General features: G+C 40.5%; 29 protein-coding genes. 5 read left to right on the top strand and 24 right to left on the bottom strand.

What is annotated here, in order from left to right:
* The first annotated feature begins 203 nt into the window (after nucleotides 1–203).
* The 3 genes from D0T49_RS05330 (at nucleotide 204) to D0T49_RS05320 (ending at nucleotide 4,764) form a co-directional block, all read left to right on the top strand.
* A complete protein-coding gene (locus tag D0T49_RS05330; protein ID WP_163629556.1) occupies nucleotides 204–1,139 on the top strand; it encodes a capsular polysaccharide synthesis protein in 936 nt (311 codons plus the stop codon).
* A gap of 31 nt (nucleotides 1,140–1,170) precedes the next feature.
* Nucleotides 1,171–2,082 (top strand): glycosyltransferase, encoded by a 912-nt coding sequence (locus D0T49_RS05325; protein ID WP_163629555.1) that lies wholly within the window; start codon nucleotides 1,171–1,173, stop codon nucleotides 2,080–2,082.
* A 168-nt stretch (nucleotides 2,083–2,250) separates the two neighbouring features.
* Entirely contained in the window at nucleotides 2,251–4,764 is a 2,514-nt protein-coding gene (locus D0T49_RS05320; RefSeq protein WP_163629554.1) for a hypothetical protein, read from the top strand.
* Nucleotides 4,765–5,107: 343 nt separating this feature from the next.
* On the opposite strand, the gene D0T49_RS05315 is transcribed toward D0T49_RS05320, so the two are convergent.
* The gene (locus tag D0T49_RS05315; RefSeq protein WP_163629553.1) at nucleotides 5,108–7,126 is read right to left on the bottom strand and encodes a M60 family metallopeptidase; all 2,019 of its coding nucleotides are present in this window, start codon (nucleotides 7,124–7,126) and stop codon (nucleotides 5,108–5,110) included.
* A 40-nt stretch (nucleotides 7,127–7,166) separates the two neighbouring features.
* Nucleotides 7,167–8,378: a hypothetical protein gene (locus D0T49_RS05310; RefSeq protein ID WP_163629552.1), complete on the bottom strand. Its 1,212-nt coding sequence runs from the start codon at nucleotides 8,376–8,378 to the stop codon at nucleotides 7,167–7,169.
* A 381-nt stretch (nucleotides 8,379–8,759) separates the two neighbouring features.
* Between D0T49_RS05310 and tal the strand changes: the two genes are divergently transcribed.
* Together tal and D0T49_RS05300 are read left to right on the top strand one after the other, a co-directional pair.
* The gene (gene tal / locus D0T49_RS05305) at nucleotides 8,760–9,716 is read left to right on the top strand and encodes a transaldolase (RefSeq protein WP_163629551.1); all 957 of its coding nucleotides are present in this window, start codon (nucleotides 8,760–8,762) and stop codon (nucleotides 9,714–9,716) included.
* Between the two features lie 169 nt (nucleotides 9,717–9,885).
* Entirely contained in the window at nucleotides 9,886–10,455 is a 570-nt protein-coding gene (locus D0T49_RS05300) for a pentapeptide repeat-containing protein (RefSeq protein ID WP_163629550.1), read from the top strand.
* Nucleotides 10,456–10,458: 3 nt separating this feature from the next.
* On the opposite strand, the gene D0T49_RS05295 is transcribed toward D0T49_RS05300, so the two are convergent.
* From D0T49_RS05295 to rsfS, 22 genes are all read right to left on the bottom strand, one after another.
* Nucleotides 10,459–11,544 carry a porin gene (locus D0T49_RS05295; RefSeq protein ID WP_163629549.1) on the bottom strand — a complete coding sequence of 362 codons (1,086 nt, stop codon included), beginning with the start codon at nucleotides 11,542–11,544 and terminating at the stop codon, nucleotides 10,459–10,461.
* A gap of 347 nt (nucleotides 11,545–11,891) precedes the next feature.
* On the bottom strand, nucleotides 11,892–12,953 hold the full coding sequence (locus D0T49_RS05290) for a type II asparaginase (protein WP_163629548.1): 1,062 nt from the start codon (nucleotides 12,951–12,953) through the stop codon (nucleotides 11,892–11,894).
* Nucleotides 12,954–13,300: 347 nt separating this feature from the next.
* The gene (aspD, locus tag D0T49_RS05285; RefSeq protein WP_163629547.1) at nucleotides 13,301–14,935 is read right to left on the bottom strand and encodes an aspartate 4-decarboxylase; all 1,635 of its coding nucleotides are present in this window, start codon (nucleotides 14,933–14,935) and stop codon (nucleotides 13,301–13,303) included.
* Between the two features lie 47 nt (nucleotides 14,936–14,982).
* Nucleotides 14,983–16,683, bottom strand: a complete 1,701-nt coding sequence (gene aspT / locus D0T49_RS05280) for an aspartate-alanine antiporter (RefSeq protein WP_163629546.1) — start codon at nucleotides 16,681–16,683, stop codon at nucleotides 14,983–14,985.
* A 381-nt stretch (nucleotides 16,684–17,064) separates the two neighbouring features.
* Nucleotides 17,065–17,829, bottom strand: a complete 765-nt coding sequence (locus D0T49_RS05275) for a hypothetical protein (RefSeq protein WP_163629545.1) — start codon at nucleotides 17,827–17,829, stop codon at nucleotides 17,065–17,067.
* 88 nt (nucleotides 17,830–17,917) lie between these two features.
* Nucleotides 17,918–24,526, bottom strand: a complete 6,609-nt coding sequence (locus D0T49_RS05270) for a cellulase family glycosylhydrolase (protein ID WP_163629544.1) — start codon at nucleotides 24,524–24,526, stop codon at nucleotides 17,918–17,920.
* Nucleotides 24,527–24,716: 190 nt separating this feature from the next.
* Nucleotides 24,717–25,388 (bottom strand): hypothetical protein, encoded by a 672-nt coding sequence (locus D0T49_RS05265; protein WP_163629543.1) that lies wholly within the window; start codon nucleotides 25,386–25,388, stop codon nucleotides 24,717–24,719.
* A 66-nt stretch (nucleotides 25,389–25,454) separates the two neighbouring features.
* The gene (locus D0T49_RS05260) at nucleotides 25,455–31,763 is read right to left on the bottom strand and encodes a T9SS type A sorting domain-containing protein (protein WP_163629542.1); all 6,309 of its coding nucleotides are present in this window, start codon (nucleotides 31,761–31,763) and stop codon (nucleotides 25,455–25,457) included.
* Nucleotides 31,764–32,053: 290 nt separating this feature from the next.
* The gene (locus D0T49_RS05255) at nucleotides 32,054–32,407 is read right to left on the bottom strand and encodes a hypothetical protein (RefSeq protein WP_163629541.1); all 354 of its coding nucleotides are present in this window, start codon (nucleotides 32,405–32,407) and stop codon (nucleotides 32,054–32,056) included.
* Entirely contained in the window at nucleotides 32,373–32,594 is a 222-nt protein-coding gene (locus tag D0T49_RS05250; protein WP_163629540.1) for a hypothetical protein, read from the bottom strand. The genes D0T49_RS05255 and D0T49_RS05250 overlap by 35 nt, the downstream gene beginning before the upstream one ends.
* An 883-nt stretch (nucleotides 32,595–33,477) precedes the next feature.
* Nucleotides 33,478–33,981, bottom strand: coding sequence for a ferritin (locus tag D0T49_RS05245; RefSeq protein ID WP_203583422.1), 504 nt, complete (start codon nucleotides 33,979–33,981; stop codon nucleotides 33,478–33,480).
* A 78-nt stretch (nucleotides 33,982–34,059) separates the two neighbouring features.
* Nucleotides 34,060–34,596 carry a hypothetical protein gene (locus D0T49_RS05240; RefSeq protein WP_163629539.1) on the bottom strand — a complete coding sequence of 179 codons (537 nt, stop codon included), beginning with the start codon at nucleotides 34,594–34,596 and terminating at the stop codon, nucleotides 34,060–34,062.
* A 4-nt stretch (nucleotides 34,597–34,600) separates the two neighbouring features.
* Nucleotides 34,601–35,362, bottom strand: a complete 762-nt coding sequence (locus tag D0T49_RS05235) for a TIGR03915 family putative DNA repair protein (protein ID WP_163629538.1) — start codon at nucleotides 35,360–35,362, stop codon at nucleotides 34,601–34,603.
* Nucleotides 35,362–36,627 (bottom strand): putative DNA modification/repair radical SAM protein, encoded by a 1,266-nt coding sequence (locus D0T49_RS05230; protein ID WP_163629537.1) that lies wholly within the window; start codon nucleotides 36,625–36,627, stop codon nucleotides 35,362–35,364. The genes D0T49_RS05235 and D0T49_RS05230 overlap by 1 nt, the downstream gene beginning before the upstream one ends.
* Before the next feature lie 629 nt (nucleotides 36,628–37,256).
* Complete coding sequence (locus D0T49_RS05225) at nucleotides 37,257–37,445, bottom strand: hypothetical protein (protein WP_163629536.1); 189 nt, start codon at nucleotides 37,443–37,445, stop codon at nucleotides 37,257–37,259.
* A 369-nt stretch (nucleotides 37,446–37,814) separates the two neighbouring features.
* Nucleotides 37,815–38,810: a YhdH/YhfP family quinone oxidoreductase gene (locus tag D0T49_RS05220; protein WP_163629535.1), complete on the bottom strand. Its 996-nt coding sequence runs from the start codon at nucleotides 38,808–38,810 to the stop codon at nucleotides 37,815–37,817.
* Nucleotides 38,811–39,177: 367 nt separating this feature from the next.
* Nucleotides 39,178–40,674 carry a potassium/proton antiporter gene (locus D0T49_RS05215; protein WP_163629534.1) on the bottom strand — a complete coding sequence of 499 codons (1,497 nt, stop codon included), beginning with the start codon at nucleotides 40,672–40,674 and terminating at the stop codon, nucleotides 39,178–39,180.
* Between the two features lie 79 nt (nucleotides 40,675–40,753).
* The gene (locus D0T49_RS05210; RefSeq protein ID WP_203583421.1) at nucleotides 40,754–41,890 is read right to left on the bottom strand and encodes a 1-acyl-sn-glycerol-3-phosphate acyltransferase; all 1,137 of its coding nucleotides are present in this window, start codon (nucleotides 41,888–41,890) and stop codon (nucleotides 40,754–40,756) included.
* Between the two features lie 77 nt (nucleotides 41,891–41,967).
* On the bottom strand, nucleotides 41,968–42,792 hold the full coding sequence (locus D0T49_RS05205) for a phosphatidate cytidylyltransferase (protein WP_163629533.1): 825 nt from the start codon (nucleotides 42,790–42,792) through the stop codon (nucleotides 41,968–41,970).
* Between the two features lie 198 nt (nucleotides 42,793–42,990).
* The gene (locus D0T49_RS05200; RefSeq protein ID WP_163629532.1) at nucleotides 42,991–43,632 is read right to left on the bottom strand and encodes a lactate utilization protein; all 642 of its coding nucleotides are present in this window, start codon (nucleotides 43,630–43,632) and stop codon (nucleotides 42,991–42,993) included.
* Nucleotides 43,619–45,775 (bottom strand): ATP-dependent zinc metalloprotease FtsH, encoded by a 2,157-nt coding sequence (gene ftsH, locus D0T49_RS05195; RefSeq protein WP_163629531.1) that lies wholly within the window; start codon nucleotides 45,773–45,775, stop codon nucleotides 43,619–43,621. Before ftsH ends, D0T49_RS05200 begins: the two co-directional genes overlap by 14 nt.
* A 255-nt stretch (nucleotides 45,776–46,030) precedes the next feature.
* Nucleotides 46,031–46,390, bottom strand: a complete 360-nt coding sequence (gene rsfS, locus D0T49_RS05190) for a ribosome silencing factor (protein ID WP_163629530.1) — start codon at nucleotides 46,388–46,390, stop codon at nucleotides 46,031–46,033.
* Between the last annotated feature and the right edge of the window lie 241 nt (nucleotides 46,391–46,631).

Genomic DNA, 46,631 nt, shown 5'->3' with positions numbered 1-46,631 from the left:
TAGCTGATAACTTGTAGCTAACTAAATCATTCCTCATTTTTGCTCGAAGAATGTGAGGACAAAAATAAAGGCAATGCCGTTAAGGTGCAAATATTTAACCGTAAAAACTTTGTTTGGGATTTTTTTATGATTTATCACTGCTTTCATTATTCAATTTCTTCAAGTATCTTTGTGTTTGAATGTTATAGTAATACAAATAAGGTGTGAAATCCCTTTCGGAATATATTCAGCTAATTAAGAAAAAAGGGCTCCGGTATTCGTTCGTCGAATTTTGGAGAAAGACACAACGCCTGCGCTGGATTAGTGACAGGAGGATACTCTTGTTGCAAAACGAATATCAGGCATACCGTTATTTGCAGAAGTACAAGTATGTATTATCTACTGCAAAACAGTATTCTGAAAAAAAAACGGAAAATCCTTACCCCGAAAAAATATGGATATGCTGGTTGCAGGGGATAGAGGATGCTCCTGTTTTGGTAAAACGGTGCATCGAGTCCATAACAAGACACTCGGCAGGCAGGGAGGTGGTATTGCTTACTTACGAGAATCTGAGTACGTATATTTCGTTGCCCGGATATATTGAGGAAAAGCACCGGAAAGGCTCTATTCCGCAAGCGCATTATTCGGATATAATCCGAATATCGCTGTTGGCAGAGTATGGGGGTACGTGGATTGACACTACGGTATTTCTGACGGAAGAATTGCCCGCTTATATAACTGAGGCATCGCTGTTTTGTTTCAAATCGTCATTGATGGCCGGAAATACCATTAAGGCTTCGAATTGGTGTATGTCGGCCAAGCCCGGCAATAAGATTGTATGTGATATGCGGAATTTGCTTTATGAATACTGGAGGCGCGAACGTTTCTTGGTTCATTATTTTATATTCCATCTGTTGTTTTCTATTGCGATTGATTTTGATGAGGAAAACAAAAAGGCTTGGGAAGACATGCCATATTATAACAATGAAAATCCTCATATCTTGTGGTTCGAGTTTTTTCGCGAATTTGACGAGCAACGCTTTAAGGAAATTTGCAAATACTCGCCGGTGCATAAGTTGACGTATAAAAACTTGGCAAGCAAAGATACAGGTAAAAACAATACATATTATAACAGGTTGATAAAAGGCGAATTGGCCTGAAAGGCTTTAACTTTATTATTGAAGAAAAACAATGTTCAGCATTATTATTTGTACGTACAACAGGGCTAAATATATTTACCGGGCTTTAGAGGGTCTGGCTGTGAACGATTTTCCTGTAGAGGAGTATGAAATAATACTGGTTAATAATAACAGTAGCGATAATACGGAGGAGGAGTGCCTGCGTTTTCAGCAAGATTACCCGAATGTGGATTTCTTGTATTTTATCGAGATGAAACAAGGCTTGTCGCACGCAAGAAACAGAGGGATACAGGAATCTACCTACGGTATTTTGGTTTTTTTGGATGACGATGCTTTTGTGTCGGCCGATTATTTGCCTAATCTGAAGAAAAACGTTCTTTCTGTTCCCGATGGGATGGCTTTCGGGGGAAAGATAGTGCCTTTGTTCGAGTCGGGTAAAACTCCGGTATGGCTATCGCGGTGGTCTATGACTTTTGTTTCGGCACAAGACAGGGGACGCAAAACAAAGCGCTTCACGGGGCGTGCATTTCCCATAGGAGCCAATATGGGTTTCAGAAAGCAATGTATTACCCAAGTAGGGTTGTTTAATACCGAACTGGGGCGAAGCCTGAAAAACCTGGCGGGTGGCGAAGAAAAAGACCTTTTTGCACGCTTTAAAGAAGAAGGCTTGGAGATATACTATTTCCCCGATGTAGAGGTACAACACGTAATTCCCGAAAACCGTACCACTTACAGTTACGTGAAAAAGCTGGGCAAAGGCGTAGGATACAGCGAATATGTCCGCTGCAAGAAAGAAGGAAGAAGAAAACTTGCTTTAAAATACTTCACCGAGATTTTGAAATGGGGAGTTTCCGTCCTTTTATGGTTTTATTACGCCGTGCAGTTTAAGTCTCCCAAAGGATATGTATTATTACTATTCCGCTGGAATGTTACAAAAGGTTTATTAAACCGCAATCTTGAATAGCTAAGTAGTTACGAGTTACGAGTTACAAGTTACAAGTGAAAAGAAGAAATACAATGTAGCCATACAATGGCGAGATTGTACATATTCGGATATCGTATGCAAGCGAAAAACGAGCATAGCTTACTGTAAACAAACACAGACACATAAAATAATTATATACACATACGAATGAAAGTATTTTTGAAAAAATCAGTTCCCCACCTTATTGCGTTGTTAATCTTTGTAGTATTAACTGTTGTTTATTTTGCTCCTTCGGTGTTCCAGAACAAGACTATACAGCAGGGAGACGTGGTAAAATACATCGGGATGTCCGAAGAAGTACGCAATTATGCAAAGACCGAGGAAAGTAAAGATTTCCCGGTTATAGGGTGGACAGGCAGCATGTTTTCGGGGATGCCAACTTATACCATAAGTACACAGAAAGGCCCTCGAAACTTTCTCAGTTATCTCGAAGCTCCCATCAAGGCTATTGATGAAGGAGGGACAAGCATGGTGCTGATGGGGTTGATTTGTTTTTATATACTCATGTGTGTAATGGGTGCTAATTTTTGGCTTGCGCTGGCAGGTTCCATTGCATTTGCTTTTGCCTCGTACAATATCATAATCATAGAGGCAGGCCATATCAACAAAGCCTATGTTATAGCCTATATGCCGCTTACGATAGCCGGTATGCTGTTGGTTTTCCGCAAAAAATGGCTTGTCGGGAGCATGCTTACAATTTTAGGGGTGGCGCTTTCGTTCAAGGGGAACCACATACAGGTGACTTATTATCTGGCGATATTGTGTGTCGTGTTGTTTTTGGGTTACATGTTTAGCGAGTTCAGAAAAAAAGACTTTGTAGCTCCTGCAAAGGTGGCCGGGATATTCGCAGCATGTATTGTCATTGCTGTGTTGCCAAGTTTGGGTACGTTGTATTCCAACTATGAACTTAGCAAGGAGAGTATACGCGGAGCCAGCGAGCTGACTGCCGAAACTACAGGTAGCACAGATAAGGCCTCGTCGGGCTTGGATATTGATTATGCGTTTGCATGGAGCTATGGTAAGGCCGAAACTATGACTCTGCTTATTCCTAACTTTTACGGGGGTGTTACAGGCGGCGAGTTGAGCGTCGATTCGGAACTGGGCAAAGCTATGAAAGCTCACCGTATACAGACAGGTAAGAAAATACAGACTGCAACTTATTGGGGCGACCAGCCTTTTACTTCGGGGCCTGTATATTTCGGGGCTCTTGTATGCTTTCTGTTTCTGCTGGGGATGTTTGTTATCAAAAATCCTATTAAATGGTGGATTCTGGGAGGGACTTTGTTTTTTGTATTCCTATCGTGGGGGCGTAATTTTATGTTCTTCAATGAGTTCCTGTTTCATTACCTGCCTATGTACAGTAAATTCCGTACAGTATCCATGTCGCTGGTTATTCCGGGGCTCACGTTCCCTATAATTGGTATTTGGGGTTTGATGCTTATCTTGTCGCAAAAGGTGGATAAGAAAAAGCTGTTGAAATCTTTTTACTGGTCGTTGGGGATAACGGGTGGGCTTTGCCTTGTGTTTTGGATTATGCCGGGCGTTTTCCTCGATTTTACTTCGGCCAACGATATGCAGTATCAATTTCCCGATTGGTATTACAATGCCTTGCTTAAAGACAGGGAGAGCCTTCTGAAAAAAGACGCGTTCCGTTCGCTTATGTTTATACTGCTTGGGGCTGCGCTAATTTTCTGGTTTATAAAGAGTAAAAATGCCGCCAAGGTATCAAAATATGCTGCAATAGGTATTACGTTGTTGATTTTTGTTGATTTATGGACTGTAGACAAGCGTTATGTCAATTATGATAAATTTATGCCCGAAAAGTCGGTTAGTTCGTTTAAGAAAACTAATGCCGACAAATTCATACTACAGGATACAGATGCTTCGTACAGGGTGTTGAACCTGAATAACACGTTTCAGGAAAGCTATACGGCATATTATCACAAATCCATTGGAGGGTATAACGCGGCTAAATTGCGCCGTTACCAGGAGTTGATAGATTACAGGATAACGGGCGAAATGCGGTCGATAAAAAGTGCTTTCCAGAATGTGAAAACGTATGAGGATTTGGAAAACATGGATGTTTTTAGTAAAACTCCTACGCTGAATATGCTGAATACACGCTATGTTATTTTTGATACCGAACAGCCCCCGATAATGAATCCGCAGGCTTATGGCAATGCGTGGTTTGTAGAAAACTATAGCTGGGTGGAGAATGCAGATGAGGAACTTGCTGCTTTGTACAGCATCAACCCGCTTGAAACAGCAGTTATCGACCAAAAATTTGCTGATAAGCTGAATAGTTTTAAGTTTGAGAAAGACGAGGATGCTGAAATCGAATTGTTGACTTACGAGCCTGTACGCCTGAGATACAGAAGCAGCGCAGGTAGCGACCAATTGGCTGTATTTTCGGAAGTGTATTATCCGCATGGTTGGGAAGCTACTATCGATGGAAAGCCGGCAGAACATTTCAGGGTAGACTGGACTTTGCGGGGAATGATAGTGCCTGCGGGCGAGCACGAAATAGAGTTTAATTTTCTTCCTAAAGCATATATTGCGGCAGCACGCATTGGTTCGGTAAGCTCGGTGCTGATTATCTTATTATTGGTTTTTGCTTTGGGCTGGACAGTTAAAACAGGGTTTAAAGAAGAAAAGAAATAATTAACAGAACATATCTGTTTCCTTTCTTCCTATCGGGCGAAAGATTTTTCGCCCCTACGAGCATTTCTTATATCCTTCCCCTCGTTTACAACGAGGGGTTTTGTTCTTCGTTTTTTAACGAAGTATTGAAGCAACGTTACAAACGCCAAACCATTTTGCCATATTTGGCGCAAGTCTGCGACTTGTGCATATATTTTGCAGTTTAAAACTGCATGTGTTTTCGGCACAAGTTACGCTACGCTAAACTTGTGCCAATAATTGAAAGATATTCATATTTAAAAAAAACGACACCACTTTAATGCTTTAAAAGTGGTGTCGTTTTTTTTATTAGTATGAAGTCTTTTTATTTATAATAGTTGACTGTATTATCTGTTATGCGGGAAAAATCTTTTGGAGGTTTCGAATACCCCTTAGCCGCAATATTTGCTTTAGTAGTTGCTATCATTGCTTCTGTAACAGTGAAATTTCTAACTCCATAATCATCTATTGTTATATTAACAGGCGTAAGAAAGCCCCAAGCTTCGAAAAATTCAGTCAAATCCAGATTTGCCGACTTACAAGCAAATTCTACAAACTGCATCTGATATGCACCATGGTTAGTAGCATAGCTAAAATCAGGAGTAGTTCTTACCATCTCATAAAGATCTTTATAAAACTCTGTTTTTCCCAATATATCAATCAGATACAACTTTAATTGCCAGAAAGGAACTAACTTACAGAAGGGGTCTTTATGCTCGTTGTGAGGTATCTTAGCATCTATTATTTCCACAAAGGCTTTTTGGTAGCGATTTGAGTTGGGGTTTCCGTTTACGGTCATTTTTTCTTCTTGCAAGCGGCACTTACCTGTCCATTTTGTTTGAATATATGCCGAGTGTAGGTTGTTAGTTACTTCGGCCATGCCATGCCATGCCAGTCCCGGACGGGTTTGGTGCGTATGTCCCAACTCGTGTGCAGGTCCCCATACGTATTCAGCATAGTTGTAACCGGTTCCGGTCAGTTTGTTTACATCCAAAATGCTGCTTTGAGTATTTGCATTGTATCCGGTATGATTACCACCCGAATACATATATGCATTACCATATACCACCTGAAAGTGGGCACGGTTTTTATATCGTTTTTTGTATTTTACCAGCCCCATAAATTCTTGCTCATCATACACCAACTGGTCATATAGATTTATCAAAGCCAAACCATCAGAAACAATCTTGCGATATGCGCTTGTCTCGAACGTCATTGTTGCATAATTTCCTTTTATATCGAAATGCTTGAATGTTGCAGCACTCAAAATTTTGCTCCAATCTTCTTTTGTATGCTTTTGATTATCAAAATAGCCATTTATAGTTCCTGTATTTATATTCACTTTTATTGCGCTTTCTTCTCCTGTTTCTGTATAGTATATTACATACATCAGTCCTGCGAAGGGAGCTTTGAAGCGATTGAATCCCGTACCCAATGGGTAAGATGTGCCGGATATTTTATCGTCAGGGTTCTGAATGAATATTGTCGGATTTTGCCCGTGGGTGTCTCCTACGAAGATAATAACATCTTCGCCTTCGGTTGCGTATATTCCCGTAGGGTTGTCTCGCAGCCCATAGGTGCTTGTCTTGTTACTTTTGGACATGATGTCAGGATGTTGATATGCAGAATACTCCTGTACTCTGAATTCGGACTTGTATACTCCGGATTTGATATCCTGAGCCAACTGCTTAATATATGAGTTGGAGATTTTCTTAATGTCCGAATCGGTTATACCCGGTTTCAACTTGCTACAGCTACCATCAGTGAAAATATCAAACATTTCTTTTGCACTATCGCTCATTTTATAAAACTCCATTTCGGCACAACTGGCATAGCCGGTGCCATTGTCACCCACTCCCGACAATACTTTTATTTCTATTTTTACAGGATTTTTTAATGTACTTCCGAAACTGATTCTTGAAGGGTTTGCTGAGCCTTTTAGGTCGAAATTTCCGAGCTTAGTTCTCTGCCCTCCACTTACGGTGTAATACACTTCCACCTCTTTGAAATATCCGTTTGAGCCGTTCTGACGAGGATAGTACACCAGATAATCCAACTCGCTTGTGTTTTTAAACTCGTATGTCAGGGTTACCGGAAACCTTGTATTGGAGTGACTGGAATGATATATGGTGGAGAAATCTCCGTCGAGGGTTTTGTCAATTCCATATCCGCTTTGCGAACTGGACGCAGTTCCTTTTGTAGGTGCTATTTTTATGTCAGATAGTAAGTTGATGTGGTCTGATTCCGGTGTTGTGTACGAAAGAATAAGCTTTTCTTGGGCAGCAAGCATAAAGCTCGTAAGAAAGCAAGCGATTACCGGTATTAAATGCAGTTTATTTCTCATGATATATTTTGTGTGATAATAAAAGAACTCTTTTAATTATTTATTTTACTAAAATGGATAATGTTTTTCCCTGAATAGTGACAAGGTATACCCCCGCAGCAAGTTGTTGGTCTGCATTAACCCTTATTCCATACATGTTTGTGACAACGTAATCATCCGTTCCGTCAACAATAATCTTGCGGTCGACGGTGTAAACATCGATGGTGTCGAACGGGTTTTTTGATACAATATCCAGTCCGGTGTCATCATCCTTTCCCGGATTCAGTTCTTCTTTGAAAATCCATGAAAAAGATGTGTTCAGCATATCGTCGGGGATGGTTTCGGCTGGCGATTCTGTCGAGGATACATTCAGGTATCCGATAGTGTTATAATTATTGTAGCCGGAAATAGAAAATTGGTTCAGTCCCAGATAACTCACTTGCCAACCGTTTGTAGCATCAACGCTTGAAACAGATTGTGCGCAATAATAACCGTTAAAATCGTACTCGGTCTGGATAATCTGTTTCGTAGCACGGTTTACGAAATACACCTTTTCGTCGGTTGCATTTATTGGCTTAATCAGTTTCCATTGCTGGTGTTTATTGTTTTCAGTCTGGTCTTGAAGTTCAAATTTTATTTTTTCAGAACTGCCGGCTTCTATGTCAGTAATACATTTGTTGTATTGAGGGTTTCCACTGAAAATGTAATACCAGTAGTTGGTGCTTTCGCTTATTTTCGGAGGTATGTCGTTGTACGATAGAAATTGAAAATATGAATTATTACTACTTCCCCAATATTCACCTTCCATCATGATTACAAAATCTCTTTTTCCACCGTTGTTGGCCTGATGGAGATAAAAATCGCCTGTACTTGCTTTGATTTGGAAATAATCGTTGTAAGGTATGAATTCCCAGCTTGTAGGAGAGTTTTGTTTTAAAGTTGCGATCTTGATGTTTTCTTCAATCTCGGTTGCTGTCCGAATATCCAGCATGTTTGCAGCAGCCTTATTTATGATGTTGTAATTATTTCCGCTTTTTTCGAAACGCCATAAATAATTATCTCTGTCCGAGTTGGTTACGATATCCGATAAATGTCTTCCATAAACATCATTCCCGATTTTGCACAAAGCCCGTCCTGCACGTTCACCCTCGCCCTTTACTTGGATGTAATACCATGTGGGGTCGGTGGCTGTACTTGTTTCAGGTAACTGTGCGGCTATTTTTAAGCTGAAAATAATAGACAGGCAAATAAGAAATAAAGTGCTGTTTTTCATAAGTATCTGGTTTTCGGAGCTTAGTGCTCAATTATAAGAACTTAATTTGTTATAAATTAGGATACAAAACGTTGCTGTTTTGTTTAATCGCCAGCTCTTTTATTAACAAAAAAGAAACCGTCCCGAAAGTAAGAACTTGTGTCCGGAATACAAGACCTTTTTAAGAGGTTGTTTTTTTAAGCTCTGTGGTGTAAACGTATTGCGGTTTGATGAAATTAACCATTTTTTGCCTCGTTATTTTTCAGTAAGATTAAATTCTTTCCTATCTTTGGGCAGAAGCGTATTTAAGAGGTTGTTTAAATTTTCCCTGAAAAATCACCAAAATTTAAACAACCTCTAAAATATACCAAAGATTTTTTGAACCACTTAAATATATACTTTATGAACATATTAGACCAACTTAAGAATTATACGACAGTAGTGGCCGATACGGGCGATTTCGAGTCGATGATGAAGTACAGGCCTGTGGATGCTACCACAAATCCGTCGCTTATTTTTGCTGCGGCAAAAGAGCCGAAGTATAAAGAACTGGTAGAAGATGCCATTCGATACGCTAAAAAATTGTCTGACAATAAAAAGGTGCAACTGGAAAAGGCATTGGATAAACTGGCAGTCAATTTCGGGTTGAAAATTCTGGAAATTGTACCCGGCAGGGTGTCGACTGAAGTTGACGCGCGTTTGTCTTTTGACACAGAAGGAACGGTAAAGAAAGCACGTGAGCTGATTGCGTTGTACGAAGATGCCGGTATTTCGAGAGAGCGGGTTTTGATAAAAATAGCTTCGACTTGGGAGGGTATCCGTGCTGCCGAAACATTGGAAAAAGAAGGAATACATTGCAACCTTACCTTGTTGTTTTCGTTAGTTCAGGCAGTGTGCTGTGCCGATGCAGGGATAACGCTTATTTCGCCGTTTGTAGGCCGTATTCTCGATTGGTATAAGAAAGAGAAAGGATTGCCGGATGTTCAGCCCTCAGACGACCCCGGGGTGAAATCGGTTACCGAGATTTATAATTATTATAAAAAATACGGTTACAAAACGCAGGTGATGGGAGCAAGTTTTCGTAATATAGGGGAGATAACCGAATTGGCAGGGTGCGATTTGCTTACTATTTCGCCCTCGTTGCTGAAAGAACTTGAAGCCAAAGAGGGAAGCCTTGATAAAAAACTGGATGCGGCTAAAGCGGCTGATATGGCAATAGAACGGATTGAAACGGACGAAAAAACATTCCGTTGGCTGATGAACGAAGATGCCATGGCTACCGAGAAGCTGGCCGAAGGTATAAGAAAATTTACCGAAGACCTGATAAAGCTGGAAAAAATGATACTGGAGCTTTTGTAAGCCTCTGTTTTGTATCATAAAAGAAACAAAAATCTGAAACTATATTTAGCGCAAGTCTGTGACTTGTGGCTATATATGTTTTTGCAGTTTAAAACTGCATGTGTTTTCGGCGCAAGTTTAGCGTAGCGTAACTTGCGCCAGTAGAAGTATTTGCATTGAAAAAAGAATTATGGAATACGTTTTTGAAAAGAAGTTTGAGTCCGTTAATTTTACGCTGAAACCGCTTGCTGAAACCGAGTATGAAAATTGCTCGTTCGTACGTTGCGATTTTAGCAATTCAGATATTTCGAGGGTGCGTTTTCTGGCATGTGAATTTATCGAGTGCAACCTTAGTTTGGCTAAACTCGCGGAGACTTCGTTTCAGGACGTTAAGTTCAACAACTGTAAAATGCTGGGCTTGCATTTTGACGATTGCGATGAGTTTTGTTTTGCCGTGCGGTTCGAGAACTGTATATTGAATCACTGTGTGTTTTTCAAACTGAAGCTGAAAAAGACAATTTTCAGGAATTGTAGCTTGCACGAAGCCGATTTTGTGGAGAGCGATTTGGAAAGCGCGGTTTTTGATAATTGTGATTTAATGGGGGCGATGTTTGATAATACGATGTTGGAAAAAGCAGACTTGCGTACTTCTTTCAACTTTTCTATTGACCCTACGAAGAATAAAGTAAAAAAAGCCCTGTTCTCGCTACAGGGAGCTACAGGGCTTTTAAGCATTTTTGATGTAAGAATAGAAATGTAAGTTTTATTTAGCTTTGAACAGCCAGCGTGTACCAAACAATATGGTATGTTCGTTTTGGCTGGGTGTTGTATTAAATACGCCTTGAAAATCGGTTGAGTTATACCCGTACATCAGATGGAAGCGGAGGTCTTTTACCCAAGGATGGGTGAAAGGATAATACTCTACAACACCTTGTATGCCGAAACTCTCGTACGCATTGCTTCCGAAACCCTTGTCGTGACGCTGATTCCACACCCCTTTGATAAACGGACGCCATTTCCCAAAATTGTATTTCAGATTTACCGATACCGACTGGTCGCATACAAGGCGGTTGCCTAAGATGTTTTCCATAACAACAGAACTATAATCCATATTACGCTCGCCCCAATAATAGTCCAGCTCGGTAGTAAAATCTCCTATGTTCAGTTGCGTTCCGAGTGTCACCCAGTTGTAAAAAGTGTCGCTGTTGTGCTGCAAAGCTGCATAGCCCCAGCGGGTTTTGAGCAGGTTGTCGAACAGGTTTCCTTCCCACATAGCTACTGCCGCCAATGCCCTGTTAGCGTAATCAGGATGTGCAAATTGGGTAGCGTCAGAGTTCACCACCTGAAAGTGTATAGTTTGCCCTGCAAATTTCAATGCTGCGTCGACCCCTGTTTTGTAAGCATCCAAATCGTTGAAAGCCATACTGCCAAGGTAAATGTCGGCAGGGTTGTAATCGTATTCAAACGTACCGAATTGTACCGACTGTTTCCCTGCGGTGATAGTCCAATGCTCACCCAAATCAAAAGCCAGCCATGCTTGGTCAGTAGCGCCTGAATATCCTTCGCGTAGGGGAGTCTGAGGCTTGTTCAGGCGGTGGCGGATACGATAGCGCACTCCGGGAATAATCTCTCCGACAAACCATATCTTGATTGTTTGCCCATGAAACCCAAGATTGTTCAAGTCTCCGTTTACAATTCCGGCTTGCGCGTCTATTCTTGTGTCAACCATTATGTTGAGCATATTATCGTCCCACAGTAGCTTTTCGATGAGATTTCCGCTTTCCTTGTGCTGCGAAAAAACGCTTGTTGCCATAAACAAGCCGATAACGATAAAGTATATTTTTTTCATAATTACAGTGTTTTTGTTGTTACCCCCTTCCCCTTAGGGAGAGAGAGTTATTAAGTCCTGTTCTTGTTTAATGTTTAAAAATATCCCGTAGGGATTAAAGTTTGATAATAATATGGTTCCTCCTATTGCTAACGTGCCGTAGGTACGCAACTTTATTCGTAATTGTCGCGTACCTACGGCACGCCGGCTATTTTATGAATATTTTTTACCAAACTTACACACCTAACGGCGTGCATGTATTTGAGATATTAATGCCTCTCCGACAAACGGTTTAAAGCCGCTGTGCGAATCCAAAGGCGTATAGCGGCTTTAAAGTCCGCTTTACGCCTAAAAAATTTGTTAGAGAATTAGTATTCGGCAAACATGCGTTGAATTTCTTTATAATCGGTGGTTTTGGTCAGAGCCAGCATCAGCAGTACGCGTGAGCGATACGGATTATTATACCATGAGGCCGAAAAACCAAGTTTATCATCATTCACCTCGTCCCATTGTGCGGTAGGTCCGGTCATAATACGGGATGAACGTACTACAGCTATTTTTCCTTCCTTCACATATTTGGCAAGGCTGTTTTGCATTACGGTGGTCATATTGCCGTTTCCTACTCCGGCTGTAACAATTCCCTTTGCGCCTGCCTTTACGGCTGCATCTACAAACAGGCTTGTAGCATTGGAATAACTTAAGATAATTTCTACACGGGGCAGTTTGTTGACTTTGGTAATATCAAATTCCGATTTGATAGTATGGCGTTTCAGCGGTTCGCGGGTGTAAATAGGCTTTCCACCGTACACTATGCCTAACGGACCATAATTAGGATTTTCGAACGTACCTACGCTCAATGTATTTGTTTTGGTAAGGTCGTCGGCTCCCAAAATTTTATCGTCCATTACTACCATTACTCCCTTACCTTTCGATTCGGGTGCAACAGCACAGGCCACCGCATTGTATATGTTTCGTGGGCCATCGGCACTGATGGCTGTAGAGGGGCGCATAGAGCCTACTAAAACGACAGGCTTATCGCTTTTTACCACTAAATTGAGAAAATAAGCGGTTTCTTCCTGCGTGTCAGTTCCGTGTGTGATAACAATTCCGGTCACATCATTTTGGCGTAAAAGTTCGTTTACACGTTTTCCGAGTTTCAGCCATACTTCGTCGTTCATATCCTGACTGCCGATGTTTACCACCTGTTCGCCCTTTACGTTGGCAAGGTCGTTTATTTCGGGCACTGCCTCCAATAATGCGTTAACGGTAATTGCTCCGGCCTTGTATTCGGAGTCGGCATCGTTCGAGCCTGTTCCTGTTCCTGCTATTGTACCTCCAGTTGCTAAGATATAAATCGTGGGCTTTGTTTGTGCCATAGCTGCAACGCTTAGAGCAAATACAAACAGAATGAGATTAAATGTTTTTTTCATAATTTTATTTTTTCTAAAAAAGTTAATAGTTCAGTTATTTTAAATGTTTTAGTTGACGAGTGTTTTAGGGAAAAGGTGAAAGGTGAAAGGAGAAAGGAAAAAGTACTTTTTATCTTTCACCTCTTATTCCTTACTCTGCTGACACGGACTTGTAGTCCGTGTTTTGCTCGTAAGAGCAAACTTTTGAATAACTGCTTTTCAAGCAGGACACGGACTACAAGTCCGCGCCAGCAGAGCTTAACGTCCGCTTTACGCCTTGCTTCTTCAATTTTTATATATCTCCCAACAGTTACTTAGGAAAAAGCACTTTTCCCTTTCAACTTTCAACTTTTTCCTGAAATCTGTGACTATTTGTTTTTCCATGCGCTCACGTATTCCTGCATGGTTTCGTGTAGCTCTTTACCGATAATGCAATAGTCTTCTTCTTCCAGATTAGCCAATGATACCCGCACCGACCATTCGGGGCCGGCAAAGCCTCCTCCGTTCAGCAATACGATGGATGATTTCTCAGCCAGACGGAAAACTATATCTACAGGCTCAAAGTTCTTGTTGAGAAACTCTACAAAGTCTTTTCCATAGTTTTTCAATGCCCACTCCTGAATGTCGATTGTGCAGTAATATGCTGCTCTTTCGGGGTCGGGCGATGTAGGAAATTGCATTCCGTCCATAAGCAGATTGTATCGTTTGTGTATCAGGTCGATACTTGCTTTTTTATACTTGTTTTCCTTATCAAGCACAGCAAACGCTGCAAATAGCATCATTTGTGTTTGCTGGGGCAGCGATAAACCTGCCGTATGGTTGAGTGCCACCTGACGGCTATCGGCCACCAAGCGGTCGATAAATTTCAGTTTTTCGGGATAAAGTGTCAGGCTTTCGTAAAGTTTAGCCAAGCGTTGCTTCTCTTTTTCGGGGATAGCGCTCAGCATCTTATCGTATATATTATCCTCATACAGAGAGATAACCCCAAGACGCCATCCGGTTGCCCCGAAGTATTTTGAGAAAGAATACACACACAATGTATTTTGTGGCAGTTCATTCATCAGCGAGTCGAATCCTTCAACAAAAGTTCCGTACACATCGTCCGTGAGAATCATCAGGTTGGGATTCAGGTTTTTCACTACTTTCACAAGATACTTCCGGCTTTCGTCTGCTATCTCTACCGATGTAGGGTTGCTTGGGTTGATAATGAAAAACGCTTTTATTGATTTGTCGCCCAATTTATCCAGTTCTTCGTTTGGGTACTGAAAGTTTGAGTTTCCATTCTCGTCTTTGGCTGAACCTTTAACATAGGTCACTTTAAACTGATACCTGTCCAGTTCCGGAATTTCAAGATAAGGAGTGAATGCAGGTACTCCCAGAGCTATTCTGTCGCCTTTCTTAAGCAGGCAGTTTTCTACCAGCGAATCGAAAATATAGCACATAGCGGCCGTGCCACCCTCTACTGCAAACAGGTCATATTTCCCACTCCGTTTAGGATTGTTGCCGCACATTTCCTGAATAAGATAGTCGTGTACAATTACTTCGGCGTGTTTTAGCATACGTACAGGCACAGGATATTGGTCGCCAATGATTCCTTCGGCCAGTTCCAATGCCCATTCGTCGGGAACGAAGCCATGTTTTTTTATTCCATATTGGTAAACTTCTTTCAATAAAGCGATTCCCGGAAGTTGATTATTCTTATGCAGAAAATCCTCGAAACGTTTTCCTATACCTTTTTTCCGGGGTATACCTGCCATCCCTACCGGATTATCCATCGCGCGGCGGCACTCTTCTATACCGAATTGCCCAAGTGTGAAGAATGCTTCACGGGGTGTTGTTGCTGTCCAGTTCGGATTTCCGCGTCCTGCATTGAGCATGGTGCGGGTTGATTTTTTCTGTGAGTCGGATGCTAAACTTATTAAATTGTCTTTCAATTCGAACGGGCTTAGCTGCTCTAATTCCTGCTCACGCTTACGTGAGGTTTTCAGTTTTGATATGTCCATAGTTGGTATAGTTTACATCATTGATAATTAAACATTAAAAATTATTTTCAGCTCATCAGTAGCACGATGACTACTCCCCATATAATAAGCAGGGTATTTCCTACTGCATACGTTGTGGTGTAAGATAATGCAGGCACTTTACTTTTCAGCGAGTCCTGTATGGCTCCTAATGCTGCGGTAGTAGTGCGTGCTCCGGCACAAGCCCCCAATGTAATGGCAGGGTGAAATTTGAAAACGTATTTCCCTAACAAAAGCCCGATAAGCATGGGTACTATACTAACGAATATACCTGCAATGAAAAGGCTTACTCCGGAGGCTTTCAGTCCCGCTATAAAATCGGGGCCGGCACTGATGCCCACTACAGCTATAAACACGTTCAGTCCTAAGTTGTTCATAAGCCAGATGGCAGGTTCGGGTACCGCCCCGAAAGTGGGTCGGCGTGACCGCAGCCATCCGAAAATGATTCCCATAATAAGAACTCCGCCACTTGCGCTGAGGCTTAACGGTACATTTCCGGCACGCACGGTAAGGGAGCCTAAAATTCCCCCGATGAATATGCCTAAGCCAACGTATAAGAGGTCGGTGATGTTAGTAGGACGTTCGGCATAACCAATATATTTTACAAAACGGTCTACATCCGATTTTCTGCCTTCTACTTCAAGTACGTCACCGCGTTGGAATCGTATATTTTTAAGTAGTGGAATATTGGCTTTTCCCCTGTGCATTTTGCGGAGTACTACTCCGTGTCGTTCTTTATGTTTTTTGAAAGAATAAAGGGTTTTTCCGATTATTTTTTTGTTGGTAACGATTACCCGTAACGATTCTACCCTGAAATCGAGTAACTCGGTGTCTGCCACTTCTTCGCCAATGAAATTTTCATCTATTAAAAGTGTCTCAATAGGGCCGTTAAGGACGATGTGGTCGCCTTTATTTATTATAATGTCAAGGGTGGGCTCCTGAATAATATCTCCATTCAGGGGTCGGATACGCTCAATATATACAGGCCAATCCTTGTTTACAAGCATTTTTTCAACATCTCCTATTGTTCTTGGTTCATCAAAATAATCGCTTGTAACTTTTATTGCCCTGAAAGTTGTTCCGTCGTAAGCATCTTCCATGCTGGCGTCGTTATCATTGAGTGCCCCGCCTAAAGTGGCTTCATAGTCTTTGGTGTCCTGAACTATATTTTTGCTTAATATCTTAGGTCCTATGCTGGCAAGAAACCATGCCGTACCTGCTGTGCCGAAAATATAGGTAACGGCATAGGCTACAGGAATCTGGTTGATGTATTGTTGTTTCTGCGCTGTATCTATCGACAGTTGGTTGATGGTATCGGTAGCTACTCCGATAACGGCCGAAATAGTGTTCGCCCCGGCAAGCAGTCCGGCAGCGTTGCCAATATCAAAGCCTGCTATGAGTGCAGCAACCCAAGCCACTGCCAAACATGCTACACACACAATAGCTGCAAATGCTATCTGCGGCAACCCTTCTTTTTTCAGCCCTTGTACAAACTGTGGCCCAACGCTGTAACCTACTGCGAAAAGAAATATGAGAAAAAAAGTTGATTTTACAGTGGGTGAGATTACTATGTTCAACTGCCCGACGAGAACTCCCATCAACAATACACCAGTGACAGGCCCAAGGCTGAATCCTTTGATTTTAATACGCCCGATGGCAAACCCTGTGGCGAGGGTGAGGAAAATGGCCAGTTCAGGGGCGTTTTGTAGGGTTTTGATTATCCATTCCATAAGTAAGAATTTGTTAAAATGATTTTATACCATTAATAACAAATGGAACAGAAATTTGTTTTAAAAAAACGGATGAGCTTAAAATGTTGGAAAGAGTAAAACCGGATTTAACCTTTGTCTACTGTTCTGAAAGGACTAAAATTATTGGATGTGTTTTAAAAAGTATGCTGACTTGAAAATTCAGATTTTTATATGGAACAGTCCGATGTGTCGGACACCGCAGGCTGCGCTTTGCTTGCATACTTTTTAAAATACATCCAAATTATTTATGAGTTAATAGAATATGATAATTTAATGTCTTATTTACGGTATATGGATGTTGAACGGAATGTACGGTTATTACATTTGTTTTTTTATCCATCATTCTTTTGGAGAGTATTACTACCTTTTCGTTTTGATTACACAAAAGAGGATTGCCATCACTATAAGGATTTTTATGCCATTCCCTACCGGTGTATTCATTGTTCCTATTCCTCCATCCGTTAGATTCGGTATCATATCATCTACTACCGGGTCACTTTCTGTTCCTATTCCATTTCCTGTGATGCCTGGTGTAGCCTCTGTAGTTCCATTATTTTGTATTATTATGTTCTTACTATTCCCGGTTAAGTTCAGGCTTCCTCTGTTCAGTGAAACTGTTGCCAGTGAACTTGTAGAAATTGTATTTCCTTGCGCATTAGCTCTTGAATTGGTGGTAGGCTTCCGGTTTCGCATATCGTGCTCACTAAAAGAGCAATAAGCTATCTGTTGGTTAGGATTAACTATAGGATTGTATTTTCTATTATCTGCAGAGTATGATGGGGACTTCTCCTTTTTGTCGTTTATCCTGTCCCAGTCAGTCTCATGCGTTTGTGCAGGATAATTATCCGTATTCCTTCTTTGATACACAGGTAGCTCCTGCGGAGCATTAAAAGACTCTCCGCCCACGGCAATATGGTTTTGTTTCTTGTTTTGATATACTTGTTTTTCTTTTCCCCATGTTGTATTGGGCGTATTATCATAGCTGCCGTGTATGGAGTAATGTTCGATATCACCGGAAAAAGATACGGGAGCATAATTATCCTTCACTACATACGTAGCCAGAACAGATGCAACTAGCAGGGATAAGAATATAAAAAGTATTTTAAAAAAACTTCTGTTGAACATGAAATATCTATTTTCTTTTAAAATAACAAATAATAATTTAATTGCAGCTGATAGTTTTTGTAACTTATAGCTGATTTCTTGTAGCTACTTAGTTTGTCCTTATCAGCTTGATGTTCTTACTGCCATTTTCTGTTACCACCTTGATAATAACAAAATCTACGTTTTGCAGGGCAGCGTTGTTTATGCTGAGCATCAGGTTTTCTACCTGTTGGTTACTATAAAGCAGCTTTCCATTCACATCATACAGTTGCACACTGTTTATCAAATCTGAGTTCAGGGATATGATGTAAATCTCACTATCCTTAAAGTATGCCTTGATACTTACATCGGAATCAGTGTTATTACCTTGCCCTGATTCATAACGGACGAAGAAACGTCCTTCTTCCTTAGCGCCTGCCTTATTGCTGAAGGAATACGTAAAGTGTTCCTGTCCGCTTATGTTTATGGTATTGCCTTGTTCGCTGTCGATGAAGTATATAGCTTTATCACCGTCATAACGGTTCATTCCGGTAATGCTGAATTCCATATTTTCTTCACCACCACCCTTTATACATACAGGCACTGTAATGTCTGTGCTTGAGAGATGATTTATCTCTACTGCCCAGTTGTCTACGCTCGTATAAACCTCTGGTACTCCTGCACTTGGGCTGAATAGTTTGTAAATATCTTCTTCAGGGTTATAAGCATCGGTTGCATCCGGCCTTTGATGGGCAATGACCGCTTGGGAAGAAGCTTTACCGTTGGATATTTTTACACGCAACAAGTTAGTGTTATTGTCATTGCTGTTGTTGCTGCCTGCTATCCTTAGCTTGTTCGAGCCATCGGCAACTGCTGTCATTGTTGCTACATTGAAGGTCAACGACTGCTCTCCTGTGGCTGCTTTTGTGGTTACAACAAAAGATTGCATGGGAGGAATGTAGCGGGTTACATCTCCGGTTGGTATTTCGCTCTGGTTGTCTGTGCCAAAACTGTAGGTAATGAAGCCGGAGTTTTCCTCATCCTCATCCTCATCCTCATCCCATACTTTGTAATAAGAGTAAATTTTATCGCTGTTCTGATTGTAGAATTCCTGGAAATCGACAGACGACATGTAAGGGTTACCTATCAGTAAGCTCCTGCTTTCATTTTCATTATTGTATGCAACAGTTGTTGTAGCCGGGAAGTTTCGGTTATTATCTTCCACCACAAAACGGTAAGCCGACTGGTCGAAAGCATATACATCCGATTTGTCTGTAACCTGCATATAGGTATCTGTATTCTCCGGACTGTCATAAATGTAATAGTATCTCAGGTTGCTGCCTTCACTTGCTTGAGTACGGCGTGCACGTATCATATCGTCGTCCTCGTAATAGGGGAACTCCAGGATACCGTTTGTTTCTTTTATTCCGTAGTTACGGTTTGCAGTGAAATGGTTGTCAGTTCCATTTCCGGCTTCTCTGTACATGTCCTTATCCTCGGCTTTGTTTATCCAGAGTATGAAGCCTTCGCCTGCTGTCAGGTTTTCGTTGAATCCACGGTAGTATCCCGTCCATCGTCCCGTCATCAGGGTACCTGCTTCGGGGCTTTGTATGTCCCACTTACGCATGAAGGTAAGAGGATAGCCTCCGAATGCAAATCCGCCGGATGTCATTTGTTTTAAAGGTGCTGAAAGCATGTGCCATTGCTGGCGTGCAAGCAAGCCGGAATTGGCTGCGGCAAACTTCCGTCGGTTTTCGGCAGTTACGTCCGATAGAAAATCTGTTTCACTCATACTTTCTTGTCCGCCGGTTCCGACATTGAGTACAACGTATGCTTTTTCGTACGTCAGTAGGTCAGGACGGGCAACTTCTGCTCCCTGCATGAAGTAGATGGCATGGCAAACATTGTCTGCTTTATTGCCTGACAGGATAGGGTACTTGGGAGTACTTTCCATATTTCCGGGTATATATACATCTGTTGCTCCATCGGGCGTACTGTTCGGACTCCAGTTTTCCGGCTTGTTCCAGTCATTATCCACAGTTCCTTTCCAAACCATATTCTTGACATTGGATAGTGTTATGGTTTCTATATGGTACTTGTCGTTGGTTGAGAAGCTTACGCGGTATTCTCCCGCATTATTTGCAGGAATGTATGGATTTATTGTGTAAGTATTTCCGGTAACTCCTTCTATCTCTTTAAACCCATCATCTGCCGTCAGGGCTCGTTGTTTTGCAATTCCCTGCACTGTTCCTTCTTTACGAAATTCCCATTTGTATAGTGCTTCGGCATGATATTCCACACTGAGAGTAACGGACTCGCCTTCGTAACCGGGAACTACCTGGCTGGATTCTGTCAATGGTAAAACGGTCAGTTTAAAGATGGTAGCGTAAGCATTGGTAGCTGTTTGATAACTTACTTTGTAAAAGCCTTGATTAGAAAAGTCAAGAGATTCAATAGTATAAGTGTTGGCATCTCTTGTATACTCTAATTGCGTATAATCTCCATCTTCGGTCTCACTAAATTCCCACCTATACTTTGTTCCGCTAAGTAATTCAACAGACATTGTTACTGACTCTTTTTCTGCTTTTATTATACTTTGATAAGAGAGGGGTGAGACATTTAGGGTAATATAAGTAATATAAGCACTAGAAGTATTGTAGTAGGATACTTTGTATATTCCGGCATACTCGGTAGTAAGAGATTCGATGGTATACCTGGATGTATTTCCGGCATCTGGTATTGGGCTAAATTCATCTTCCATCGTTTCGGCATACTCCCATGTATAGAATGTATCATTATAACTTTTTACAAATAAAGTAACAGAGCTTTTTTCTACCCCGGGAGTGGTTTTGTTATAAACTTCTCCGACTCTCAGATGGATAGTTGTGACAAAAGCGGCTGTTTCTGTTTGGTAAGAAACCCGGTAGTACCCGTCGTGAGTACTGCTGTTTAAACTATTCAGGGTATATGTGTTGACAGTATTTTCTAATGGTGCATAAGTTCCATCTTCTGTTTTGCTATATTCCCATTTATAAGTAATATTTTCATAAGCCGTTACCGATAAGGTTATCGAACCATTCATAGGGCCTACTACCTCTTGCGAAGAAGTAGTTGTCTCAAATACTTTTAAGTTTATATTCTCAATATGGTACTTGTTTCCATATGCATACGATACTCTGTATGTTCCGCTGTTGCTCACAGTTGCATTGTTGATGGTATGAGTATTGGCTTCTAATCCTTCTTTTAGCTCTGTAAAATTACCTGCCGTGGCAGCATATTCCCATTTGTAACTTACACCTGCATATAAGGGGACACTTAGAGTAATATCATCACCTACCGCCTTGCTTATGTCCTGGCTGGATTCTTCCAAGGTGTAGGCTTCAAGGTTTATCTTTACAATGTAAGTATCTGTACTGGTCCGGTAGGATACCTTGTAGATACCAACCAAACTTTCGGTTAAGTTATCGATGGTGAATGAACTGGAACCGGCATTAGGTATAGGCTCAAATTCATCACTTGCTGTTTTAGCATGTTCCCATTGGTAAGTAATGCCATCATGATGCTCTACACTTAATGTAATGGGTTGTCCAAAGGCGCCTTGTACCGTAGTTTCGGATTCATTCAAAGGCAACACATACAAGCTAATCATAACAACAAAGGCTTCATCTTCGTATTCATAGGTAACACGGTAGATACCGCTGTCACTTGGCAATAAGGCAGAGATAGAATACTCATTCTGGGTATTGCTAACTGCCGTGTAGACTCCATCCGGCGTTGCTGCATATTCCCATTTGTAGGTGAGAGTAGTATTGTCTGATGCAACCAGTGTAACGGATTCTTTTTGTATTTCAGTGATACTTTTTGTGGATACGGTTGAGGGAGTTATACCCAGGTTGATGGTTACAATATAAAAATCGGTGCCGGTAGCATAAGACACTCTGTATACGCCGGCATTGCCGGCTGCCAAAGTATTAATCTGATGCGAATAGGCATCCAATTCATTTTTTATCTCCTCGAAAGTACCTTCTGCTGTTTCGGCATACTCCCATAGGTAAGTTGCTCCTGTAGATGGCGTAACACTTAAAACGATTGAACTGTTTTCTATTCCGGTTATGTTTTGAATTTCGGGTTCCTGTAGTGGTAACGGAGTGAGCCTTATTCTTACAACATAAGCTGTAGTCCCGGTTCGAAAAGAAACTTTATAAATCCCTGCGTTTTCGGCTGCCGGTTCATTTATAGTATAGCTGTTACTTGTTTCCGAAAGGGTTAAGGCTGGTTCATCTGGTGCGATGTATTCCCATTTGTAACTAATACCTTCATGCTCATCCACACTTAGGGTAAGAGGTTTTCCGATGGGTGCTTTTACTTCTTCTTCTGTTTCGATAAGTGGAAGGACAGTCAGTTCAAAGGTGGTTGAGTAGGCTGTACCCTGGTGTATGTAAGTCACCCTATAAAGACCACTATCGGTCACTTTCAGATTTGTTAGTGATAAGGATGAAGTAGATTCTTCTGCTATTTTCACAAAACTGTTTCCACCATCATTACTGTATTCCCAGGTATATTCTGCTTCCTGGGGTGCGTTGTTAATGGTAAGCGTGATATCATCTCCTTGTATTTTTAATACAGTTTGGCTGGAGGACGATAAGGGCAACACATCCAGATTGAACGTGACAACCTGCTCTTCGGTATCAGTAAGGTATGATACCCTGTAGAATCCTTTGTCCGAGAGGCTTAAGGGGTCGAGGGTATGAGTGTTAGCTCTGATACGGCTTTTGAGTAAAGAGTAAGTGTCGGTTTCGGTAGCACGGTATTCCCAGGTGTAAACTGATTTATCGAGCAAGGGAACGGAAAGCGTAACAGAGCGGCTTTCTATACCCGTTTGGAGTTCGGAACTCTCTTGTATTGGCAATACCGTAAGGTTAATAATAGCCTGGTGATAAATACCGTCAGCTGTTTGGTACGACACTTTGTAGATGCCGGTATTTGTAGTCGACGGGATAAACGTATAAGTGCTCAGATTACCTGCGTCTTGTATCAGTTCAAACTCATCTTGCTCATTCTCTGCGTAGTACCATGTATAAGTTATATTATCATATTCTATAGTGCTTAGGGTTATCGAATTTCCTACCACTACAGTTTCATGTTGTTCCGGCTCATTTATTAACATGCTAACTTCTTCAATCTTAATATCTTTGAAGAATACATTTTCATTAAGCGGAAGTTCTTTTATACTGAACTGTATTCTGGCAGTATTATCCGTATCATTTTTCATTTGAAATATGAATGAATAATTTTTTTCTTCTGTAGTAATTGGGAAGTTTGCTGAACCATGAACTTTCCATGGGGTGTCACTGTTTCCCATATTTGCGCCTAAGGTAAATTCAGCACTTGAATATGCGTTAAAGGATACTTTGTATCGTTTATCTTTTTCTATTACAAAAGATTTTTTTAGCAATTGAGCATACCAACCAGTTGTTTCACCCACTCTTGAAATAGTGGCTTTGAAATAACTATTTTCATTTGTTATAGAGATAAGTCCGTTATTTGAGGCATATTGAGTCCATCCATCCTCTCCATTCTGAAAATTACTTTTGTACACCGTAGATATTACATTATTGGCATCTACCGCATCAGGTATGGAGTTGTATAGCAATGCATCTACCAATGGTTTGTGATATTGTTGTGTCTTGACATCATATATTCCGAATCGTTCGGCGCAAAATTCCCAATACGCCCAACTGATGTTTTCCTGTTCGAGAGTTCGGGCTACAAAGGTTGTCCAGCGGGCACGGCTTGCCATATCGGCATTGAAGTTAGCCCCGAATTCTCCCATGTGGGCCGGTATGTTATTATTATTTTGAGAGAATTGTTTGATTGTATTAAATGAAGTCAGAAGTTCATTTCTTTCTCCCTCTACTCCCTGCCATTCTACACCTGCACCTGGTTTTTGCCCGGTAAAGCTGTAGGGGGTGTAGCAATGGATTGTTACAATTAGGTTATCGTCGTTTTGGGGAAGGACTAAGTATTGCAACCCACTAACGCCTCCTACCTTTGCGGGCGCAATCATTACAATTCGGGTAGGATTTGTTTTCCGAATAGCAGCTAAGCCCAAGGGATAAATTTCATTCCATTTTTCCGGGGTCATTAGGGGTTGTGGATCATTACTTTCGGCGTCTTTAGTATCTCTGGGCTCGTTCAGTATTTCAAAAAGGAGGCTATCCGGATAATCTTTGAAAAAATCGGCAATCTGTTCCCAGTGAGCTACAAAACGGTCTTTCTGGCCATCGGGGTCGGCCATTAATTGAGCGTGGTGGTGTAAGTTTATCATTATGTACATCCCATGCTCCAACGCGCTATCAACAACTGTTTTTACCGAGTCTAAAAAAAGCGGATTTATGGTATAAGGATATTCCTGCATCGAACGGAAATCCTGTTCCCAGCGAATAGGCATCCGTACATGGTCGAATCCTAAGTTAGCAATCATCCCGATGTATTCCGGTTTGAAAGGGTTCTGCCAAGCCGTAAGAGTAGGGGCATCAAACATGTTCCCTAAGTTGATTCCCCGTCCGAGCTTTTGGTTGATAGCAGAGGCTGAAGTATAGTCGGCTGGTGTGTTATCCCTGTTTTCTAAAATTATTTGGTTTGTTCCGGCATTTTGTGTTGCAAAGATGGCCGGGATTCCCAGTATATTTAACGATAGAATAGAAAATAGCAGGCGTATTAAAAAACTCTTTCTCACAATAAATATATTTAAGTCATTATAAAAACTATAATTCATCTCTATTCAAATTAGGTGCCACTATTTCTTTGTTTAATGCATTGGTTTTTGTGGCGGATATAATTATTTTGTTTGTATCTATTTTAGATGACAAAATCAACCTGCTAATTATAACAGGTTGATTCTTCTGATTCAATAATATTTTATTTTTTTAATGCGATGTCTTTGTCTGATTTTTATTTTTCCTGTTATATACGAAATATATAGCCAAAAACAACAATAAAATAAATAGTTCATTTCCATTTAAAGGTAATTCGTTCAAACTACTAACTCCTTTTTCAGCAGGTGGCATTATGGTTCCCGAAATAGCCTGATTGGAGATAGACAGGCTTTCGTCAATTGACAAATTTCCAATTCTGTTAGCCAGTCCATACGATTGTGCCCCATTGTTAGCAGAAGATGTATTATTCTGTGCTAATAATAAAACGGCTCCCGAACCTCCACTTCCTCCTGATAAAGAAGTACTTGCTACAGACTTATTTTTATTTAAGGTTTTGTCATTCGCTTTTATGTTCAAATTGTTGGGTATAGTAATATCGGCAATATTAGTGGCTTTTTCAGAAGAATTAAATATAGGTTTTCTCTGTTCAAGTTTTAATATTGTTGCTTCCATGTCTTCCGTTCTTTGTTCCGACGAACCCTTGAAAGAAGGCAGAGGCTGCGATTTTTTCATTTTAGGAGCAGATATCTGCTCACCGGCACCATTGTGCACGGTATATGGTATATTGGCATCTTTTGAATTGTTGTTGGATATAAGCACGGTTGTAAATACACCTGCCATGACGACCGAACAACTTATAAAGATTATTATTAGATTTTTCATATTAAAATATATTTACAAAAAGATAAATCTGACTTTCTTATTAAAAAATTACTCTCTTTCTAATTTTTACTTTATTACAATTTTAGTTGAAAATGTATCCTCATTCTCTACCTGTACTTTCAGCAGATATACTCCGGATTCCAATGCGTTTTCTGAAATGAACGAAGTACTTAATGCCGAAATGTTTTGTTTATAAATTAGTTTTCCGGAGATGTCATATAAGTAGAATTTCCCGTTGTTATCATATCCGTTTTTTATGAACACATAAGAATTCAACTGATAGGTTTGTATCTCTTCCGAAGATACTTTCACATCATCCTCATTGTTTCTTTCACTCATTATCTGGAATCGTATTTCAGGAGTAGTTTCATTATCAGCAATAAAATTGTATGTAGAATTTGTTGCTGTAATTTCAACCTGCTCGTTTGTCTTCAAATCCAATAAATAAAGAGTTCCGTAATTTTGTTCCATATTATTATGGTCGAAAGTAAGCGTATACTCCCTAACACCCTCTTCTGCTTTAAAGTAAAGATAAGTGCCATTTATATCAGGGATTGTACTTACCTGATAAATTCCATCTTCGCCTACAGCACAAAGAAGAGATTTTTGGGCTGAAGATGTCATTTTATAACCATCGTAACCATTATCAAATCCATAGTTTGAGTTCTCATCTGTCACAAGCCAAAGCAGGTCTTTAGCCTTGCTTTCGGAAGAGAGACTTATTTTGGTAAATACAGGTTTCGCAGCGTCCTGAGCTTTGGAACGCATTGGATGGGTGTTTTTCACAACACTGTCGACATCGTAAACAAAGTTGAATGTATTGCCTGCATCTCCGCTGTTTGTTCTGACTATAAAACCTTGCATTGATGGAATGGAAGTTAAGCCAACTACAGTTCCGGCTTGCTTTAGCGGAATGGCTATAAACTGCCCTTTGCCGGTTCCTTCTTGATTGCTTTGATTGTCTTCCCAGTCTCCAAGAGTTCCTGTATTGAACAGATAAATTGTTTGCTCAATGTTTGTCCCTGCTTTAAACATAGCATCATTTATGGGCAAAGCAGCTGTATACGGGTTCGAGAAAATGTACTGACCCGAATAATCCGTACCACTGGTTTTTCCTAAAGTTATTTCCTTGTCGCGGTTAACTAACTGGCCTGTGATATTGAAAGATGCATTTTTATCAGCATACCTGGATATTTCATATCCAATAAATGCTTTAAGGTCGTCATCATTTGTAAGCGATGTCCAAAATCCGGTGTTTACTCCTTCGTTAAATTCGCGGATATACATGCTTTGGAAATTCTTAGCATTATAACTTTCTACAGGTGAGCCGAAGTATTGCCACTGAAACTTATCCGCTTCTTTGGGTGTCTCAATGGGGTTTGAAGCTTTCACATGAAACTCTACGGTACCTTCTACTACGTCTCCCTTACGGAAGATGAAACTTCCCGCTGGCTGTACGTGGTTAGGGTCGGCTTTTATTAGCAAGCCTGCAATACCGTTAGCGTTTGTAGTAGCGCCATATACTTTTACCAGTTTTGTTATTGGAATTTCCAAAGAATTGTCGGCTCCAATAGTCAGGTTATTTTTGACATACAGATTGTCCTGATTGGTTACAACTTTCGGACTGTTTATTACTAAGTTGTAAACGCTATCATTATAAATAGAGTATCGCGGAATTTCTTGCTCTTCTGTATTGGATAACGTTAGTTCTGTATTGTAATGATAACAATTCAATACTCCCTTATTACCGGTTCCTTGTTCTGTCGCAAAGTTTTTTGATATATTCAGCTTGTCGTATAATAACACAAAATAATTTGTTTGATTTTTTAAAGTCAAATTAGCTATTTCATCGTTCTTATAGGTGTTTTTATATATATGCTGTACTATAGCCCCTGTACTTCCTTCAGGATAATAATAAATAGAAGAAGACTCGTGGCTGGCCTTAGTAGCATCTATTTTACCTGTGTTATCCATACGGACAAGCCCGCTGATAGTTAATTTTTTTCCGTCGACAATTAAAGCACGGCCTGTGTCATTATAAATATCGCGAACTGTACGGTCTTTGTCTAATACTAAATCGCGCTGGGCATCTGTTGCAAATATGATATCTTCGCCGTTTTCTGGAACTTCATTGGCAGTCCAGTTGCTAGCTGTTCCCCAATCGCTGCTTGTGGTACCACGCCAATAATTCAAGGTTATAGCTTCTGTAGCTCCGGCAGTAGGAAGAGTACTCCTCCGGGTTGCACCAGCAATATCAACAGGCATATTTGAAAATTCCTTACCGGCAATAAAGGCATTAGGTTTTAAAAGCGATTTAAGGCTTTCTACACCATCGTAAGTAAATGGTATGGAAATACTATTAGCGTCGGTGCCACCAAATTTTGGATTTACAAACGAGCTATGGAAGTCTTGCTCACCTTTATTAGGAATGAGCCAGAATGTATTGTTGAATTTCCAATCGTCGAAAGTACTGGACCTGTATTCTGCATTATTCCAACCATATGCAAAATAATTAGCAGTTCTTGGGCTGTAATAGTTGTTATAGTCAGTAACAAGTATGTTTTTAAAATCGGTAGGGCCTCCCAGACCGAGAAGATAGTCGGCTCCTAAATTTACAATATTGTTGTTCCATGAATATAATTTGCTATTTTCACTATTTTCGTCTTTTGCAACCTGATAATTTACGGCTCTTGCTGCCGTTCCGGCGTTATTAACGAATATTGTGTTATGATAGAAATTAACTTTACTGTTAACTCCTTGATTTGAATAAACCACATACATTCCTTTGGCCCGTGTCTGTCCGGCAAAACCGGATGCAGCTCCTTGTGTATAGGCAATATTATTGTATATATTGGCCACAGGAGTATCATTACCTAAAGCATAATCTAATTGTATACGATACAGAGATGTAACAGTTGTGTTAATCCCTAGATTACAAGCTTTTAATACTGCTATATTATTGAATAAGTTTAGAGGCATATATCCGCGTGCATCCATTATATGGAATGCACTTAATTCGGAGTTGGTTGCAAAAACCAAATCAGGTACATTCAAGTCCCATATTATGTGGTTTCCACTACATTCTACCAAGCCAATCTTGTCATTGATAGTTTCTGTTTGTATTTTAATCCCGTTCCAATATACTTTCAGGGTAGAGATTCCGTTTGCTACGTCCAACACAAGGTCTTTCATTTTGTTGTTGTTACACTTAATGGTAGTCTTTGTGTTTTTATACACCCGGCAATATATCCCGGTCAGAGTAGTGGCAGAAGAAATACTTGTTGCAGTTGTTTTCCACTTTATATTTTCAACTATATTGTTTGACACATCCATTTCGCAGTTGGCAACTTCAATTCCTGTAAAACAAGCAACATCCGGTTTGCCACTTATACTATTAATTGTTGTATTGTTTATACAATCGAAATTTGCAATAGTGTTTCCTTTTACTTCTATATTCAGAGTGTTAGTAGCGCTTTCTGCGTCTGCTACATACCTTATTCCACCTAAATGGGTTGAGGTACCCGAAGAGTTGAAAGTTAAATTCCCATTTATAAAGTTTCCATTAGCATCAAAGCCAATACCCCCTATTTTATTATCATTTATCTTTGCCGTAAAGCTGGTAAGAGTAGATGTCGATACGCTAATAAACAGCCGGGTATAAAAACTTTCGAATTTAACAGGTTCTGTTTCGTAAAAATAATTTCCCAGTATATTAATGTTGTTATAAATACTGCTGCTCCCTGCGCGAAAATCAATAACTCCAATCGCAGATTCTTCTGCCATCCCTTTTGTACTCAAACAGTTCCTGAATTCGTTATTTTGAATTGTAAGATTTTGTACAGAGTATCCTGAAATTGCACTTATTGAACGATTGTCCGTGTCATTTGTAAATATACAGTTCTGAATAACAATGTCTTCCGACTGCAAGCCAATGGTAAAATGGATAATAGAGTTGCTGGTACCATATGTCCAGGTCGAAACATCCAGATTATAAAATCCCTTAAAAGTAAGGGCTCTCCTACCGTCCAATGCTCCATCGATTGTTATATTTTTAGCCCCGAAAAATTCAAATAAATAAGTCTGATCCAACGAAGCTAAAGGCGAAAATGAAATAGTATACCCTTCGGCCGGAGCATTAGTTCCCGGCTTAATTGTCAACTTTGTCCAATTGGTATTGCTTCCCTCTTGAATTTTAATTTTCCGGTCTTCTATCGAGTTGCCATTTACGGTTACAGTGATGGTTTTTCCATCTTGATTTGTTGATATAATTTTATCAATTGCCTGATAAATACTGGGGTAGTTCCCATCAGCTCCATTTGAACCTGCAACATTAATGGTGGTGGTCGGTTGTTGGTCTGACACTGACTTGTAAAAATACACGTTGTCAATGAAAACAAAACCATTATCGGATGCTATACTCAACCCTTTAACTAGCGCCTCGGCCGGAGCACCTAAAGTTTCGGTAGATAAAGTGATAGATTGCCATTCTTCGCTTGCATCCAAAGGCTGTGAAGAAGTGGTTGCTCCTGATACTCCGTCTATTTTTATATTAAGATTAGCGTTAGCATTATTTACCCTGGCATGGATATGAAGAAATGGCCAGTCGGCAAGAGAAAAACCATCACCAAAGTCTATCTTAGCATACTGGCTCATACCTGAAAGTACCCGGTACTTATCTGTTGTTGTTGTTCTAGTATATGTCTGCTCTTGAGAAAATAAACTTCCAAAACCGGTTCCTGGAGCTTGTGCTGCTGCCTCAAAATTATCCCTGTACACACGCAATACCCTGTCCGGATTTGTTTGTGCAGGAGCTGGTGCAACTGTGGTAGTAGGAATGTCTGCCTGATAAAAATAGATATTATCTACATATATGGCATGGTCAGAACCTGAGAAGATAAGTTTAGTAAATAATTCGCCCCATATTGCTCCATCTATTGGTACATCAAAATCCGATACTAAAATATTTATTTTATTCCAAACTCCAGACTGCAGTTGGGAAGCTGATATTGTAGCAGACCCGGAATCTTCTGCTTCGTTTTCAAGCGTAAGTGTGAGTTTTGTGTTTTGTGAATTTTCTACCCATACATCTAAATGGAGCATGTTCTCCTGAATATCAGCAGGATAATCAAGTGTGAAACTTGCTCCGTTTTGTAGGTTTGTTATACGTAAATAGTTGTTCCCCTCTATAGCATCTGTTGTTGTTCCGCTAAAATCACCACTGAGATTACTGTCGCCATCTACAAAAATAGAAGTACGTCCTGTATGCTCGGGTGTGGCGGGCACCTGAGGAGACAAATCTTTATAGAAATGAAGGTTATCTATACTAAATGTCTTTTCCGTAATAACACTTTTAGGAGTTGCAAACCGAACTGCATAAAATTTTGACATTACATCTGTCGGATTAATCCCATTCCACCCCGGAGCAAAATCAGACAGCTTAATTTTTACAGTATTCCATGTTTTTGCTGTTAATTCAGGTAAACTGGTTTTTATATATCTTCCTCCATTATTTGCTGATTCCAAACGAATGTAAACATCTCCGGCAGCAAAATTTTCTGTTGGAAAAATATCGAAATATATAGTTGTGTACGAATTAATACTAGTTTCAGAACAAGTAAATTCCACACCGTCAATCTCAGAGCTAGCTGCTGCCGGCACTATTGTTTTAACAAAATTTTCTGTAGACGAAAATTTAAGCTCAGAGATATTTCCGTTACCATATTTCACTATTTTTGTTACAGCATTTGCAGCATAAGGCAGATCATTGTAGATCGACAAATAAGTTCCTGCAGGACGCACGGGTGGGTCTATCGCTTTTGCTTGTGGTATTGTAGGGTCTGCATAAGGTTTATCTGAGAGGTAAACATTAGCAATGTAAGTAGGAGTGAGATTATTATATGTTTGAAAGGCCAATCGTTTAATATTGGTTATGGAAGAAGCCGAAAAGTCTACTTCTATTAAAGTCCAATCAGACCCGACTATCTGATAAGATTTAGATTTGTTATCCAAAGTTACAGTGGCTGTATTACCAGTATCTGTAGTTACTCTAAGGTAGCTGCCACGAAAATTATAACTCATAAAGTACAAATACCTTTGAGTAGATACATCCTTCAGCGCATTTAATTCCAGAAAAAAGCCACAGTAATTTTCTGCTGTAGGAGTTGCTTTAAATCCTCCAGTATATGTGCTAATTGAAGTGCTGTAGTTGTTTTTAGGAGTCGCATTATTCCCCTCTGTTCCATATATGAGATATGGATTAGTTCCCGTCGGAAAATATGTAATCGGGGTAGGGATATTTGTTAAGTTTGGTTGCGAAAATGCAATAAAAACATTCGTAATTAATAAGCAGAATACTATTAAAAAGTTTTTTTTCATACCTCTAAGTAATTTGAACATAAAAAAGTTTTTTTATTGTCTTTTCTAAATGCAATAGTTCGTTAAACTTTTAGTTATTATATTGATTTACAACAAAACAAATATCGTTCCACTGTAACAAGTCATTGATAATCAAAGTCTTTACAGACACATCACTTTCTATTCAGATATGATTTTCAAGACTCGTTTATTCTACAATTTGCTCTGTGAGCAGTGTTTTCTACATTTAGAGCCATTAAACAAATGGCGTAAAGATTTTATCAAAGACGTTCTTTGGTTTTTTTTGAGTATTAAATCCCCCGGTGAATTTTCTGCAACCGGGCAGATACGGGCACCATGATGAACAGCGGTACCGTCAGCAATTTGAAAGCAATTTTGATTCTTTCAACTTTAACGCCGCACTTGTGAATCAGTACTGCGCAGACCGCAGGGTGCTTGTTTTCGACCCTAGTTATATTCCCAAATCGGGACGTAAAACCGATGGCGTCGGCTGGTTTTGGCGGGCCCTGCCAACAAAGCCAAATGAGGCTTGTAGATAAGGCGGTATTGCCGCTCTTGATTTGGATAATCATACCGCGTTGCATCTTGAAGATATCAAAACCCTGCCGCTTAAGGAGGAAAACCTGTTTGATTTTTAGGCCCATATCTTTCGTTAGAGAGCGGAAAGGGTTCAAAAAAATCGCTCGGATTGTGGTCGTGTATGGATGTTTTTCCAAAGAACCATTTGTTTCCCAACTTACAGCCTGCCGGCTGGATGTTGTTTCCCGTTTGCGCGATGATGTCCGGATGCGTTATATCTTTCAAATAAAGAAGACCGGGAAGCTTTTTCAATGGCAGATGTTAAAATTTTTAATCACAACGCGTTGCTATTAGATCGATTTATTGCAACGTTTGCTTTAAAACCAAACATACTCAAAAAAAAACCAACATGTCAAAGAACTTTTAAATTACGGAATCAGAGCCGCACAACTAATAACGAACCGTTAATAGTAGACACTTGTTCCTTTATTAGAAAACACAGACACTTTCTTTGCATCAATTGTAAAAATTTGCAAAGTGCTTTTGTTAAAAAAAATAATGCTTTGGCTTTTATTGCATCCTTTCTTTTTCAGCATACACGTTGCAAATATAATAGTTATTGTACTATTACGCAAATTTTTAGCGAAAAACAGATGCAAAACAACAAGAGTAAATTTATTATGGTTCCAATTTAGCACACAACAAAAATCTGAATCGCAGTCAGTAATTTACTGACATTAAATGATTTTGTTTAAATCACCTACTTCCTTTTGCTTTGATGCAAAAGGAACAAAAAATAATTTCATTGAAGCGCCTACGCTCAGCAAAATTCAAGTAAACTTGATTCTGCTTTCGCTTAAACGGCGCATTCAAGACTATGCCCGCTTCGCACAAAAAATTACCATATCTTTTAGAGTGGGTTTACACCGATTTTGGCTGAGAAACCTTTTTATCGGAGTTTTTTCTAAAGACACAAAAAAAACCAACTAGCTCGCAATGAATTAGTTGGGATTAATTATTTGATTTGTGAATAGGCCTGAGAAGATATCTCAAGTCAAATTATAAACTGTAAGCAGTTTTAATTATCAATTGACTTTTGGGACAGCACTACCTGTAAGTTTTACTGTTTACAAAAAAAAATAGGATAATTCCTTTATACACAGGCGATTTTTATTTGCTTAAGCTCCGATTACTATCAATCATCCTCTCTTTTACCCAATTTCTTATCAAACATCCACATGGCTGCTTTATCATCGTTGATAACCACTAAGGCTTGCAAAAGGCTGCGGACAGCATCTTCTTCTTCCACCTGCTCATCTACAAACCACCTCAGCATACTTTGCGTTGCATAGTCTTTAGCCTCAATAGCCATATCCATCAGTCCGTGTATCTTTTCAGTAACCAGTTTCTCATGCAGCAATGTATCCTCAAAAGCATCTTTGGGAGAGTTCCACTCCTGTCTTACTTCATCTATAGGTTCTAACTTTACCTTGCCGTCTACCGATACTATAAAGTTCATAAAACGTTGTGCATGCTCAAATTCCTCTTTTGCTTGCTTTTCAAACCAGCTGGCAATACCGTCGAATCCCTTGTCTTTCATATCATACGACATCGAAAGGTACAAATACGCCGACCAAAGTTCTGCATTTACCTGTTTATTCAATGCAGTTTCCATGTTAGGTTCTAAGATAGTTCTCATACTCATTATTATTTTATTTATTTCTAAAGAACAAATATAATCTTAAAAAATCATTCGGGAATGAACAACCCGATATTTTTAAACTGATTTTTTACCTACCGCATCGTATTGCGGTATCAAATACCCATTTTCAAACCTACACAGCAAACAGATATTGCCAACAGGCACAGCGCTTTGCCATTCGGGCTTAATCACCTTGCCATCGTACAAGGCATTGGTAATAAAAGACTTCCCTACTTTAAAGAACGAATCATAATCCTGTGTTTCAAAAAAGAGCTTTGTTATATCAAACTCCTCCACATCAAACTCGCAAGTATAAACAGCGTTTTCCACACACTCGGTACGCAGATATAAACTACCTTGCTCCATTACGGGGCTAATACTCTTCTGTGCTTTGAATTGCGATGCGGGAATATGACCTTTGAATGTCTGCTCCCCATCTTTAAAAATCGTCAGCTCATTTACATATTCGCTCAACAACAAAGATTCATGAATAATATCGTCATAATGGTAGAAATCTTCCCAGTTCTCGTAAATAGTAGGGTCTTTGGGCATATAGTTGCCAAGAGCCAACTCGGCGCTAACGCCTTTTATCTCTATTTTAATATGTTGCATAAATTTATTGTTTTTCCGTTAAATACTTCCAAAACCGCTGAGGCATATGTTGGCGTTGGAGTTTGGGATTTATACGCTCCTTAATGGTCAATGCTTTGAAATAAGTTTTCCACAAGCTCTGAAAAAGTTTCTCATCTTCAGCCATTAGTTTCTCATCCAGTTTACCATCCGGCATATTTTCATCCATATCGAGGGCTATTTCAGTCACATTTTTCAAATCGTAATAATAGCCGTAATTCCTTTTCATATCATACACTATCCATTTTTGGTCGGCAAAGCGGTCGGCAAAAAACTCTACCGACAAAGGCAGTGCATTGTAGATAGGCGAAATCGGAGCAAAAAAAATATCATCAGCAGCTTTTTGGAAGCGTACAAACTGACGGATATGCTCGGCTTCGCGTCCTACTTTTTTAGCAAGTTGATTCAGTTGCAATACATCAGGGTCGGCAAAATTCATTTCGATAGAATGCTTACTATCCAGATTCTTCCGGATATACCGGAAAATAAGCTCGTCGCTACCCTCTTCCTCCGAAAGCCACACATGTGTAATCATATTGCACGATGTTTTTGAGAGCTTTTTCTGCACCGATTTCCAAACACGGTCGGCACGCTCCGCCTGTGTTGTAACAAGATAAGACTCTTCTACAAACAAGGGGGCAAGCTCTCCTTCTCCCAATAACTTATCAGGAAAAGTTTTGCGTACATAAGCATCAAAAACCGCTGTAAGCAAACCGTCGAAAGTCTTATCATATCGGAATACAATCATTACTCAGGAAAAATGATGGATAACTGATTCAATGGAGCATCGCCTTTTTTCATTTTTTTCTCTGTCAGCTTCTTACGTATATATTCGGGCGAAGTTTCGTGCACGGTATTAAATGCCAGTTCATTACAAGTGATAAAATATTGCGCTTTTTTCATCACCACACCCATTTTTTTCAAAGTGGTAGCCGTTATTCTCCCAAACCTGCGCGACGAAACTATAAGTTTGGCAGATTTTACCCCAAGTCCGGGTATACGCAGCAACATAGCATAGTCAGCCTTGTTCACATCCACAGGAAAAGCCTCTGGATGGCGCAATGCCCACGAGAGTTTAGGGTCTATCTCCAAATCAAGATTGGGGAAACGATCGTCTACAATTTCATCTACCTTGAACTCGTAAAAACGAAGCAGCCAGTCAGCCTGATACAAGCGGTTTTCACGTACAAGCGGAGCTTGCTTCAGAGCCGGAAGGCGATTGTCATAAGTATTCACAGGTATAAAGCCCGAATAATACACCCGCTTCATGCTGGGACGTGTGTATAGTGCTGCTGTAGTATTCAATATCGTTTTATCATTATCATCCGTAGCACCTATTATCATCTGTGTGCTTTGACCCGCAGGGGCAAAACGGGGAGCTGAACGAAATTTCCGGCGTTCTTCATTACTTTGCAACACACCTTGCTGTATATGCAGCATGGGTTTGAAAACACTTTGATGGTTTTTTTCAGGCGCCAACATTTTTAGATTAGGCTCGGTAGGTATCTCAATATTCACACTCAAACGGTCGGCATACAGCCCCGCCTGACGCACAAGCTCCTCGCTCGCACCGGGAATACTTTTCATGTGGATATAACCATTGTAGCGATGGATTGTGCGAAGTTCTTTTACAACACGTACCATGCGTTCCATCGTATAGTCAGGATTCTTTATCACTCCTGAGCTAAGAAATAAACCTTCGATATAATTGCGGCGATAAAATTCTATTGTAAGTTCAACCAATTCGTCAGGGGTAAAAGTAGCACGGCGGATATCATTGCTCCTACGATTGATGCAATAGGCACAATCGTAAATACAGTAGTTAGTAAGCATTATTTTAAGAAGCGAGACACACCGCCCATCCTCTGTAAAACTATGGCATATACCCCAGCCATGCGCGCTACCCAACGTACCCGGTTGATTTTTCCGGGTAGTTCCGCTTGAGGCGCACGAAACATCGTATTTCGCCGACTCCGCAAGCACCTTCATTTTTTCGAGAATGTCTGCTTTCATTTACTACAAAGTAAAACATTTCGAACGTAAATATTGGTATAAGAATTCTTAAAAAAACAGGAGATGTTGATAAGTTTTTAAAGGAAGAAAATAGAAGATGTATCAATAAGAATAATGTGCCAGTATGCCAATAATTCAGCTGGCTGAATATCTCTGCTTTTCAAGCAGGACACGGACTACAAGTCCGCGCCAGCAACTGAAATTTTCCGACTTCTCGTTTGTAACGAGGGAGAGTAATAGGTTAGTCTGGGCAATGAAACCTTATTTTCAGGAATAAACCTTAGTAGCTTCAACACCTCATAAAACTAAACCTTATTACCTTATTGAACATTATATTGGTGTAAGTTTAGCGTAACGTATAACTTGTACCGAAAATACATACAGTTTAAAACTGCTAAATATATAGGCACAAGTCACAGACTTGCGCCAAATATGTGATTTCTATGTGCTTCGTCCTTTCGGATTTGCAATCCAAAAGCCATTAACTGCGGATTTAAAATCCGCTATCAATAAATTACCTGATTGCAACTTGGCGTGTTCACATCCGCTATCGCACGAATCTTTCGTGTGGTAAGGTGAAAAAGGACTTTGAAATGCCCACGATACAATAGTGCGGCAGCATAGGGAGTTTAAGGGCTGTAAGCCCGTTTTATTTCAGCCCAATGGCAAAGCGAAGCCCCGCTACCGCGCGAATCTTTCGCGTGGTAAGGTGAAAAAGGACTTTGAAATGCCACACGATACAATCGTGCGGCAGCATAGGGGTTAATCTGAGAGAATGAAACCTTATTTTCAGGAATAAACCTTAGTAACTTCAACACCTCATAAAACTAAACCTTATTACCTTATTGAACATTATATTGGTGTAAGTTTAGCGTAACGTATAACTTGTACCGAAAATACATACAGTTTAAAACTGCTAAATATATAGGCACAAGTCACAGACTTGCGCCAAATATGTGATTTCTATGTGCTTCGTCCTTTCGGATTTGCAATCCAAAAGCCATTAACTGCGGATTTAAAATCCGCTATCAATAAATTACCTGATTGCAACTTGGCGTGTTCACATCCGCTATCGCACGAATCTTTCGTGTGGTAAGGTGAAAAAGGACTTTGAAATGCCCACGATACAATAGTGCGGCAGCATAGGGAGTTTAAGGGCTGTAAGCCCAAGTTAAGATTAACCTTTGTCAGGCAAGACTCACAACAGTCCTTCCCTTCAGTTTTCCGGCTAAAATAGACTGCACAACCTCATTCAAATCAGTTAAAGCAACCTCCTTATAAATTTCGAGAAGATTAACAGGTTTCCAATCGCCCGCCAATTTCTGCCACAATGGTTCACGCAAATTACCCGGATAATTCTGTGCTGAAACCCCAAGCAAAGCAATGCCCCGAAGTATAAATGGGAATACACTTAAGCTCAAATTAGTACCCGACACGCTACCGCAAGTAGTGACTGCTCCGTATAATTTAGTAGTCTTTATCATGTTCTCCAAAGCCTTGCCGCCGATAGTATCAATTCCTCCCGCATATTGGGCCGACAAAACAGGCTTATTATCCAAAGCCAGAAAATCGTCCAAAGGCAGTATTTGGTTTGCGCCCAACGCTTTCAGATACTCATACTCAGTTTCTTTACGCGAGATAGCAACCGTTTCGTAACCGAGCTTGGAGAGAATAGATAAAGCAACCGACCCTACTCCGCCCGTTGCTCCCGATACCAGAACAGCTCCGTCATCAGGCTTCACATATTCAGCTAAACGTGATATGGATATTCCGGCAGTGAAACCTGCCGTGCCCAGAATCATCGCTTCTTTCATCGACAAGCCTTCGGGCAACTTCACCACCCACGATGTGGGAACCGAAACGTATTGTCCCCACCCGCCGGGGGTGTTCATTCCCAAATCGTAGCCTGTAACTATAACCTCATCTCCGGCTTTGTATTGCTCTACATTAGAAGAAACAACTTCACCCGCCGCATCAATACCGGGAGTATGAGGGTAGTGCTTTGTCACCCCTTTATTGCCTGTGGCAGATAAAGCATCCTTATAGTTCACCGACGAGTAATGTACTCGTATAAGCACTTCATTTTCGGGCAAATCCTTAGTGTCCTTTTCTACAACACCGCCTAAGTATTTTCCCTCACTTTCTTCTACTACAAAAGCCTTATATTTTATTGATGGTAACATATTCTTATGAATATATGCTTAATGCTTAACGTCTTTTATCTTCGACTGACCTTGTCCGGTGAGCCGAAAAATAAGAGCAGCCGGAGTTAAAAAATCTTCCCTGTTTGAGCGACGAAGGAGCGAGTTTGGAAGATTTTAGCCGGCAAACGCTAATTTTTCGTGCGAAGCGGGCACAGTCTTGAAAACACCGTTTAAGCGAGGGCAGAGCCGAGTTTACTCGGACTATGCCAAGCGTAGGTGTTTCAATGTAGTTAACTTTTTGCTTCGTTTTTGCATCAAGGCAAAAATGAAGTGGGGTCGCAGGGGCAACGCCCCTTAAATACATTTACCTATAAATTTAGCCTAAAAGACAAATAATTATTTGTTTTTATTGTGGTGGGTCGATACCCAGTTGCCTGTAAGTTTCCTTTATGGTTTCTTCATTATCAGTGATTATCAGTATCGAATCGTGAGGCTCCAGATGAGTAGTACCACGCGGCACAAAATAATTTTCACCACGTTTCACCATAACAACCAATGCCTTATCGGGCAACGAAATATCAATCAGCGAATCACCGTTCTCCAGCATCTGCTCATCCACGGTTATTTCAGTCATAGCCGATTTTATATCGTCCGAGAACTCGATATCAAACTCTTTCAATTTATTCTCTTTAGGAAGAGGGGTAGCCAGTTTGAGCCATTTAGCCATAGAAGTAATGCTCGTTCCCTGAATAACCAGCGATAAGATGGTGATAAAAAACACGATATTGAATATATCCTTAGCCCCATCTACACCCGCGAGCCACGGATAAGTAGCAAAAATAATAGGCACAGCCCCACGAAGCCCTACCCACGATGTAAAAACACGGGCATTCATCGACATTTTGCGGAAAGGAGCCAAACAGGCAAATACGCTGATAGGACGCGAAATAAGAATCATAAACACACCTACCAATACACTGATACCTGCCACAGGCAACAATTCGGATGGATTCACTAAAAGCCCTAAGGTAAGGAACATAATTATCTGGAAAAGCCACGTGAGACCATCAAAAAACTTCAGCGAACTTCTTTTCTGAACAAATCGCTGGTTGCCAATCATCAGTCCACCTAAATAAACTGCCAGATAACCGTTGCCACCTACAAAATCGGTAAAGCCGAATATAAAGAACATGATAGTCAGCAGCAGCACCGAGTACAGCGCGTCATTGGCAAGATTTATTTTATTTATAAGGCGCACAGCGAATTTCCCAATCAGCAAGCCCAGCAGGCCTCCTAAAACAAACTGCTGTACAAATTTCAGAGCTATAGCCCATCCGCTTATTTCGGGGGTCTGTATATACTGGATAAGAACGATAGTCAACATATATGCCATCGGGTCGTTACTACCACTCTCCAACTCAAGCAACGGACGGAGATTTTCCTTTAACGCCGTATTACGCGAACGGAGGATACCGAAAACCGATGCCGAGTCGGTTGACGACATAACGCTTGCAAGCAAAAACGACTCTACCAGCGAGAATGAAACTGCTTTTATAACATTATTGGTAAGCCAGAAAATAAAGAATCCGGTCAGCAGGGCAGTCAGGAATACACCTACTGTAGCCAAAATCACTCCTTGCCACATCACAGGCTTAATTTCAGAATATCTCGTATCCATACCACCGGAGAACAGGATAATATTCAAGGCTATCACACCTATGCTCTGTGCTATCTGTGGCGAATCGAACTGTATTCCCAGTCCATCGGTACCGGCGAGAACACCTATAAACAAGAAAAGCAATAAAGTAGGTACGCCAAAGCGTGAACCCGTTTTACCAACCAGCAGGCTGATGAACAAAAGTACAGACCCAACCAGCAGAAAAATTTCTATAGATATATCCATACGCGTTTCTATAAATTTTTATCGTAAAAGAAGAAATCCGTTGCTTATATATCACAATATGGATGCTTCGTGAAGAAAGTTACACATTCATATAATTCAAAAGCGGATTAGCATACATCTCAAGCATCTTTGTGCGGAGAAAGAATGAATCCCTGTTTTCAATATCCACTTTGGCAATCTGCTTCGAGATGTAGTGCTCAAAATCGAAACGTTCAGTATCGGTATATTCGCCCGCAAAACGCTTCTCACCCTTCAACAAATCGTACGCTATTTTATTTACTTTAAAAATAGTGTAGTTCGAATGAATTTTCCGGTCGATAACCTTAGCCAGCAAGCTAATCTGCTCTTTCAAACCGGATGCTTCTTCTGTTATATTTTTCAAACTATCGTTAATGTCGCCCGAAATACGGTAATCCACCTTGCCACGATACCCCATAATTCCTACCTGCATATTCTCCAAATCATCTTCAGGACGTTTTTTATACTCCGGATTATCACGTTTCAGTTGGTACTCCTTAGCCTTAAGATAATCGGTAGGGTCATACTCGTACGAAATAGTCAGCGGACAGATATTCAACTCCGAAAGATTATCGTAAAAACCCTTCTCGCTACTCAAAGTCAGCATCCTCAACAAACCGTCCTGTGTACGGTCATTAGAGTCTTTAGAACGCCCTTCGCGTTGTGCTATCCATATCGAGCGGCTGTCTCCCTTTATCAGATAACGAATGTATGCCGACAGTTTCTGCGATGCTTCCAGTGCCTGACGTACATTCAACCCGCGCTTAACAATAAAACTCCTGTTCAACCGTACAAAGTCCTCAATCCAAGGATATATCAACAGGTTGTCGCCGATAGCAATCCCTACTGTGTTCATCTTATTTTCGATCATAAGCAAGCAGAGGAAAACCGAATCGATTGTTATATCGCGGTGATTGGAAATATATAAATAGGGTTTTGTCCTGTCGATACTATCCAGGCCGTAGAAGTCAACACCTTTGGTTTTATTTGCTTCCAAATCCTTAAGAAAAGGATAAGCAAACCTACGCTGAAAATCGTCGGTAGATACCACCGTGAGCAACTGCTCCTTCAGTATATCTTTAGGCACAAGCGGAAACAGCGTACTCAGCAGATTGACAAATTGCTTATTGCCTACCAACCGTTCCATTACTTCGGGAATTTCAGCATCGGCATAAAAACGGATATCATCAAAATTCATAATAATCAATTAAGTAGTTACGAGTAATCAGTTACAAATTACGAGTCTCACTCTCTGATAACAGAGAATAAAATATATTACTTAGAGAAAAAGTAAACCAGCACCTGTATGTATATAAATACCATAGGTGCGGCCAGTATCATGCTATCAAAACGGTCGAGGATTCCACCATGCCCCGGAATAATATTGCCCGAATCTTTTACACCCAGGCTACGCTTCATCAACGATTCCATCAGGTCGCCAAAAGTGCCGGCTACAACCACTATTTCGGCAAAGATAAGCCACTGAATCAAACTTATCTGTGGTATAAACAGCGAAAAGACATATCCTGAAAGCAAAGCAAAAACGGCTCCGCCGATGAACCCCTCCCACGATTTTTTGGGCGAGATGCGTTCGAAAAGGCGATGCTTCCCAAACTTCGACCCTACGAGATAAGCCCCCGTATCGTTCACCCAGATGGTAACAAAAACAGCCAGCAGCACTAAAGGCTGGTACGAGGGAAGGAAAAGAATGAAATTCAGGATAGAAAACGGCAGGGCAATATACACCTGACCTAATATGAAATAAGCCCAGTTATTAACCGGATGCTCTTTTTTACGATATAGTTCTACAACGAGAATCAAAGCCACATAAAAGCCGTAAACAAGGTAAATAAGACTCAAAGGTATACAAAAGGTATACATAAAAGAAGATATGAAAAGCAAGACTCCACCAAAAATGGCAGAAAATGGATTCACATCTACATTTTGCTGACAATTTGTCAGTTTGTGAAATTCATAAAGTGCCAGAGCCGTTATAACCGTAAATAAAGCAGCAAAAGAATAAGGACTCCAAATGATAGAGCCTACAATAAGAATCACAAAAACCGCCCCGCTTATAGTACGTTGAAGAAAATTATTCATAGATAGCAAGTAGTTACAAGAAATTAGTTACAAGTTACAAGTCCTTTAACTGTTGAATTGTTTAATTGGCTAACGGTTATAAATCGCAAGGGGTGTTTAAGTGTTTAGTCGGCAACTCTACTACCCAACAACTCAACGATTCTTCAATTTAACGATTCTTCAATTCAGCACAACCAATAAGGCAAAGTTAGCAAAACTTTAGTTTTTCGAAAGAAAAACCACAAATTCTTTCGGTCCGTGCGCACCCAGCACCAGCGTTTTTTCAATATCGGCAGTACGGCTTGGGCCTGTTATGGTGGTTATTGCAGAAGGCAGGCCGTCCGGGTATTTTGCCTGAACAGCTTTCAATGCGTCTTCTACATAATCAACAAGTTGCGATGATTTTGCCACTACAATATGCACAGGAGGAAAAATATGCATCTGCCGCCCATGCGACGATGCCGACGACACCATCACACTACCTGTACGTGCTATCAGAAATTCACAAGCTGTCACTCCCGCCTGCATAGCTTCAAAATCCGCTTCATTGTTTGAATACGGGACTCCCGCCTCATCCAAGCAGCCGGCAATATCATTATCGCTGCAATACAAGTAAGGGAAACCACGCTCGGCAACAAATTGCGCCAATCCGGCGTACATATCCTGCTCATCGTCGTACACCACACATTGTCCGTTTATAGCTTCAAGCTCGTTTTTAAAGCACGTCACAGCATCGGGCTGTATGGGTTTGTAAACAGGCTTTGTTTCGTCCGTGCTCACTTCACGAAACGAAGACCGCCCTTTACGGGCGGCTTCAATACGTTTCAGTATTTCTTCCCTTGATGAATTATTTTGTTTCATCCGGTTTATCTTTTTTTACTCTTGGTTTTCTTTCCTTAGGCTTTTCTTCTGCGGCAGCTTTATCTTCTTCCTTTACCACTACCTTAGTTACTGTTTTTTTAACTTTAGGCTCTTTTTTCACTTCCGGTTGTACCGGCGCATCAGGAATATCTTCCGCTTTAATCTCTGTTTTTTCAGCTTCTTTCTTTTGTTTAGCCCGTTCATTCAGAGCCATTAGCTCCTCGTTGCGCGAAGTCCACGGACGTTTACCGAAAATACGCTCCATATCTTCTGCAAAAATCACCTCACGTTCAATCAGCAATTCGGCCAACTCGTTATGTCCTTTTGCATGTTCTTTCAGTATTTTCTTTGCACGCTCAAATTGTTCCGCTACAATTTCTTTTGCCTCCTTATCTATCAGTTCAGCAGTTTTTTCGCTGTAAGGCTTGGTAAAACCATAATCCGACTGCCCTGTAGAATCATAATAACTCATATTCGGCATTTTATCGCTCATCCCGAAATAAGCCACCATAGCATAAGCACGTTTAGTAACACGCTCCAGGTCGTTGATAGCTCCGGTAGAAGTCTGGTTGAGGAATACCTCTTCGGCAGCACGTCCACCCAAAGTAGAGCACATTTCGTCGAGCAAATGCTCTTTATTTGTAAGCTGGCGTTCTTCCGGCAAATACCATGCAGCGCCAAGCGCCTCGCCCCGCGGCACAATCGTTACTTTAAACAGCGGGTTGGCGTGTTCCAACATCCAGCTTATGGTAGCATGCCCTGCTTCGTGGTATGCAATGGATTTTTTCTCCGAAACGGTTGTTATCTTGGTTTTCTTTTCCAATCCTCCGATAATACGGTCTACCGCATCCAGAAAATCCTGCTTACCTACAAAATCTTTATTCTTGCGGGCAGCTATCAGGGCAGCCTCATTACATACATTAGCAATATCAGCACCTGAGAATCCGGGAGTTTGCCTTGCGAGGAAGTCAACATCTACCGATTCATCTATTTTGATGGGGCGTAAATGTACATTGAAAATCTCTTTCCGCTCCTGAATATCCGGCAGGTCGACATGTATCTGCCTGTCAAAACGTCCGGCACGCAACAGCGCTTTATCCAGAATATCGGCACGGTTGGTAGCAGCAAGTATTATCACCCCGCTGTTAGTACCAAATCCGTCCATCTCGGTAAGTAATTGGTTCAATGTATTCTCACGTTCATCATTGCTTCCCATGTTCGGATTCTTGCCCCGCGCACGTCCGATAGCGTCAATCTCGTCGATGAAAATGATACAAGGGGCTTTCTCTTTTGCCTGACGGAACAAATCGCGTACACGTGACGCCCCTACCCCAACAAACATTTCCACAAAATCAGACCCCGACATTGAAAAGAACGGAACATCCGCCTCGCCTGCTACAGCTTTCGCCAACAGGGTTTTACCTGTTCCCGGAGGGCCTACAAGCAATGCTCCCTTAGGTATTTTACCTCCTAACTGGGTATATTTTGTAGGGTTCTTTAAGAACTCTACTATTTCTTCTACTTCCTGCTTTGCACCTTCCAAACCTGCCACATCCTTGAATGTAACCTTGTTTGCTGCCGATTTATCGAACAACTGTGCTTTGGATTTACCTACATTGAATACTCCACCGCCACCGCCTGACTGTCCCATCATACGGCGGTTCATATACACGATGAAAACTATTAACAATATGATTGGGAAAAAGCTATATAAGAACAGTTCGAAATAATTCCGCCCTTCTTTATAGTCCACAACACCCGTATAACCGTATTCATCTTTAGCTTTTTGGATGAACTTCGAAAATTCTTCCACCGAAGGAATACGCACTGTTATCATCCTGTCTTTATACGAATCGGCACGCGACCCGAAAACTTCATTAGCCGCTTCGGCAGCTACAGTAGCTTCCAGCGTATTGCGCGAAGTATATACCTGTATTTTTTCAATCGACCCGTTTTTCACATACTCCTCGAATGTAGAAAACGGTACATCTTTAGAAGGTGTGGTATCCGAGAAGAAGTATGACCCAAGCAATATCAAAATTATCAACCCATAAATCCACGAAAAATTGAACTTGAACTTCTTTTCATTCGGATTTTTCGGATTATTATTGTTCGGATTTCCATCCGGTCTTTTATTTTCCATTATTCCTGATTAGTTACTTTTTAATTTGAATTTTGACTAAGAGCTTGTTTAAATTTTCCCAAAAGAAGCTATTGTAGCTTTGAATATATCTTTTTCGCAATAAATTATGTTCTTTTTTGTGAAATTTCACCTCTCATTTTACTCATTTAGCCCGCTAAAATCGTAANTCAAAATTTCCCTAAAAAATCACCAAAATTTATCTTGCGAGTAAAATTTAAACAAGTTCTTACAAAAACTTTACCGTTTTACGAAAGGTCAATCCAAATCTTCAATTACTGTCAATTTGGCGTCTTCCCACAAGTGCTCTATGTCATAAAATGCACGCACTTCAGGCAAAAACACATGAACAATAATATATCCGTAATCCATAGCCACCCATTCGGCATTATCTGTGCCATCTACCGCATAAGGTTTTACCTTCGCATTATCACGCAGCCAGTCTTTTACCGACTCTGATATGGCATTTACTTGTACGCGCGAATCGCCTTCACAAATCACAAAATAGCTGCACGGAGCATCCTGCAATTCTGACATATCCACCACTACAATCTTTTTACCCTTCCGCTCCTGTATTCCTTCAACAATCTGATCTACTATTTGTTCGGTTTTTACCATACTAATTAATTTCTTTTTAATAAAAATGAGTGCAAATATACGTCGAAATCGTTGAAAACTAAAATTAAAGAAATAGGAGATGTATTAAAAAGTATGCTCCCGCCTGAAAGGCAATATTTTCACTTTGCCACGCGAAAGATTCGCGCGGTAGCGGGGTTATTTTATTTTGACACATAGAAATCACATATTTGGCGCAAGCCTGCGACTTGTACCTATATATTTAGCAGTTTTAAACTGTATG

The sequence above is a fragment of the Paludibacter sp. 221 genome (assembly GCF_010501035.1).
Taxonomy (GTDB): Bacteria; Bacteroidota; Bacteroidia; order Bacteroidales; family Paludibacteraceae; genus QVMH01.
The sequence above is the reverse complement of the archived record's forward strand: the minus strand, read 5'-3'. Positions and strand labels throughout refer to the sequence as shown.

Excerpts from the sequence above, each read along its gene's own strand:
- D0T49_RS05260 (WP_163629542.1), bottom strand. The coding sequence starts at position 31,763 with ATGAAAAAAAACTTTTTAATAGTATTCTGCTTATTAATTACGAATGTT.
- aspD (WP_163629547.1), bottom strand. The coding sequence starts at position 14,935 with ATGGACATATCAAAACTGAAAACCTCACGTAAGCGTGAGCAGGAATTA.
- D0T49_RS05295 (WP_163629549.1), bottom strand. The coding sequence starts at position 11,544 with ATGAAAAAAATATACTTTATCGTTATCGGCTTGTTTATGGCAACAAGC.
- D0T49_RS05235 (WP_163629538.1), bottom strand. The coding sequence starts at position 35,362 with ATGATTGTATTCCGATATGATAAGACTTTCGACGGTTTGCTTACAGCG.
- D0T49_RS05205 (WP_163629533.1), bottom strand. The coding sequence starts at position 42,792 with ATGAATAATTTTCTTCAACGTACTATAAGCGGGGCGGTTTTTGTGATT.
- D0T49_RS05315 (WP_163629553.1), bottom strand. The coding sequence starts at position 7,126 with ATGAGAAATAAACTGCATTTAATACCGGTAATCGCTTGCTTTCTTACG.
- D0T49_RS05230 (WP_163629537.1), bottom strand. The coding sequence starts at position 36,627 with ATGAAAGCAGACATTCTCGAAAAAATGAAGGTGCTTGCGGAGTCGGCG.
- tal (WP_163629551.1), top strand. The coding sequence starts at position 8,760 with ATGAACATATTAGACCAACTTAAGAATTATACGACAGTAGTGGCCGAT.
- D0T49_RS05255 (WP_163629541.1), bottom strand. The coding sequence starts at position 32,407 with ATGGGCCTAAAAATCAAACAGGTTTTCCTCCTTAAGCGGCAGGGTTTT.
- D0T49_RS05320 (WP_163629554.1), top strand. The coding sequence starts at position 2,251 with ATGAAAGTATTTTTGAAAAAATCAGTTCCCCACCTTATTGCGTTGTTA.
- D0T49_RS05240 (WP_163629539.1), bottom strand. The coding sequence starts at position 34,596 with ATGCAACATATTAAAATAGAGATAAAAGGCGTTAGCGCCGAGTTGGCT.
- D0T49_RS05210 (WP_203583421.1), bottom strand. The coding sequence starts at position 41,890 with ATGAATTTTGATGATATCCGTTTTTATGCCGATGCTGAAATTCCCGAA.
- D0T49_RS05300 (WP_163629550.1), top strand. The coding sequence starts at position 9,886 with ATGGAATACGTTTTTGAAAAGAAGTTTGAGTCCGTTAATTTTACGCTG.
- D0T49_RS05325 (WP_163629555.1), top strand. The coding sequence starts at position 1,171 with ATGTTCAGCATTATTATTTGTACGTACAACAGGGCTAAATATATTTAC.
- D0T49_RS05220 (WP_163629535.1), bottom strand. The coding sequence starts at position 38,810 with ATGTTACCATCAATAAAATATAAGGCTTTTGTAGTAGAAGAAAGTGAG.
- rsfS (WP_163629530.1), bottom strand. The coding sequence starts at position 46,390 with ATGGTAAAAACCGAACAAATAGTAGATCAGATTGTTGAAGGAATACAG.
- D0T49_RS05215 (WP_163629534.1), bottom strand. The coding sequence starts at position 40,674 with ATGGATATATCTATAGAAATTTTTCTGCTGGTTGGGTCTGTACTTTTG.
- D0T49_RS05265 (WP_163629543.1), bottom strand. The coding sequence starts at position 25,388 with ATGAAAAATCTAATAATAATCTTTATAAGTTGTTCGGTCGTCATGGCA.
- D0T49_RS05275 (WP_163629545.1), bottom strand. The coding sequence starts at position 17,829 with ATGTTCAACAGAAGTTTTTTTAAAATACTTTTTATATTCTTATCCCTG.
- D0T49_RS05290 (WP_163629548.1), bottom strand. The coding sequence starts at position 12,953 with ATGAAAAAAACATTTAATCTCATTCTGTTTGTATTTGCTCTAAGCGTT.
- ftsH (WP_163629531.1), bottom strand. The coding sequence starts at position 45,775 with ATGGAAAATAAAAGACCGGATGGAAATCCGAACAATAATAATCCGAAA.
- aspT (WP_163629546.1), bottom strand. The coding sequence starts at position 16,683 with ATGGAATGGATAATCAAAACCCTACAAAACGCCCCTGAACTGGCCATT.
- D0T49_RS05200 (WP_163629532.1), bottom strand. The coding sequence starts at position 43,632 with ATGAAACAAAATAATTCATCAAGGGAAGAAATACTGAAACGTATTGAA.
- D0T49_RS05310 (WP_163629552.1), bottom strand. The coding sequence starts at position 8,378 with ATGAAAAACAGCACTTTATTTCTTATTTGCCTGTCTATTATTTTCAGC.
- D0T49_RS05245 (WP_203583422.1), bottom strand. The coding sequence starts at position 33,981 with ATGAGAACTATCTTAGAACCTAACATGGAAACTGCATTGAATAAACAG.